Origin of the sequence: Candidatus Erwinia haradaeae (genome assembly GCF_900698855.1) — a bacterium.
Classification (GTDB): domain Bacteria; phylum Pseudomonadota; class Gammaproteobacteria; order Enterobacterales; family Enterobacteriaceae; genus Erwinia_E; species Erwinia_E haradaeae_F.
This window is the reverse complement of sequence record NZ_LR217698.1, coordinates 942,050-999,720: the sequence shown is the minus strand read 5'-3', so window position 1 is coordinate 999,720 and position 57,671 is coordinate 942,050. Positions and strand designations below refer to the sequence as shown.

Below are 57,671 nucleotides of genomic sequence, written 5' to 3'. Positions count from 1 at the left end.
AGCATTATAAGACCAATACCTTTTTGCCCGTCATTAGCTCCGTGTGAATAACTAACTCCTATTGCTGACAGGATTAGGGCCATTCGAATCCAGAATGGTGGTTTTTTCTTACCATCACATCTCTCTAACTCTATTGGAGTCATATGAATTTGCTTTTGTTTTGTGCTGTTTCTCCAGTATTTCTGGAGGAGATGCATGAGGCTTCCGGCAATTATTAATCCTAATAGTGGGGAAACAACCAGTGAGGTTAAAATATTTATTACTTGTGGAATATTGAGTGCATGGAGAATTGACGTTTCGGTTAAGCATGCGTTTGTTAGACTAATACCAATAATGCCACCAATTAAGGTGTGAGAGCTAGAAGCTGGTAATCCAAAATACCACGTACCAAGATTCCATATAATAGAAGATAATAACATAGAGCAAAGCATGATTAGTCCATGAAATGACCCAACATTAAGAAGAAGATCAATAGGAAGAAGGTGTATTATGGCATAAGCAACGCTTAGCCCCCCTAATAGAACACCGAAAAAATTAAATACTCCTGCCATTACAACTGCAAATTTAGAGCTCATTGCGCGAGTATAGATTACAGTCGCAACAGCATTGGCTGTGTCATGAAAGCCATTTATAGCTTCATAAAATAATACAAAGAGAAGAGCTAGCAATAATAGTCCGCCATGGATATCAAGATTTGAAAATAGATCTAGCATAAGTGTGCGCCATTATAGGGGATATAAATGTATTATATTATTCAAACATAATTCATATCTTTTCAATTAAAAACGATTTACAATCATAATCAAGTAGAGCAGTAATAATATGTTATAAATTGTATTTGTACAGCTAATAGCATTAGAAATATTGTTATTAGTTTTTTTAAGATACTAAATAAAATTTTAAAGATTAGTAAAAATAATAAGTGTAAACCTTTAATACCTTAAATATCACTTATATTTGGGCTAAAATTTAGGTTGAATCTAATCTTTATGGATATATCAAGAGTTAGAATTTAGTTATATTTGATCCTGATTACAGACAGTTTAATTTTTACGATCTTCAATAATTTTATTAGTGTAACTGAAATAGCAGTAAATTAATATGGTAAATTATAGTTCTAAGGATTGATGTAGAATCGAGTGTTCTTGATAGAATATTGATCTAGTTAGTATTGGCAGTATCTAAATATTATTTTATATTGATATTACATTGTGTTTATGTTTAGTAACAACTGGATTGTGTGTTTTGATAGAACTTCTAATGATATTGGTTGTTATTATTCTCTAATATTGATGCGTTTTATCTTCTTTAATTTGTAATATTATTAACCGTATTACAATATATCATGAGTGCATTATAGCTTGACTTTGTATGTGGTTTAATAAAATTTAGAAAGTTGTTTAATATTACTTATTTTTTTAATATGACTGTTAACAGAGTAAGTACATGAAGAGAAAGATGTGGTTTGTAATTGTTACATTTCTCATTTTGGAGAAGATGAGCTGATCTATCGATTTCTGTGTACTTGGTGTGTTGTTTCTAAGATATTAAAGATAGAATAAAATATTCATTAAAAATTACAATAATCTGATTAGATAAATTTTTACTGTTACTAGAATTATAACTAATATATTTCTTTTTTATCCAAAGACTTACAGTAATAATATTTGTTATGAATGATAATCAAGTTATGAAGATTATTAGTTTGGTGTAATGATTTAATTTGTTTAATGGCCTCCGATTGTTTTTAATGTATTATCAACATATCCTGGATTTTTGGTTTATATAGATAATTTAATTTAATCTAGGAATTTTAGATAATCTGGATATTTATAATTATTTTGTAGCGAATTCTAACGTAGATTCTTTTATCTATGCTTTATTTTGGAGAGTTTTTTTAATTTTTTCTTATTTTTTCTTATATTACATAGAGAGCTATCTCAATGATTTTATTGTTTAGCTTGGAGAATTTATTGTATAAAGTTCCTAGAGCGTTGTATTTGGAGGTTTATTGCAAGATACTTGCATATTTAATTCTATTTAGAGCAACTTATATTATTCATCATGAATTATATTGATAACAAGCAAGATATGAATAAATATTTATTCAATGGTTATTTGTCAGGAAGATGGTGTTTTCTCTGATAAAAGAGATTATTTATCAGTAGTCGTTCTAATGACTTGAAAGACTTAGGGAATTTTTTAGAATTTAGTATCGTCTTATATATGTATAATTGAGAATTGTATTCTATTGAAATTTATTTCTATATCTTATTATAAGATTAGTGAATGTATATTAAAAGTATTATTTTTCATTAAGAATTTATAGAGGAGAAAATTATAATATTAGTATTGTCATTATTGATTTTATAATTAATTAGATTTAAGTTTAATATAATATTGGTAGTGAGTTACAATGATTATTCGTTTTTATTGTATACTTTAATAGAGTTACTAAAACAACTCTAGTTAGGTTTTATTAAGTCAGTATGAAATATGTTCTATTCAATATTTACTTAGACACTGGTTTTTAAGTAATTTCTAATTATTTGTGTTCTATAATTACTTGACGGGTATATGATGTGATCGGTTGAAACTCAATATTAAGTGAAATATAATTTTCTAGATTATAAGATGAAGTTACGAATTTTTTATTTTATGCAATATTTTATATTTTAAAAATGCTAAATGATATCATAAAAGAAGAATATACAGTGTATTTCATATATTATATAAATTAAGATATTTAATGGATGAATTTATATGATATTGCAATATTCTAGTAGAAAATTAATTTAAATAACTATGAAAATATTATTTTTAAATGTAATTTTTATAAAAATATTGTATATAAAGTAAGCATATAACTCTTAATCTAGAAGATTACATGACTAATATTCATGTAGCAAAGGGAGCTTATTATATGAGAATTAGTGTAATTATATATAGTGAGATTTCTCTAGTTCAATCCGCATAGCTGAAATTACTTTTTTATAATCTATACTATCAAATATAGTAGACCCTACTACTAACATATCTGTGCCTGTATTAGCAATTTCGCAAATATTATTAATATGGATGCCTCCATCAACTGCTAGGCAAATATCATAACCACTTCGATCAATTAGATTACGAACTTGATGAAGTTTTTTTAGGGTTCCGGGTATGAATAATTGTCTACTAAATCCTGGATTAACAGACATAAGTAAAATAATATCGATCTTATCCATAACATAACGAAGGATTTCAAGAGATGTAGAAGGGTTTAATGCTAAACCAGATTTGCAACCGGATTGTTGAATTAGTTGTAGAGTTCGGTCAATATGTTGCGATGTTTCGGGATGAAACGTAATGCAATTGGCACCGGCTTTTATGAAATCAGGTATTAAGCTATCTACGGGTTGTGCCATAAGGTGTACATCAATAGGAACTGTTATGCCATAATTACGAAGATCTCTTACAGTCATTGGACCCATTGTCAGATTAGGAACATAATGGTTGTCCATGATATCCACATGTACTAAATCACCACCTGCATCTAAAGCTTTAGAAGTGTCTTCACCAAGTCGGGCATAATCTGCAGAAAGAATTGATGGGGCAATTAAAAATTTTTTCATTCCTTGATACCTTTTATAACGGTGTTTTAAAATGTATTATTTTCTTCTATATTATAACTATACTAATTTAGTATCTACACTTCATGATGTATATTGCAAAATTTTTAATTTATCGATATATAATAATTTTTATAGAAATGTTTATTTCTAGTGTATGAGATGCTCTGATTAAAATATAGAAAATCATTTCTATAATTTCTATGAAAAAATTCCTACTAGTTGAATATTATTTGTTATAATACTAAGAGTTTATTAGATAGTCAGAAAGACAGGTTAGTAGTCAAAATAATTGTCAGGTTTGATTATGTATAGAATATGACATAATAGTATTGTTTTATTTTTTTATAAGTTGAATATAAGGTGAAGGTATAATTTTCAGATAGAATTATTGTGGATATAAATAGAACGGGTTTTTTTAGAGAGATGATTTGATCATGATAATTGGATCTGTATATCATCACAACTTATAACCATGTATAAATTAAAGAATCTTATTCTCTCATGGTAACTATCAGGATGATAATAATTAAAAAAAAGAAATAAAATGGGATTTATATATACTTATATCAGAGTTGATTTGGTTTCTGATATAAATTTTTATTGAATATAAATCTTATTAATATTAAGTATTAGAGATTAACATTTGATTGATGGCGTACTATAGTTCTGGTTCGTATGTTATGGAATTAAAAGTCATCAGGTTGATTTATCATGTTATGATAACATGATATTGTATCACTTTCATTTTATAATTAAGGATATTTTTTCAACTTGCAGTTAGACATGATATGGATTTTTTTAGTTTATTTTGATGAAAAGTAGGTTACATGTAAATGAAATAGTTGATATATTATCTATATTTTTAAAAAATATTTTCTATTTTATTTGTTAATTTATTTATTTTTTTTAATGATATTCTTTCTTGCAGAAAGATTAATTTTAAAAATATATTTTATATTTCAATTTCTAATGAATTTCAGCTTTGATTTAACTATTAGGTTAAGTGGAATGAAGTATTAAAATAAAGATAAAATGTTTTTTAATTTATACCTAAGTTTTTTTTGTTTTATTTTTTTGATTGTAGAAGTGAAGGTTTAGATAGGAGCAAAGGAGTTTTTATGCTCATCATATATTTCCATTTTGAATTTTAGTTAATTTTAAAACATACTTTCATTCAGCTATTTAATTGAGTTCATAAGGTCTTTTGGATTCGAAACGTATTAATTTCTGTAATATTTTTATTACTATATCCCTATTTATATTAAATAGAAAATCTGTAGATTTTAGATTATAATTACAATGGTCATAAAGTTTATACTTAATAGTTTGAAATAGATTTTAGATGTGTTTTATTGGATTACTATTGTTAGCTTATACGTATTTTCTATTCATTTAACCGCTATATTTGTTAATACGCGATGAACTGGATTAATTATATAAGCAATTTTTTTTCTTTTAATTTAAAAGCATTATTGTTAGTTAGTGAGTAGATAATTATTAATTGAATGGATATTAGATACAATCTAAATTAGTGTATTAACTAATACAATATAATAGAAAATATTTCTATTTGTTTACGACAACAATGGTTTGTTTCTAAAAAACATATATATAATGGTTTGTTTAGAATATGTAATTGGTTAATGTTAATTTAATTGTATGATTTAATTGTCTGATTGATTATGTTTATTTTTTTTCTATTCTAAATCGATTGGTAATGATATAGATAATTATTGTTTAGTATTAATTATTAATACACATATTGGTTTTAGTCATCTTTTTACATAAGTAGAATTTTATTAAATAGCAGACCCTTTTCTATAATGTCTTTACCGTGATGTTTGAAAATAGACGTTATTTTTAATAAAAAGACATATACACTTTTCAGTGTATGTTTAAATTACAAGCAATGTCACAGGTGATGAGATTATGGCGTCTGGTGAGTTATTTGATAAAATTGTGTTATCTAGTAAGAATGGTTTTTTTGATTATCTTCTAAATTATATGAACCATTTTCTCATGGGTAAAAATTTTCTTTGACATCAAGTATCTTTTTTATATTAATGAGAATGTTTTCTTCTCTCTTTTTATCTTAATTAAATATTCTCTTTTAATAAAGAGAATATTTAATTAACAGAATAATATATTTCTACAAGCAGTTTTTACTTGAAAGGTATTACATTGTTTATAATTGTACTATTCTTTAATTATATATACGCTTCATGTTTTAGATGGGTCTTACATTAATGCATAAAGTGCATTAGCATAACTTCTTAGGTTGCATTATTATTAATAATGACTTTTTAACTTTTATTACTTCCGTAAATCTGAAAAGACCCCGTGGTAATGCTAATTAATTTTATTTTAAAAAAATTTAACTAATTCTTTGATCTATTGGTTTTTTGACAAATTAGAAAGTATGCGGGGAAATGACTTTTATTTTATTCAAATAGGATTAGATAATGTTGGAAAAGTTTCTAAAATGCATATAGCCTGATATTATAACTTCATCATTTCTATTATATTACTTTGATATAATAATTATACTATTTTGATATAATAAGTTTATAGGATAAAAATGATAACTGTTCTATATATCATGAAAGGTTCAAACATAAATTTAGTTTTTGTAAATTGTATTGTAATATTCAGACTACTTTTTGAAGAAAAATCATTGAATATTCTATTTTTTCTTTAAAAGAAATCTCTTAAATAGTTATATTTGTGAGTCTTTAGATATGTAGAAACTATACTGTAACATAGATTTTTCTGACAAGCGTTATGATATGCATTTTGATCTATAACTATTTATATTTTATATTTAATGCTGTAAAAAAATATTTGTTATAAAATGGTTACTTTTAATTAATGAGATAATAAAAATTATAGTATGTTTAGTTGTGCATGCTAACATTATATTTTAAATATGATAAATTTATTCAAATTAACCCCTAATTATAATATAGAATCTATAATTCAATATTTGATTGTATTAAAAATTTGCATCAGATTTTTCAAGACGGATTGAGCATCAGTATATATTTTATTTATTACATTTAGATGAATCATTATGAAAAAAACTAAGATTGTTTGCACCATTGGTCCCTCAACTGAATCTCAGGAGATTTTAACTCAACTTCTAGATGCAGGCATGAATGTTATGCGCCTAAATTTTTCTCATGGCAGTTATCAGGAGCACGCGCAACGCATTACTAATTTGCGTAATGTAATTAGAAACAGTACTTATCAGGCGGCTATTCTTCTTGATACTAAGGGACCCGAGATTCGTACTATGAAATTGGAAAGCTCCCATGGTGTATTCCTACAATCAGGGCAGAGGTTTACCTTTACTACTAATCAAAATATTAATGGAAATAGCACGGTTGTAGCAGTCAGTTATCCAGGTTTAACGTCAGACTTAAATGTTGGAAATACTATATTAGTGGATGATGGATTGATCGGTATGAAAGTAATAGAGATTACAAGCGGCACTGTTGTTTGTAAAGTTCTGAATAGTGGTATTTTAGGTGAGAATAAAGGAATTAATTTACCTGGTATTTCAGTGAACTTACCTGTTCTCTCAGAAAAGGACAAGCGTGATTTACTTTTTGGATGTGAGCAAGATGTAGATTTTATTGCTGCGTCTTTTATTCGAAAAGCTGATGATGTAATGGAAATTCGTGAATATCTTAACGTACATGGTGGTGAAAAGATTCAGATTATATCTAAAATTGAAAATCAGGAAGGTTTGTATAACTTTGATAAAATTCTTCATATGTCAGACGGTATTATGGTTGCGAGAGGTGATTTGGGTGTTGAAATTCCAGTAGAAGAGGTTATTTTTGCTCAGAAAATGATGATTAAAAAGTGTAATGAAGCACAAAAAGTGATCATCACCGCCACGCAAATGTTAGATTCAATGATTAAAAATCCTCGACCCACTCGAGCGGAAGCAGGTGATGTAGCTAACGCTATTTTAGATGGTACGGATGCAGTAATGTTATCTGGTGAAAGTGCTAAAGGTCAATATCCATTAGAATCTGTTAGGATCATGTCTACGATTTGTGAACGAACTGATCGTGTGATGCAAAGTCGTATTAACTTAAAAAGTAATAATCGAAAATTACGTATTACTGAAGCAGTTTGTCGCAGCGCAGTCGAAATGGCTGAGAAGTTGTCATCACCACTTATTATTGTTGCAACGAAAGGTGGTAAATCTGCTAAAGCCATACGGAAGTATTTTCCTAGTGCTACGATCTTGGCTTTAACCACAAATAAACAAATAGCAAGACAGTTGTTATTAAGCAAAGGTGTGATTACATTATTAGTTGAATGTATTTCTTCTACAGATGATTTTTATCGTCTTGGTAAAGAGGCTGCAGCAGCAAGTGGATATGCCCGTAAAGGTGATTTTTTAGTTATGGTATCTGGAGCATTGGTAGAAAGCGGAACCACAAACACTTCATCAGTTCATATTTTATCATAAGATTTAATAAATTACAAAGATCCGCATAATAAACATTAATAAATAAATTTTATTTATAAAATATAGTTTTTATTTTTATTTTTTTATAGATCTTTCTTTAAGTTTTTTAAAAAATCAGATTATTAAGTAATAATGGCATAAAATTTATAATTTTATATATTTATTTAGTATCATTAAGAACCGATCGTTATTCTGAAAAAAGAAACGTGATATTAAGAGTGAATTTAGACAATAATCTTTTATTTCGTTTAAATTTCATAATGATAATACATCTTAAATATAAGATCTAATTTAGTTTTTGAGATAATTCAATCATAGGATGCATAATTGTGCGTAACACTGATCTAGAAAAGATTGTCAATCAACTCTTAAATAGCACATCTTTTAGTGATTATACATTAAATGGTTTGCAGATTGAAGGTCGAAGTGAGATTAAAAAAATTGTTAGTGGTGTAACAGCTTGTTATGGATTGCTTACTGAAGCGGTGCGTTTAAAAGCAGATGCAGTTTTAGTTCATCATGGTTATTTTTGGAAAAATGAACGCCCTGGGCTTATGGGTATGCAACGAAACCGCATTAAAATAATTTTGGAACATGATTTAAATCTTTTTTCATGGCACCATCCTTTGGATGCGCATCCAATTTTAGGTAATAATGCGCAGTTAGCAAGTTCTTTAGGCATTAAAATTAATGGTGAAGTTCAATCGTTATTACCTTGGGGTGAACTGAGCGTTCCCTTAAGTGCAGAGGAGTTAAAACAGCGTATTTATCTAACACTAGGTCGCGAACCGTTACATTGTTCTAGTGATAGAGCACCTGTTCTAATCAGATATATAGCGTTATGCAGTGGTGCTGGACAGGGTTTTATTGATTCAGCTGCTTCTTTTGGGGTTGATGCGTTTATTAGTGGTGAGGTCTCTGAGAAGACTATACATAGTGCACGGGAACAGGGTTTACACTTTTTTTCTGCAGGACATCACGCCACGGAAAGAGGTGGGGTAAAGGCATTAGGCCAATGGCTGTCTGAAAAACACTCTCTTCATGTTACTTTTATTGATATTAGTAATCCAGCTTGATTTTTTGAGAAAAAATTTAGTTTTTAGGTTATTATATATAAAAATTATATGCTCTACAGAGATTTATTCGAGAAAATAATCCTATTTTGATAGATCAAATGCATAAATAGTTCTGTAATATTTATACGATATGCTACATTAGCATCTCTGTCCTAGATCTATTAGAATGAAAGCTATGTATACTAATCCAGGAAAATAATTATTATTTAAAGGGCATACTATTATATTTTCGATCATAAAGCTTTTTGTCAGACGAAGTATGTTTGGGATAATAGATTAAGATTGGGTATCAAATAAAAATTAGAATTGAATTATGTATTATTATTGCTATCGAAACTAGTAATACTTATTTTTTTTAAAAAAAATCGTATTATCATCATAACATGATGTCGTCATTACCTATAGATGACTATAAATTTTTTCATATTTATCAAAATATTAACCAGTTCAGTGGTTATGAGGTGTTGATAATCTTATATAAAGGATCTTGTAAGTATGATTTTTATCAATATGATTAATAATCAGGTGATTTCTTAGATTATAAAATAATAATGAAAACAGGAGATAAGTTTAAACTAAAAATTAGTAATCTATTTCTGATCAATAGAGTATTCTACCTTCATAGAATAAGTAAGTTACAAGAAATTTGGATAGATTAGTAGATACATAAATAGATAAAAGTATAATAACGATAAGCGTTATTATCTTTTTTTAATATTTAATAGTGATCTTAATTATTTTATTGATTTTTTCACTACAATAGTTACTTTTTGATTGTTCATATTATGAGTCTTAATGAATTATATTGTTATTTTAATTGATAATTAGTAAGAAGATTATATCTTGTATTGAGTTTTTATATTCTAGCATGTAATTTTTTGAAAGACTATTCAATCTTTTAGTGAGTTGTATAATAATGGATAAATATGATGAAGCTTACTAAGAAAGATAATAGATTTTTTAACTTTTTATATAAAACATCTCATAACAGATCTGTTATGTATTTATAGTATGTTATCTAAATAAACTAGTATTATTTTAATATTAAAAATCTGAGGTCTGCGCTTCTCTAACATATAAAATATTCAGAGTTAAATTGAAAGTCTTTTTATAACTACTTATGTAATTCAAAAATTACAGGTAGTCTTTAGAGACCTGTGATAGATTAGCGATTAGTTTTGTCAAAGCATTTTTATGATTGCTCTTAATAAGGATAGAGATAGTTTGATTATCTAGGAATTCTAGATTGTATATTAATATTCTTAATAAAATATTTAATTTTATGAAAATCTATATCAGACTGGTTCATAAGTTTATAAAGTTAAGTGTCAGTCACATAATTATAAAGGACAGTAAATTATTTAAAACCTTTTTCAACTTTTATAAGATCATATGCTTCTTGAATAGCCTGTGTTTTTTGTTTTGCCATTTCCATCATTTCTGGGGGAAGGCCTTTAGCTACTAATTTATCTGGATGATTCTCGCTCATTCTTTTGCGGTAAGCTCGTTTTATCGTCGTAAAATCGTCGCTTTGTGAAACACCAAGCATGGTGTAGGCATCTTCGAGCGTTGGTATTTGTTGTTTTGAACGACAGGTATTTTCAGTATGTGAATGGTGGTCATGATAATATGTGTTGTTAAACTGTTGTCCGCTTTCCATCATTTGTATAAATTGATCAAATTGTTGGCAAGATATACCTAGTTCTTCAGCAATAATATATAATATTTGACGCTCATTAGGATGTAAGATACCATCAGCAAATGCTGCTTGAATCTGGATTTCAAGAAACATTCTAAGTAAATCAAAGCGACCGGAAGAAGCAATTCGTAGTTCACGTAATTTATCGCGAATAGGGTAATCTATCTTTTTTCCTTCACGAAAAGCGCATTGTGCTTCTTGTCGGCTATTTCCATACAGCTTCATTCGGTCCATTAGTTTGGAGGCAGTTTCAATATCTTTATCGGTTACTCTTCCTTTAGATTTTGTTAGATGTCCTAAAACTTGAAAAGTTGTACGAAAGAATAGAGATTGTCGCTTTTGTTGCTCAAAAGCGTCATGCTGATTATCAGGGCAACGACTTTTATCAAATAAATGTCCTATTAAAATACCTATGAATATACTCCAGAGGCTTGAGCCAGATAGTAATCCCCAAAATAATCCTAATATTTTCCCCCAGTAGAACATAAACTCCTCATTAGGTTATTGACTTTTAACGTTTTATAGAAAGATGAATATATATTCTCCTAGAGGGGAAGTGATTATGCAAGACATTAATATAGTGTTGTATTTCTAATATTATAAGCTATTTAAGTAATTTTATTATGGCTATGTCTGATTAATGAATGTTTTCACAGATCTTATGTGATAGTATGCAAAATTAAAATATATTTCTTTACCTATTGCATATTTTTCATTTATGTTTGCTTGCAAACAAGTCATTCTTGATATATGAATTATTAATTTTATATTATAGTGGAGCGCATCTAGGAAATTTTTTTAAATATGCTTGATTGTTTCTAAGAGTATGAGGTTAACTATATATTTGTAATAAATTTAAGATTTTTTAATAAAATTCTGTAGATTAATGATAATGCTATAATTTTAATAAGTCTGTTAATTTATATTGCATGGTAAGTGGTAGTTTATTTAAATCAATACGATTATTTAAAAAGTTTGATTTTTTAAATTTTTAGAACAGAATGATACTACTTTTTTTCCGGTAAGTTTATTGGTAGGTCATAAATAAAAGGGCTGTTATTATATAATATTTTTATTACTACAGTTAGTAGAGACGTAGAATAAAAGATATGTTCTTAATATTTATTAATATGCACACATCTATATACACATACAATCTAATTTTTTTAATTAAAAATTATCTTCTGTAATGAACTAAAAATAAAAATGCAGTATTTAGATAATTAAAGCCATGTATATAAAGTGATGTTATCTTATAATATATATTTCTTATTTATATAATCGTATAGATATTAAAGTAAGTATATATCTCTGAGTATATTTATCTTAGTGATGTTTATCTTATCATAAGGTAAACTTCGTTAGAATTGTGTAGTGTGGCACTAGATGATTTGTATCATAGATATATGTAGTACTTAGATTTTGGATTCAGAAGAATACATGAAAAGATTAATATTTAATATTAAAACAATCTATATTAATAGAAGAGTCCCTTGACGTAACGAGAGCGATAAATATCTATTTAATTATAGCAGAGTAAGAGAAAAGATGGATTGTTATAATATTTAATTTCTTCTGTTTTAGTTAAAACAGAATAACAAAGTTATAGAAACGAGATTAGTTTTAGTAAAATATGGATGGAATAAGAAAACGGAACCACTAGTTTCTTATATGGGGGCTTTACATGTATGTTATGTAGCATTTTTGATTCTGTGTTATTTCTTTATAATATATTTGAAAAATTTAGTTGTGTCTAGTAGTTCATAATATATCACTGAGATAAATAAAATGATCCAATCGTGATTTGTAATAAGATTTTAGTTGAAAATCTTTATATTTATTATCTCTGTACATAACAAAGAGACGACTAGCACGATGGAAATATTATCATTTGGATAAATAATGTAAGGAGTGTGAGAGACATAAATTTTATTTTATTTACAGAGACATCTGTCGCTCATTTTATATATACAGTTCATTCTAATGGATCTTACCGATGGTTTCAGATACCAATTATTATAAGGATAATTCTTGATATTTTATATAATAATCAGATTATCTACTTTGGTGGTTGTTCTTGTTAATTTTGTTCTATTTAGTCATTCAGCTTTAGCTGGTGAATCTACATTACAATGCATTAGTGCATCACCAAGTAATGAAGGTCGATTTATACAAGAACAATGTTTGAATCAGTTGTCCGTAACCATTACTTCAGACATGGCCACTATTATTTATTCAAATAACGCTATTTTCAATGGTCATGTTAATGTTTATCATGGGAATCGACATTTAAAATCTGATTATGTTTATTTAAATCGAAAATTTTTCAGAGGTGCTACAACCTTTATTGATACTATCGACCTGCTAGGCGATGTTCAGTATAATGATGATCACATAGCTTTATCAGGACCTCAGGCTTCGATAAATTTACATAATAAAGATGTTAATATGTGGAATAGTACTTATACAATTATTGGACGACAAGAAAGAGGATTTGCTCGAAAAATAGAATTAAGAAAGCATAACCGTTATACTATTTTGAAGAATGGTACGTTTACTTCTTGTCCTCTTGGAAAGAGAGGTTGGATCGTAGAGGGTTCTAAGATTATTCATGATCGTGATTTGGAATTATCTGAGATTTGGAATGCACGATTTAAGATAGGTTCTATTCCTGTTTTCTACAGTCCTTATTTACAGATTCCAACAGGAAATAAGGCTCGTTCTGGTTTTTTGGTACCAAAGGGATCTTATAATAAATTTGGGGGTTTACAATTTTTATTTCCGTATTATTGGAATATAGGGCCTCAAGCAGATGCTACTGTTATTACGCGTTATATCAGTCGACGGGGAATACAGTGGCAGAACGAATTTCGATATTTGATTATTGGTTCTGGTTTACTAGAATTCGATTATTTAAAAGATGATCGCATGTATACATATGGACATCATCGACATGATCTACCTTCTCCTAGGTGGTTATTTCATTGGCATCATTCTAATGTTTTTACTGATTCTTGGCATTTTCAGTCTGAGTATACCAAGGTCAGTGATTCTGATTACTTTCGAGATTTAGATTCTGAGTATGGGTCTACAACTAACGGTTATCTTGCACAGAAATTTGATTGGAGTTATGTAGGAAGTAATTGGGATATAACGTTATCTAGAAAATATTTTCAGATTTTATCTACAAAACATTATCATGATTTTTATTCAGCCGAACCTCAGGTAGAATTTAATTATGACTCACATAATATCGGGTTATTTGATAGTCACCTATATTCCCAGGTTGTCAGATTTACTAATCGTAACCCACATATGCCAGAGGCTATGCGTTTACATATTGAACCCATGATAAATTGGCCATATATAACTGAATGGAATAGATTAAATACTACAGTTAAGGTTCTAGCGACTCATTATTTACAAAAAAATATACAGTATTATAATTTACAGAACAAAAATATTAATAAGTTGAAAAATTCAGTAAATCGTATTATACCGCAGTTTAGTATTGATGAGCAAATGCGTTTTGATCATAATATGATATTGTTACCAGGTTATACACAAAGTCTGGAACCCCGGATTCAGTATCTTTATATTCCGTATCATGATCAAAGATCAATACATAGCTATGATTCTACATTATTACTTCGTAATTATTATAGCTTATTTCAAGAACGTAAATATAGTGGTTTAGATCGAATTGAATCTACTAATCAGTTAACAACCGGTTTAACTATGCGAATTTTTGATGGTCATTTGTATGAATGTTTTAATATTTCTATAGGGCAAGTTTACTCGCTTGTGTCGGAATTCCCTAGAGTAAATCATGAGTCTAATCGTCATTCAGGTATGGTAGCATTAGTTGCGTCTGGTAAAGTTAGAATGCAAGATCATTTCATTCTGTCTGGTGGAGTATATTATGATACTTACTTAGATAGAATCTCCCAAGGGGATTGTATTCTAGAATGGCGTTCCGATGTTAATCATATGATACAAATGAGTTATCGCTATATTAGTGAAAATTATATAACTCAGGTTTTATTAGAAAGCGATATAGATCAGTCTCGATATAAACAGGATATATCTCAAATTGGTATTACTGCTAGCTGGTCGATTGTTGATCAGTGGTCTATAGTGGGTTCTTGTTATTACAATACAAAGACTCGTTTGATAGTAGATCAGTTAGTAGGCATGCAATATAGCTCTTGTTGTTATGCGATTAAATTGGGTTATGCACATAACATTAAAGATTGGGTACAAGGTACAAGTAAATATGATAATAAACTTATTTTCAATATTGAGCTCCGTGGTCTGAGTACTAATGATTGTCGGTTAGATACCACTCAAATGTTGCATCAAGGTATTTTACCTTATCAAAGCGCTATCTAATCTTCTTATATATTGAAGATTCACAATCCTACCGTTTGGAACAGAAAATGGAATCCATATGACTTATTGGAAAGTATTAGTTCTTAGTGCAGTTCTTGTATCTAGTACTGCATTTTCATCTCCTCAAGTAATAGATCAAGTTGCTGCAGTTGTTAATAGTAGTGTAGTGTTAAAAAGTGAAGTTGATAGAATGATTCATTCTATCAAAAACGAAGCAATAAAGACTGGTCAAGGCCTACCTAACAAGAATATTCTTCATCATCAAGTGCTAGAACAACTGATTATTAACAGCATTTTGTTACAAAAATCAAAACAACTTGGCTTATATGTTAATGATTTGCAGTTGCAGAAGGCTATTTCCAAGATTGCACAACAAAAAAAAATGAGCGTGAGTCAACTAATTAGGTCTTTGTCTGCTTCAGGTATTAATTATGCTTCATATCGTGAGATGATTCGTAATAATCTTATGGTATTAGAATTACGTACTAATGAAGTAAGACATCGTTTCTCTATCATGCCTGAAGAAATTAATTCATTGGTGAGTTATTTAGATGCACAAAATAGTTCTAATTTTGTATTTAAACTTAGTCATATTTTATTACCTTTATCAGAAAATCCAACACAGAAAGAAGCTTTAAGTCGGGAGAATATCGCTGTTCAGTTAGTTCATCAGGCAAGAAAGGGTTCTAATTTTAGTAAGTTAGTTACGGATTGTTCGTCTGATGTGCACAATCTTATAGAAGAAGATATGGGCTGGAGAGGGTTGAGGGATTTACCTTCATTGTTTTCTTCATTTTTAATGAAAGCACAAAAAGGTGATATTATTGGTCCTATTCGATCTGGCATGGGTTGGCATATTTTAAAAGTTAACGACATAGATGGAAAAAAGAAAAGAATTTTATCTCATCAGGTACATGTTAGACATATTTTTCTTAGGTCATCACCAGTAGTATCTGATTCTCAGATTCGCTCTAAATTACTTCAAGTTTCTTCTGAAATTAGTAATGGCAGGATCTTTAGTCAGGTTGAACAAGCTTTATATCAAGATTTTCAATCAGAATATAATGGAGGAGATCTGGGTTGGCGTGGAATCGAGGAGTTTGATGATCTATTTCGTAATATCCTGGTAGGATTAAAAAATGGTGAGGTTAGTCAACCGATTCATTCTGATTCCGGATGGCATATTGTACAACTCCTAGATAGTAGAGTGGTAGATAAAACTGACGTAGAAAAGAAAGAAGAGGCTTATCAGATATTGCTTGAACGTAAGTTACCTATAGCTACACTCGATTGGATAGAAGATGAACGTCATTCTGCTTATGTTAAGATATGCGATCAGAATAATTAGATAGGAATTTATTTTGATTAGAGTTGTAAAGATATCTGATGTATGATAGAGGATGTGATAGTGACTGTTATTTTGTGATTTTCCTATAGTATTCAATACTATTATTGAAGATATATTTATAGAATGATATATAATTTTATAGATATTTTATTTTAATTTTTATTGAGATGAGTTTTTTATTCAATCAATCTTAATTGATTATAATCTTTTTAGGATTAACCCATTTTATATTATATCATGGATAATATTTTGTATTAATTAATGAGATTGTAGCACGTAAAAATTGTATATAAAATATTGAAATTATAGAAGAAGGATCATTGTTTATCTTCATAATAGAAGATGGTCTTTTTTTAAATAAGTTAGAGAGAAGGGAGGGTTTTATGATGATCTCTTTTATTCTTAAGAAGTGAAAGAATTTCTTCATATTTATGAGGTAATATAGATTATAAAACAATCGTATTCAAAACCATGAATTTTAATTGGCGTGAAGTTTAATATTTTCGACAGTATTTAGGATTGGTTGTATAGAGTAATAACTGTATTAATTATCTAAAATGTGTATTCTATGTTTATAGAAATTTCTATATGATCATGTATTTATTAAATCTTAAGAAATGTATTCATAGGTTTTTATACTAGAAAAATTTTTAGTTAATATTAATATATTATTTATAAAAGAGAATATTAATAATACTGTTTATATTTACTAAGTGTGATGTTTAGGTTAAAAGGAGATCTTTTTTGAAGAAATCATTAATAAAAATAGTTAAGTTATAGATTGTAGTTTTATTATGGAATTATTTTGAAAATATATTTTTTAATATATTAAAATAGGACTAGATTTTTCAGATTTAACATAGAAAAAGCAGAGATACTGCTTGGCAGGCAATGCCTTCTTGTCGACCAATACATCCTAGTCCTTCAGAGGTTTTTGCTTTTACATTAATATTAGTTAAATTAATAGATAAGTCTTCTGCAATATTTATTCTCATTTTTTGAATATATGGAAGCATTATTGGTTCTTGAGCTATTATGGTTAGATCAACATTTCCTACATAATAGGAGTTTTTTATAATCTTTGTCATTATTTGTCTAAGAAGACAACGGCTATTTATTCCTCGATACGTATTATCAGTATCTGGAAACAAACGTCCAATATCCCCTAATCCTGCTGCACCTAAAAGTGAATCCGCAAGGGCATGAAGCAATACATCTCCATCAGAGTGAGCAAGCAAGCCTTTTTGATATGGAATATGAACACCACCAATAATTAATGGGTTGTTTCCGCCAAAACTATGTATATCAAAACCTTGACCAATTCGCATGTTATATTCCTAATTTTTTATCTCTCTCCATAAGATAGAGCTGAGCTAGGGCTAGATCTTCTGGTTCTGTTATTTTAAGGTTATCTCGGCGTCCATGGAGTATTTCTGGATGAAATCCACAGAATTCTAATGCTGTTGCTTCATCGGTTATTTTATTTTTTTTATTCGAAACTTTACTAAGACAGGTTTGTAAAAGTTGTAACGGAAATACTTGAGGTGTAAGAGCTTGCCATAAGTTATTACGTGAGACAGTATGAGAAATATAATTACTACCGATAAGAGCACATTTTATAGTATCATTTATTGGCACTGCTAGGATGCCTCCAACCCTACTATAAGAAGTTAAAGTAAGTAAGCGACATAAGTCTTCAGGGTAAATACATGGTCGAACGGCATCATGAATTAATACCCATTTAGCAGAACCAGCCATCTTTAAAGCTGCTATTACTGAATCGAATCGACTAAGACCGCCGTATACTGTAGTAATACGTATGTTTTTAGCTAGGGGCAAGTGATTAAAGTGAGTATCTTTTGGATGAATTGCAACTATTATATGTTGAATTTGCTTATTATTTAATAATACAGTTAAACTGTGTTCTAGAATTGTTTTTCCACAGATATGAAGATATTGTTTAGGACATTCTGAGCGCATGCGGCTACCGGTACCTGCTGAAGGAACTATGGCGATAATTCTAGAGTAGGAGATTGGATTATTCATGTGATAAATTTTTACTTTATAAAATCATAATTGTCAATTATATATTATAAATACACGATAAATCATGATGTTAATATACATCTATTAATTTGTCTTAGATGGGTGATATTTTTATTAAAAAGTAAATCGTACAAAATTACTAATAGGAACTGATGTTATTTTTAGATCCTTTATTTATATTAGAAGGTTGTTGTGTCGTAATTTTTAGGTTATGACGCAAGTTTTTGACCTTAGACAGCAATTGATCATTTCGTATTCTTAATGCAGAGTTGTAAGTTTTTTGCAATTCTAGATCTGTATGGGTTTGTTTTAAGGCGTATATTCCATTTTTTCCAAACCATAGTGAATATTGTAGTTCACCTAGAAGAATAAATAAAAGCAAGGTCAGTTTAGTCATGCATTTTTTTTGAATCACATGCTAATCCATTTGGTTATTTTGTGAAGTTAATTTTTGTATAATTAGGATAAATATATCTTAATTTTTATAGTTATTTGATTTTATAAAATTTTTATCTGGTTTTATTTTAGATAATCCGAGCCTCCAACTTGTTAAAAAAGATGGAAGCTCTCATTAGTTTAATCTTGGATTATATTGCGCATCTTTAAGAAATGTAATACTTCATTAGTTAAAACCGTTATTTTTTTTTCACCATCAAGGTGAATATCTGGTTTCAATGGTGCTTGATATTCAGAATCTATGCCGGTAAAGTTAGTAAGCGCTCCAGAGCGCGCTTTCTTGTATAGTCCTTTTGGATCTCGTTTTTCGCAGATATCTAGAGGAGTATCTATAAAGATTTCAACAAAAGACTCTGAGCCAATTAGATTACGCACCATTTTTCTCTCTTCATGGTAAGGAGAGATAAGTGAAGTAAGAACTATGAGCCCGGCGTCAATCATAAGTTTTGCTACTTCGCCTATTCTTCGTATATTTTCTTTGCGATCATGCAGACTAAAACTTAGATCATGACATAATCCATGTCTTAGGTTATCTCCATCAAGCAAATAACTATTAATACCCATTTGGTACAGTTTTTTTTCTAAAGAACCTGCAATCGTTGATTTACCTGATCCAGAGAATCCGGTAAACCATAACACAATGCTACGATGCCCATGAAGTTTTTCGCGTTCTTTTTGAGTAATAGGATGAGCATGCCATATTAAGTTCTTATTATTTTGTATCATTCTGTTTACCTATCATATAGCTCACATGCACCCCAATGTGGAAAATGACGGCGTACTAAAGCATTAAGCTCTAGCTCAAAATCACTAAATTTATTTTTATAAGAAGAGGTCATATTTGTAAGAGCGCTTCTAACCATTCCAGCTCCAACAGTTCCGTTATTTAATCGGTCTATAAATATGATTGCACCGGTGACTCGATTATGTTCATAAGGGTCTATAGGAACTAGTTCATCGAAGATAATATCAATAAGACCGATGGCATTGAGTGGTAACTCTTGAGAATTATAGTGCGTGAGATTATTAATATCAATTTGATGATGAATTTTATCTATGCATGCTCGTGTTTTTTTTCCTGAAATCTTTATATTAAAGACTTGACCGCCTATAAGTGGTTTTTCTGCCATCCATACGACATCAACTGTTGCGCCTCGTGCAGCTATTAATTGTTCGTTTTCATTTATCAATAAATCACCACGGCTAATATCAAGTTCATCCTTGAGAACTAAAGTGATAGACTCGTTTTCATAGGCGCATGGTAGATCGCCATCAAAGGTTACGATACGTGTGATTGTTGATTTATTACCACTAGGTAGCACTTTTATTTTTTGACCTATCTCTATTTTTCCAGAAGCTATGGTTCCAGAATACCCACGAAAATCAAGATTTGGACGATTGACGTATTGTATTGGAAATCGCATGGATTTTTGTTTTGCATTGCACTGAACATTAATAGTTTCTAGTAGATTAAGAAGAGTTGGACCTTCATACCAGGGCATTTTTTTATTAGTATGTACAACATTTTCACCCGTAAGAGCAGATAGCGGTATAAAGTGAATATCAATATTATTTGGTAGCTGTTTTGAAAAATTAAGATAGGATTCCTTAATTTTTAAAAATTGATCTTGACTGTAATTAACGAGATCCATTTTATTAATAGTTACGATTAAGTATTTAATACCTAGTAGTGTAGTAATTAAGCTATGACGACGCGTTTGATTTAGCAAACCTTTTCGTGCATCAATAAGAAGAATAGCAAGATCGCAAGTGGATGCGCCTGTAGCCATGTTACGTGTGTATTGTTCATGACCTGGTGCATCGGCTATAATAAATTTACGTCGATAAGTAGAGAAATATCGATACGCAACATCAATAGTAATACCTTGTTCACGTTCCGCTTGCAAGCCGTCTACCAGCAATGCTAGATCTATTTGATCTCCTTGTGTTCCATGGCGTTTACTGTCACTACATAATGTAGACATCTGGTCTTCATAAATTTGTTTTGTATCGTGTAACAATCTACCAATAAGCGTGCTTTTACCATCATCAACACTACCGCAGGTAAGAAAACGAAGAAGAGTTGTATTTTTCTGTTGTTTTAGCCAGTTTTCTATGATAGAGGTTTGAAAATTTTGATGAGTAATAATATTATTCATTACAGTTCCTTAGAAATAACCTTGTCGCTTTTTAAGTTCCATAGAGCTTGTTTGATCTTGGTCTATTAATCGCTCTTTTCGTTCGCTTGTATTAGAAATTAACATTTCAGCGATAATTTCAGGAATTGTTTTCGCATTAGACTCCATTGCTCCTGTTAATGGCCAACATCCAAGACTACGAAAACGAATCATTCGTTGTTCGATTTTTTCACCATTTTTCAATTTAATTCGATTGTCATCAATCATAATAAGCATACCATTGCGCTTAAGAACTGGACGCATATCTGCTAAATATAAAGGAACAATTTTAATTTTTTCTAAAAAAATATATTGCCAAATATCTAGTTCAGTCCAGTTAGAGAGGGGAAATACTCGAATGCTCTCACCTTTATGAATTTGACCATTATAATTATGCCAGAGCTCAGGGCGTTGATTTTTTGGATCCCATTGGTGCAGATGATCTCGAAACGAATAGATTCGTTCTTTTGCTCGAGATTTTTCTTCATCACGCCTAGCTCCTCCAAAGGCTGCATCAAATCCATATTTATTTAAAGCTTGTTTCAAGCCTTCAGTCTTCATAATTTCTGTATGTCGTGTTTGATTGTCTAAAAATGGATTAGTACTTTCAGCTTCATTTGTTGAGTTGCGGTGTATTAAGAGTTCTGTGTTTATTTCTTTTGCAGTATGATCACGAAATTGATACATTTCACGGAATTTCCATCCGGTATCTATATGTAGCAATGGAAAAGCTATTTTTCCTGGATAGAAGGCTTTACGTGCTAAATGAAGCATAACTGAAGAATCTTTTCCAATAGAATACAACATTACGGGATTAGTAAATTCTGCTGCTACTTCTCGGATTATATAAATACTTTCTGCTTCGATTTGCTTTAAGTGAGTACTATTGTTTGGATCCATTATGTTGCCTTAAGAAAAATTGAGAATTAGGGTTTATGGTTCATTTTCAGTATTCTTAAACCATGAGAGCTGATGGTGTAACTTTGCTACTTCTCCGATTATTAATAATATGGGGGTAGGCATTTTGTGTGTTAATATTTCAAGTTTGTTTAGTGTTCCGATTAGCACTTTTTGGTCTTGGCATGTACCGCGACTAATTACAGCAACAGGTGTTTGTAGATCTCGTCCATTAATTATTAATTTTGAAGCGATAGAACCTGCTGTAATAGAGCCCATATAAATAACTAGTGTTTGATTTGATTGTGTTAGATTTGGCCAATAAGTTATAGAATTATGAGAATGGTAGTGTCCAGTAATAAAAAGAACACTCTGAGAATAGTCTCTATGAGTTAACGGGATACCAGTATAGGCAGCAACACCAAGCGCTGTCGTGATACCAGGTACAACTTGGAAGGGGATTCCAGCTGATTTTGCTGCTTGTAGTTCTTCACCACCTCTGCCAAATATAAAAGGGTCACCACCTTTTAGTCGTACAACGCACTTACCTTGTTTAGCTAGTTTTATTAGCATAGAATTAATTTCTTCCTGTGTAGTGCTATGAGAGTTTGCACGTTTACCAACACAGATACGATCTGCATCACGTCGACTTAAATCTAGAATTTCTTTACTTACGAGAGAATCATATAGTAAAACGTCAGCTATTTGCATTACTTGTAACGCGCGTAAAGTTAATAAATCGCTATTTCCTGGTCCCGCTCCTACCAAGATAATTTCACCTGATGATATGTTAATATCATTTAGCTGTCGATCTAACGTTAACCTAGCTTCATTTAACTGCCTTCTTGCTACTTGATGAGAAAATAAACCATTAAAAGCTTTATGCCAAAAACTTCGTCGTTCAGATAAGCTAATGAATCGTGCTTTAACTTTATTACGCCATTCTCCAGCTATCTTTGCCATTAGTCCTAAATGAGCTGGTAGTAATGCTTCTATTTTTTCACGTAGCAATCGTGCAAGTACAGGTGCTGTTCCGCTAGATGAAATGGCTATTATTATCGGGGATCGGTCAATGATAGCAGGAAAAATACACGAACAATTTTGTGGTTCATCTACTGTGTTAACAAGAAGATAGCGAGAAGAAGCATCTTTATAAATACGCTGATTTAATTTAGAGTTATTGGTAGCAGCAATGACTAGAAAGACTTTTTTTAGTTGTTGAGATTGATAAGTGGTAGAAATCCATTCAAATTTATTCTTTTGATGTATCGAAATCAGTTCTTCACATAACTGCTGTGCTACTATTTGTATACGAGCGCCAGCTCGATTAAGTAACTCAACTTTTCGTGTTGCTACATGCCCACCGCCTACCACTAGTACTGGTTTATTTTTAAGATTAGCAAAAAGAGGTAGATAATCCACGTGTACCTTCATTATTACATAACCGTATAATCAACTATACGCATCAATATGAAGTCTAATGAAATTTCCGTTTAGAACAACTAATGACTGCATAGAATAACTTGTGGTTAGAGTTTAGAATAAGAAATTCTTAATATAAGATATTATGAGTATTTATATGTTTCATGTTTTATTTTTTTATTGTCATATACATTTTAGGTGATGTATTACATAAATATTATTTTGTATTTAATATGAAAACAATCAGTAATTAGAGTGATCTATAGAAGAATCTGAATAAGAGTCTATTCTTGTTTGTTATAAATTTTGAACCAAAATTCGTTAGATTTTTCATGAATTTTTTTGGAGATTCTTTTAAATTTCGTTGGAATATTTGTTAACTCGTTGTAAAAATAGAAATAATTTAATTACTTTATATTTTTTGATTTAAAATGTTTAGTTTTTTTGAAATTATAGCCTGGATTTTACATTTAGATAGGTTATTTTAATTTTTCTTATTTTTATTGGGATAAAGAGCAATTAGGTTAATTTGACAACTGTGTGGCATAATCTAAAAGATTTAGTGGTTTAAGTAATAGAATCCTACAAGATTCATAGGAATTTTATATAATATCTTAGATCATATTAAGCTACTTAAGCGATCAAGTCTTGTCTTGTATACTGTTATTGGATAAAATTTTGTTTATCTTCAAATATAATGTTTTTATAAAAAACATCATTTAGCGTTGTGTACTAAATTATTTTTAGAGTTTTACACTAATTCATTGTGATAATTCGTATCAGTATGTTGTTGATCATGTAACTGGTGAGGGATTATATAGATGATAATTTTTATGTTTTTAATAAAATTTTTATGGATTGATTCAAAAGAGTGGATGTTCGTATGGTTTAATATTATTAATTCAAATTTAGATTGTTCCTTTTTAGATTGTTCCTCATTAGATGAGGATTATCTAACTTTACTTACTCGTGTAGACCGCACTCTCGTTTGATGCCAAAGAAACGAGTGTCTTCTTCTTTCATTCCTGGTTGCCACTTTTTCGTACTGTGCGTATCTCCAATTGAGATATAACCCTTATCCCATAAGGGGTGAGTGGGTAAAGTGTGTTTTTGTAGATACTGATTAACCATTTGATCAGTCCAGTCTATAATTGGTAAGACTTTAAAAATTCCTTTATGGATCTCAAGAATAGGAAGTTGTGATCGATGAGCAGATTGGTTTCGACGTAAGCCGGCAAACCATGTTTGTGCTTGTAATTGTTTTAGAGCTCTATTCATTGGTTCTACTTTATTAAGGTTGTTATATTTTTTTAGTCCGTCTAGGCCTTGTTCCCATAATTTACCATAGCGTGCTTCTTGCCATGCAGGGCTTTCTGGGCAACGAAAGATTTTTAGATTAAGACTCATCTTCTTTGTTAAGTCATCAATAAATCGATAAGTTTCTGGAAATAGATACCCGGTATCTGTAATAATTACTGGAATATCAGGTTTTTTTGTCGTTATAAGATGCAAACTAACTATAGATTGGATTCCAAAACTTGAACTTAAAATAGCTTTATGAGGTAGATTTTCTAGGGCCCATTCTACTCGGCTTTCAGCGGATAATTTATCTAGACTAGAATTAATATTAGATAGATCTATGATTTGTTGTTTTTTAGAAAGTGAGTTTAGTTTGAGAAGATTCGGGGTTATCATTGCTAATCTCTTTTATGTCCAGAAGTCATTGGCTGGGTTAATTACTGGTTTTATTATACCAGATCGAATTGTAAAATCACCAAAATCTTCATTTTGATATCGTTCTGTTGCCCATCGGTAAATAAGTTTATCAAGATTTTTTAGGATTTGGTCTACATTAACATTGTCTAGATGCTTACGTGGAATGCGTGTACCAACTCGATTTCCACCAAGATAAAGGTTGTATCGTCCTGGTGCTTTTCCAATCAAACCAATCTCAGCTAATAATGCTCGACTGCATCCATTTGGACATCCAGTAACACGTACTATAATATATTCATGTCCCACACCGTGATCAATCATAATTTCTTCTAGAGATGTGACAAATCTTGGAAGAAAGCGTTCTGCTTCTGCCATGGCTAGAGGGCATGTTGGAAATGATACGCATGCCATTGAATTTATACGCTGGAGGCTAATATTATCTATAAGTTTATATGATAAAGCTATTTTTTCAATATTTTCTTTTTCTGATTCTGGTATTCCAGCAATAATTAAATTTTGGTTTGCAGTTAATCGAAAATCTCCATGATGAATTTTAGCAATTTCTGCTATTCCAGTTTTAATTGGTCGATCAGGATAGTCTAGAATACGACCGTTTTCAATAAATAATGTTAAATTCCATGTGTTGTTAATACCTTTTATCCAACCAATCAGATCACCACGGGTAGTAAATTTATATGGGTGTATTGCCTTGAACTGAACATTAGCACGACGCTCTATTTCGGTTTTAAATAGTTCAGGACCAACGCGATCTATTGTATATTTAGTTTTAGCGTTTTTACGATTAGTACGATTTCCCCAGTCGCGTTGTATTGTTACTATAGCTTCTGCTACGTCAATAACTTTATTCAGTGATATATAGCCCAACTCACTAGCAGTTCGTGCATAAGTTAATTTATTTCCGTGTTCGATCGATAAGCCTCCTCCGATAAGTACGTTAAAACCGATTAGTCTTTTATTTTGAGAAATAGCAACAAAACTCATATCATTAGCATGTACGTCAACATCATTATTTGGTGGAACAACAATAGCAGTTTTAAATTTACGTGGTAAATAGGTAGCCCCGAGTATGGGTTCTTCATCAATAGTAGTGATTTTTTTTTGATTTAGCCAAATTTCTGCATAAGCACGGGTATGTGGTAGAAGGTGTTCAGAGATTTTTTTTGCCCATTTATATGTATCTTGATGTATCATTGATTCAATTGGATTGGAGCTGCACAGTACGTTTCGGTTTACATCATTTGCAGTAGCTATAGAGTCCAAACCAATATCATATAAAATTTGATGAGCTGATTTTATATGATTTTTGAGAATACCGTGAAACTGAAATGTTTGTCGATTAGTTAAACGTATGCTTCCATATAGAGTTTTATTTTGAGCAAATCCATCGATTGCTAGCCATTGTTTCGGCGTGATAATGCCGCCAGGCAAACGACAACGCAACATGATTGCGTGGCGAGCATCTAATTTTTGTTCTGCGCGTTCAGCGCGGATATCTCGATCGTCTTGTTGGTACATTCCATGAAATCGAATAAGGGAAAAATTATCCCCATGGAAGCCACCTGTTAAATTATCATAGAGATCTTCAGTAATACTTCCTCGTAAGTAATTGCTTTCTTTTTTAACGCGTTCGGCATCGTCTAGATGGCCTTCAATTATCAATGGATTAGAGTGTTTTTTATTAGTCATTAATAGACGTCCCTCTGATAACGGTGTTCGATACGCAGATCATTTAAAAAATTATCTGCAGTTTTACTATCCATTTTTCCAAATTTTTCAATTATTTTTAATAGAGCTTTTTCGACATCTTTAGCCATATGCCTAGCATTACCACATATATAAAGGTGTGCGCCATCTTGAATCCAGTTCCATATTTCTTTACCTCTAGCATAAATTCTATCTTGGACATAGATTTTATCTTCTTGATCACGTGACCAAGCTAAATCAATGTGAGTTAATAAACCATTTTTTACATATCTTTGCCATTCAACTTGATATAAAAAATCTTCAGTAAAATGTGGGTTTCCAAAAAACAGCCAATTTTTGCCACAAGCTTGTTCGCTATTTCGTTTTTGCATGAAAGCTCTAAATGGTGCAATACCAGTGCCAGGTCCAATCATAATAATTGGTTTTTCTGGGTTCTCTGGTAAGCGAAAATGATTATTTTGTTCAATAAAAATACGTATTTCATCATTTTCATGGAGTCGATCTGCTAGATAGCTAGAGGCACCGCCAGATCGAGTTCGTCCATCTATATTGAATCGAACAACGCTTACTGTAATATGAATTTCGTTTTCATTTTCTTCTTGTGCGGAAGAAATTGAGTATAATCGTGGAGAAATTGGACGCAGTATATCGATAAAATCTTGAGCATTGAGTTTAGATGGAGAAGAGCGAAGCATTTCAACAATAGGTGTATTATTTGCATATTTTTGCAATTTATCTTGAGTATCAAGTTGTGATATGAGGTAATTGTTGGATGAGAGAAAAGCATATTTTTTAATAATTTGAGCGGTATTGATGGTTAATTCATAATGAGTTTTTAGCGCCTCTTGGATTGAAATAAGATTACCACTTACAATTACTTTATCATCAGAAGAGAGGCATGTCAGATGCATTAATTCTTCTACTAATTCTGGATCATTTTCAAACCAAACTCCTAGTGAGTCGCCTGGTTGATAGATTAAATTTGAATGGCTTATGTCAATTTCAATATGGCGCACATCTTGATCGGAATTCCTTCCAGTGATTTTTTGATTGACTAAAAGACGGGCTTTTAATGGTGTATCTTTAGTATACAAGGTATTGTTTATTGAATTTATATTTTTTATATTTGGGGTGAGCATTTGATTAATTGTATCTCGAGATTGGTCTTTTAATATATCAACCAATTGAGTACGCCAAGAAGAAGCTTGATCAGAAAATTCTACATCAGCGTCTATTCGATTTAGTAGGCGCGTAGCGCCTAACTCCTCTAATCTTCTATCAAAATCTTTACCAGCTTGATTAAATAATTCATAAGAACTATCACCTAATCCAAATACGGCAAATGTGCAAGAATTAATATTAGGCGCTTTTTGTGACATTAAGAATTTATATAATGCTAGTGCCTCTTCTGGAGGTTCGCCATTTCCTTGGGTAGATGTGATGAGCACCAATATTTGTTCTTGATTAATTTTTTTAAACTGATAGTCACTAGCATTTATGAGATTAGAGTTTAATTTTTCAAGACTTAGTCTGTCGTAAAGTTCTTTAGCCAAACGACGAGCATTTCCAGTCTGAGATGCAGAAATGATCGTAATAGTCGGTCTGGGGGTTTCTTTTTTTACTGGACAGAATTTGTTTTTTTCTGTTTGATAAATGATTCCCGAGATATAACCGGTAATCCAGGTTAATTGAGAGCTCGAGCAATCATCTATGATTGAATGTAAGAGATCCAGTTTTTCCGGATTGAGTGGTAACATATTCTTCGCAGGTGCTTGAGTAGTCATTTCATCAAAATTCCAGATTTAAGAGATGTACACAGAAAGGGTTAGGTTGATAGTTTTAATTTTTGAATAAGGGTTTATTCTCAATTATCATGATAACCGAAATGTTTTATTTTTTGTGAATGATTTATTTATTACCATAATTCTATTTTTATGCAAATTTTTATTATTGTGATAACATGTGTTTTTGTTAAATAAGTTAATTCTGGATCTAAAATATCTCTGTTAAATCTTAGCACGCATCCAGGTAAAATAAGTATTTCTTTCTTAATATGAGAAAGTGAAAAATATAAATTTTGCATATCTTTATAATATAAAAAGTTAAATTCAGTATTTTTATTATTTTTCTGGTTTTTATTTTTAGATTTACAGTATATGATTATTTTAGCTTTAGATAGAGGATAGAGGTTAATGGTTTTTAAGATTTAAAAATTGTTAGATGGATTGTATGATCAGAAATCAAGATTTTTTTTATTTAAAAATATATTAATTAAATAAAGCTATATATCAATTAAATAATTGGTGATTCTTAATAGAGAAGATCATTGTTGATAATATAATTTGTTAATAGTTATTGTGTTTTGATATACAATTATGAGAAGTGATTTCTTGACAGGTTATCTGTATTTAAGATAATGAATGGTATTTGTTATTTGTTTTTATGCTTTGTAATTTTAAGGAAAAATCTCTATTGTAGATACAGTTAATATAATCTGTGGATTCTGTTATTCAAAATATTCTGCGAAGATATGGAATAATATACTTGTGTTATTTTTAGTACTGGTAGTAAGTTTTAATAAACTGATTCGTTTTATAGGAGTGTTCTTAAGTTTATAATGGTCAGTTAGTTTTTAAGATGCATTTTTTATAATTATAGTATTGAGGCATTAGTTTGACTTTTTGAGTCTGAATACAGTGATTCTAATACATCTAATGTAGTAGATGAGATCATTATCATTTTTGATTTTTTTTGATAGACAAGATTAAAATAATGAGATATTTAGTCATTCATAAGTAACTTATATTAAGTTATTTTCTTATTTGTTATTGCATGCTAAAGTTAAAATAATTTTTATGATTAAAAGTTAAATGCTGTTCTTTAGAGCACTAAGCGTGTTGTCCATTTTATGGATCCATTAGTGCATAAGGATCAGAAATAAGGATAAAATTGAATTTATATTTTTTAGGAAATGCGATGATTTAATTAAAATTTGGTATTTTTATTAAAGTAAAATAACGGTGTTGTTAAGCGTTTTATTGAGATATATTTAGAAGCTAAACATTTTAATTATAACTAGGTGTTGCAGTGCATAGTATATTTAAAGAATTTCAGTTTGAAGCTGCACATTACTTACCTAATGTCCCTGAAGGGCATAAGTGTGGTCGTTTACACGGGCATTCTTTTTTAATTCGTTTAGAAGTAACTGGTGAATTAAATTGTTATACTGGTTGGGTTATGGATTTTTCTAAGATTCAAAGTGCATTTCAACCTATTTATGATCAGTTAGATCACTCTTATCTCAATATTATTCCAGGTCTTTCAAATCCAACTAGTGAATTATTGGTGGAATGGATTTGGATAAAAATGAAATTATCGTTACCAACTTTAAGCGCAGTCTCTGTCCGAGAGACATGCACTTCTGGATGCGTGTATCGTGGTTAAATTTTTATTTCAGATCTTAATGGTTATTCATATATCTTAATCATTACTATGTATATAGCATAGTAAAGTGTTAGCTTTAGTAGATTGTAATATCTAAGGTGAGTTAGGTTTTAGATTACGAATGCAATTATACAGTTATATATTTAAAATATGATGATTTTTTTAAAGAGAAAATTGTGGTAAGTTTTTTTGTCTTGTTAGTGATGATGTTGAATTGTTTCTACAACAATTTAGTTTAAATTTTGATACAGATGGCCATCTTTATATGGAAGATAGAAGCTCCACTAGGGATCAAAGAGAAGAGTTTTCTAATTATTTTTTTAAAGATAAGAAAATGGGATTTAAAGTGATTTTTTAATATTTTGATTTGATTTTTTATTTTTTAATATTCAGTTAAGATTAAGATACTTATGACTTTGAATTGATAGTCTCCAGTTTCGAGTGATACATGTTTTAATACAGAGTTGGATAGCGTTGGTTTTTTGACTAATTGGTTGTAATGAGATAACACGTTGTTTATTATCATGAATCTTTTGAAGATAGGTATCTAATTCTTTTATATCACTTAGGCATCCTACTGGATGTTTGATTTCGTCTGCTCTTACTAGGGATTCATAAAGTACTGGATAGTGTCTATTCATATTGATTTTGGGTGACACTGTAACCCATGTTTTTTTTGTGCAAAGAATAAAATGAGTTCCGCTTGTTTCTATTTGACAAGTAAAACCTGCATTTTCTAATATTTTGGTTAGTGGTATTAGATCATGCAAGCAAGGCTCACCACCAGTAATAACAATATGCTTTGCTGTCCATTGCTGTCTATAAATTACATTAAGAAGTATTTCTTTGCTTGCCATACACCACTGATTAGTATTTGTTTGTTTTTTAAGAATATATTCTAGTGATACTTCTTGTCCCGAGAGTTTTTTCCAGCTATATTTAGTATCGCACCATATACAGCCTATAGGACATCCTTGAAGGCGAATGAATATAGCTGGTAAACCAGAATACAGACCCTCTCCCTGTAAAGTTTGGAATATTGAATTGATTGGGTATATCATTTTATACTTAGTGAGTGATAGATTGGATTAATGATAATTATAGTATGCATTAGTAATCTTAGAGTTAAATATAGTATATTTGTGTACTTTTTAGAAAAAAGTTATAAAATTAATTTTCAAAAACAATTTAATTTAGATTAAACGAGTATATTATTATTGATTGATGCTTTTTAGTATCTTTATAAATGATATGTTTTTATAAATGATACTAAGAAACAAATTAGATATATAATATACGTTTTATTTTACATGCACAACGAGCGTATTTTTGTAATGTGTAGCTGGTATCCTAAACTCCGATATTGTTTATAGCGATTACGTGCTAGCTGTTTCAATGGTTGTTCATTTGGTGCAAAATCTATTATCTCCAAGAATTCAGAAAAAGAATCGATGAGATATGGTAAGAGATTAATAAGCAAGTTGCGTGGACCTGTAAAAATCTGATTTGGCCATGTTATTTCTATTGGAGCACCGTAGGATGGGCCCTGTTGAGTTAGGTTGTGAGGTATAAACGAATAAGTTGGTTGCTTCCAAAGAGTTTGATCTATTTTAACAGCTTCTTTTTCGCTTGAACAAGATATGAGAATGCGTTTTCCGATGCACCAATTTGTGTGTGAAAGATAACATATAAGTTTATCTTTGATTGTTATTTCTTGAGATGAATTTTCAGGTGGTAATAGATAAAAAGTTACATTTGTCATTCTGCTATCTTGTTTGTAAAATAAATAAATTATAATTCCATTAATTATTGGTGATGGCATTAGAGTCTAAATTTTCATATTAAATAAAATAATATAAATTATATAGGTTATTCAAGTGATCAATTTTCTTTTTAATGTTTAGTGATTTTTATTCTTTTAAGTTAGATCGATTTAATAAAAACTGAGATAGAAGAGATACTGGTCTACCTGTGGCTCCAGTATTTTTTTTAGAATCCCAAGCGGTTCCAGCTACATCTAAATGTGCCCAATGGTATTTTTTTGTGAAACGAGCTAAAAAGCAGGCTGCAGTAATTGCTCCGGCTTGTCCCTCTCCAATATTTGCTATATCTGCAAAGTTAGAATCAATTTGTTTTTGATATTCCTTAGTTATTGGTAGGCGCCATACATGATCATTAGTTTGTTCTGAAGCTATCAGCAGTTCATTGGCTAATAGATCGTCATTAGATAGTAGGCCGCTCATATGATCTCCTAAAGCAATAACGCAGGCACCAGTGAGAGTAGCGATATCAATTACTATTTCTGGATTAAAACGCTTAACATAAGTCAATGCTTCGCATAGTATTAAACGTCCTTCGGCATCAGTATTAAGAACTTCAACTGTTTGACCGGACATGGTAGTAAGTATATCCCCTGGACGGTAGGCCGAGCTTCCGGGCATGTTTTCGCAACTAGCTAAAATTCCAATTACATTAAGAGGGATTTGAAGATCAGCTAGTATATTCATTACAGCATATACAGATGCTGCGCCGCACATGTCATACTTCATGTGATGCATATTCTTTTCTGGTTTTAGGGATATACCCCCGCTATCGAAGGTGACTCCTTTTCCAATTAGAACTATTGGGTTGGTGTCTGTATCTGGATGTCCTTTATACTCAATGACTGACATAATAGATTGATTTTTTGAACCAGACCCTACTGCAATATAGGCATTCATTCCTAATACATTCATTTCTTGTTCATCAACGGTATAGGTGTTTATGTATTTTTTGTAGGTTTTAGCTAAGTGATTAGTGAGAGAGGTAAGGTAAGAAGCATTACAGATGTTAGGTGGCATATTACCCAGATCTTTAGCAATTTTAATCCCTTTTGCGATAGCTAGACCATGTTGTATAGCTTGAGTGCCAATAGCTTGTTCACGTTCGCTAGAGATATTAAAGGTAATTTTGCGTAGCGCACATGTTGTTTTAGTTTTATGAATTTTAAATTGATCAAAATCATATAATACTTCATGAATAGCTTCTATTGCTTGGCGAATAGACCAGTAAATTTTGTCTTCTGACATATCTGGTTCTAGAAGAAACAGAACTGCTTCAATTGATCCGATATCATTTAACTTCCTAATTGTTTCATGAATTATTTTTCTATATTTCTCTATATCTGTCTCACGTTTTTTTCCGCACCCAATCAGTAAAATACGTTTAGAAGGAATATTTGGTATGTGATATAAAAGAAGACTTTGTCCAATCTTTCCTTCTATTAAGCCATCACTCAATAGGGAAGTAAGATAACCATGGCTAATTTTATCTAGTTCCTCAGCTGTTGATGAAAGTTTCTGGGATTCAAATATGGCTACAACGATGGCGGAGGTATTGCGTTGTTTTTCAACTTTGCTGATTTTGACATTAAATTCCATTTATTTTCCTAAATATTTTATGCAACACATCTTGTGGTTTCAGTATTATTTTCTATAGCTTTAGTATATAGAAAAGATAGAATTAAACAATTTTAAGATTTGATCTTAACAAGAATTCTATAGAATATATCAATATTCTAATAAATATTTTTTTAATTTAGAGATATCAATCTATGATGTTGCTTGAAATTAGATTACTTCTGTCTAGTCTATAATACTAGACTTTTTATGATTTATGCTGAGATATTGTATTTTTTGCATTTTTAAGTTTTATCGTTAAGCACAAAATGTGTATCTAGCATTTTTTAAGACCAGCAGCTTCACGTAGTTCAGATGCTTTTTCAGTTTTTTCCCATGGAAATTTTTCACGACCAAAATGACCATACGAAGCAGTTTCGCGATAGATCGGGTGGAGTAGATCTAGCATTTCAATCAAACCATAAGGTCTAAGATCAAAGAATTTTCGTATAAGAAAGATTAATAGTTCGGTTTTAATTTTACCGGTTCCAAATGTTTCTACCATAATAGAAGTAGGTTCCGCAATACCGATAGCATAAGAAATCTGTAGTTCGCATCGCTCTGCTAGACCTGCGGCAACAATGTTTTTTGCTACGTAACGTGCCGCATACGCAGCAGATCGATCAACTTTTGATGGGTCTTTTCCTGAGAAAGCGCCGCCACCATGACGAGCCATACCTCCATAAGTATCAACGATAATTTTACGTCCAGTTAATCCACAGTCTCCCATAGGTCCTCCAATCACGAAACGGCCTGTTGGGTTAATATGATATTTAATATGATTACTTGTCCAACTAGACGGTAGGACAGGTTTAATAATTTCTTCGATGATTGCTTCTTGAAGTTCTTTTTGTGAAATATTTTCTTCATGTTGAGTCGAAAAAACAACTGTATCAATACCAATAATTTTATTATTGTCATATTGAAAAGTAATTTGGCTTTTTGCATCTGGACGCAACCATGGCAATCGACCGCTTTTACGTATTTCAGATTGTTGTTTGACAAGTCGATGAGCATAGGTAATTGGTGCTGGCATTAATACGTCTGTTTCGTTGGTAGCGTATCCAAACATCAGACCTTGATCGCCTGCTCCTTGTTCTTTTGGATTTGGACGAGTAATACCTTGGTTAATATCTGATGACTGTTTACCAATAGCATTCAGTACTGCACAGGAATTAGCATCAAATCCCATGTCAGAATGGATATACCCTATATCTCGTATGCTTTGTCTTGTAATTTCTTCGATATCTACCCATGCTTTAGTTGATATTTCACCTCCAACCATAACCATTCCGGTTTTTACATAAGTTTCACAAGCTACTCTGGCTTGTGGATCTTGATCTAAAATAGCATCGAGTATTGCATCTGAAATTTGATCAGCAATTTTGTCAGGATGTCCTTCTGATACAGACTCGGATGTAAAAAAGTGTTTTGCCATCTTGTTGTTACCCTGAGTGTTACAGTTTTTCATCAAGCATATTTGATGGGTGCATAGCTTATATTCTTGATTATTAAGCATTGTACAATATTCTAAAAATAGTCATCTTAATATTGAAGATGATATGTGAAAGATTGATGCTACTAAAAAGATATACAACATATTTGGTAGAAAATGTTATTTACTATTTTTATAGTACTATTTTACATAATTTTTATATTTAGATTTTTTTATCTAGCAATATGTTTTAAGTTTATTTAAAGATGTATAGTGGGTCACTATACATATAGAAATGGTTATATTTAGAGAACCAAAGAGATTGGTTGTATTTAATTCTCAAATATATGTTCAATTTTTTGAGGTATTTATAATTTATATCTTATTATATATTATAAGATATAAATTATCACATCTTCAATCACCTTGATATAAGGAGAATAGTGTGATAATAAAAGATAGAAAAGAACAGAATGGATCTAATTGCAATAATTAATTTATAAGTCTTTGATATATATTGAATTATATTGAAGTGGTTGTAATATTGTAATAGCAGCATATTCTTTTACGTATTCTAGATCAGTCTTCATAAGAAAGAATATATCTATTTAAAAACTCATTATGGCTAATGAATCGATTTAACAGTTTTGAAATTCATTTAAAAAAGATGAATACGAGTCAAAATAGAAAGTTTTTGGGCCAAGTGACACAATTTGTATATGATATTGCTACTTAATTATTTTTCATAAAATTCAGAAGAAAACTTTAGAATCATTAGAATTAATTAAAAAAATTAATATTTGATATTTCTTAGATAGTTAAACTGATAGAATCGATATTATTGTTAGTAATATTTTTATAGGTTTTTTTAGTTTTTTAAATTGCCATACCACAATTAATAAAGAATTGGTAAGAGATGTTGAATTAATTTTACCATATATAATATATCACAATTCATTGAGAAATGAGTATTGAAAGGATTAATTTTGATAGATATTTATTCTTTTAATTTAAAGTTTTACACTGATTAAAAGATTTAACAAATTAATAGATTAATTAATCTATATTAGTAAACAATTAATCTATATTTATAGATGTAGTGTTTAAAGTAAAAACGATTCCACTTTGTATTTTCTAATTATAATAATAATTTATTATTTATATTTTAATATAAATATCTTAGGAATTGGGTAAGCTTGAAGGAGTGTTAACAGAGAAAGCCGTGAGAAGACAGAGATTGAGTAAGGACCGTAGAAGATATGTTAATTAGGCTAGTCTGTATTCCAGTTCATTGTAGTTAAATTCTATTCATAGAATATTTATAATAAATATTATATTCAGTTAGATAAGGACTAATATTTAAGAGTAGATTTATCGCTATTAGGTGATAATTATCACTATTGGTTTTTGAGGTTTTATAGTCCTAATTTCTTAATTTTTCAGAATTTTGTAATGAGAGTTTTTATGATAAATTTAGTAGATGATTTAAGATTTTTATTATTCTATATATAATAGATAAGGATGATAAACATGACTAAGTCGTAATAATGTTTCAAAGTTGATACTGATGATATCAAGTGATTTGTGTGATATTCATTTTTTATTAATGGTATGTAGATGTATTGAATTTAAATTATAGAGAAATGTTTCTGACTATAATTGGTAAATTATTAAGAGTCATCATAAGTTATTTTATTCTTTATGAAGACTCCTGAAGGAAATAGCGTTTTATGAAAAATCTTAAAATGAAAATTATTCAAATGATAATTGATATTTTTAATGTACAAATGAGTCGATTATGTTTGATTTTATTTTTTTTTGGCACTTCTGTTTCGGTGTGTGCGCAAATAGATGAGATAGAATTTGTAGATAAAAAAATGATTTCAAAGTCAATAAGTGAACTAGATGCTGCACGGATCTATGCCATTTCTTTTGATGGCTCTGTAATAGGGGGGGATACACCACCTGATTCTGATTTTAAAAAAGCAGCAGTGTGGACGGGAGACCATTGGGCCAATCAAATTATTTTAGGAGATTTAGGTTATAATCATCGAACTGGTGCTGGAGTTTCAGCTAGCTCCAAGGACGGGAAAATACTTGCAGGTTATGCTGCTGATAAGATAGGTAGTCGTCATGGAGTCATTTGGTATGGCGATCATTGGCGAAAGGTATATGATGTAGAAAAGGTGAGTACGGGTAAAAGGATAGTTTCTGAAGTGTCTGCTTTATCTGCAGATGGTACAGTGGCAGGAGGGCATTCTAGTTTTAGATCTGGTCATATTTATGCGACTATCTGGTCTGGTGATCACTGGTCTACCGCTATAGATTTAGATAAAAATGTTTCTATTTCTGAAGGATCTAAAGTGTCCGCGTTATCGTATGATGGTAAAGTAGCGGGAGGATATCGTTTGCTACCGGTCAAGTTGATAAACGCGACTATTTGGTTTGGTGATAACTGGTCTGTGAGTAAATTGCTAGCTAAACCTCAAGGTGGTAAATTGCTTCCTTCTGAGGTTTTCTCTTTATCATCTGATGGGAAAATAGCAGCTGGTTATGTTACTAAACCTGATGGTAATAAGCATGCATCTATTTGGTCTGGTGAGAACTGGACGACTGAAACAGATTTAGGTACTTTTAAAAGTGATAATACTGGATCATCTGGGGTATATTCATTATCTTCGGATGGGAAAATAGCAGCTGGTTATGCTACTGGAATTAATGGTAAGACACATGCGGCTATTTGGTCTGGCGAGAAATGGGATAATAAGATTGATTTAGGCACACTGTGCCAGAATGATTCTGGCAGTTCTGAGATTTCATTACTATCTCCTGATGGAAAGATAGCTGTAGGGGATTCGATTGATGATGATGATAAGAATCATGCATTTATACTGAGAGTGCCTCGTTTTGCTTTAGATAAAACGCCATCAAGTTCGTTATCTACTAAACCAGCTTTAAATAGTGTATCAGATCGTACTACTCCACCTGTATTAATTGATCTCATGAATACACGTGATAGTGTGCATCAGGTAGCAGGAGACGCATTTGTATTAATGACATTACAAAAACAAAGTTTAGCTAAGTTGCAGAAAGGGTGTGTAGTTTCTGATAAGAATTGGTGTTGGTTAATTAATTCAGATAAGTCTAATTTAATGTCTCAGGATATGGCTCCAGTAGTCAATTTAGGATACGGTATAACCGATATGTTATCTTTGGGGGGTGTTATTACGAATTTTTTCCCTCATGTTCCACATAATAGTCATAAAATTAATGGAAATAATTTTGGGATTGGGTTTTATGCTGATATGCATGCTCCATTAGGTTTTGGAGACAATTATTTTCGTCCTTCTTTTTCATTCATAGAGAATGGGTTAGGGGTGAATCGTTCTTCTTTTTCTCATACTGAACAAGGAAAGGGCAATAGTAAATTAAACGGGTTTAGTTCTTCTATGGAGTGGGGGAATGGTCAATCGATTTTTAATAAAAATATTGCATTTTTTTGGCACTTAGGTTTACGGTATGATTACTTATCTCGTTCTTCTTATCAAGAAGATAAGAAATTAAGTTTTCCTGTTAAGTACAATAAGATTAATTATGAAAATTGTAGAGCGGATGTAGGGGTAGACCTCCGGATTCTAGTTTCGCCATATTTAACATGGATATCTGGTATGAAAATTGAGAACATTATAAAAGATAGTGATTTGATCTCTGATTCTATGGTAAATGGAATAGGTGCGTTACAAAATAAAATGGATATTAAGAAGACACAGTATATATTAAAGACTGGAGTTAGATCTATTTTAAATAAAAATGTTTCTATATCATTTCTTACTTCGCTCAATCAAAAAAATTTAGGTAATGAAACCTTTAAGGTTACTTTAGGCCTTACTGGTAAGTTTTAATATTAGAAAATATACTATATTTGGTATAAATACTTAACTAATTAGTTAGATTAATAGTTTTTTAATATATTATATTCTAATTACAATTAGAGGTTTTTCATTAATCTACGTTGTGTAATTACATACAAAATTATTTTTTGTATCTTTAACATAAATGTGTGCGAGATTGAAAGATTAGGAATAAATTCTGGATATGTTTAGTATTGTTTTTTTGTTTGACATGTCTATATAAAAGTCTAATGTGATTATGATTTTTTTTGATATTAAATATCAGTTTTTTTGTGGATTCTTTTACAGATTAGTGATGATATCGTTAATTGACTATTAAAACCAAGCGAAATTATATCTATAGTTTTTGGATTAAACTAAGGTGGCCGGGTCTCTTGTTAAGAAAATCGGTCTAGGCTTTTGTTCTAAGAAAATTCAGGATATTTAAAGAATCTATGCTGACTAAAGAGAGAAAGGATTGTATAAATATTGATATATTAAATTGAAATCTATAATAATTTTCTTATTTAGGAAAATATTATTAGTAATATGCTAAAATGGAAATTTTAAGATTTATTATTAGGTTCTCTAGGATTATTAAAATTTTAATTAATTATAATTTTAAAGAAGAAGTTGTAGATTGTTATGACCTAATTATGGTGTTTTTGGTGCAAAGCCTTTATTAACCAAAGATTAAGAAAGTTCTTATTGTATTAAATATGATTTCATCAATATGACCGGATATTAGTTAATTTTTATATATAATATATGCTTATTATGTCTATATTTAAGAGATAAATTAACTAGAATAATAAGAAAGAAGAACGAGGTGTATATAGGTATTTAAATACTATTTAAAATAGATAGCTTATACTGTTATTTCTTATTTTTTCAAGAATTTTATATAAAATATTTAGTTCTTTTTGATTTATGAGAGTTAAGGCATTTACCTCTAGTCATATTTGAATTATTACATCTTTTGCCTGCTCAAAGAGACGAGGTGATTCTGAATAAGCCGGCACAGCTTTTGCTTCCACTTCATTTACCTAATGATAGGACTTTTTCTAGTTTTTGGGTAGGAGAAAATAGTTTGCTATTAAGCGTATTAAGGAGTGCTTTAGTACAGAGTAAAAGTAGTTATATTTATTTCTGGTCTAGTCAAAGGGGAGGGCGAAGTCATTTATTACACGCTTCTTGTGCAGAGTCTTCCGAATATGGAAAGACAGCAGGTTATTTACCTTTAGATAAGAGGGCTTGGTTTATTCCAGAGGTTTTAGATGGTATGGAACATTTATTTTTAGTATGTATTGATAATATTGAGTGTATTGCTGGTGATGAGAAGTGGGAAATGGCGGTCTTTAATTTATATAATCGTATTTTAGAAACAGGAAAAACACGATTATTTATTACTGGAGATTGTCCCCCGCGTCAGTTAAATCTTAAATTAGCAGATTTAGCTTCTCGTTTAGATTGGGGTCAGATTTATAAGTTACAGTCTTTATCAGATGAAGATAAATTGCAGGCATTGAAAGTACGTGCTCAGCTGCGTGGTTTTGAATTGCCGGAAGATGTTGGTCGTTTTTTGTTAAAACGACTGGATCGTGAAATTGGAACGCTTCTTATTATGCTGAATGAATTGGATAAAGCATCAATCAGCGCCAAGAGAAAACTTACTATTCCTTTTGTTAAAGGAACTTTAGCCCTTTAAGGGTTAGTGGTTCTATATTTTATATCTTACTTTAATAAGCTAATTATCGTATAATATTGAAGATTGGTATTCATAATAGGTGGTAATTTTTAGAAATTAATATAAATATCTAACAAAATCATTATTTTAGAATCAATTAAATCACAATGATTAGGTCTATTCGTTACTGATTATTTATAGGAAACATAGGATCTAGGTTTGATATTAGAAAGATGCAAGTTTGCAGTTGATGAATGATTTTATATGTATTTTATAATACTTCTTGTTTCAAGAAAGGATAATGTATTAGTAGTGTTATATATTTTTATATAGCATACTACGAATAGTTTATAGATTTTTAGTTTTAATAGATAAAGGTATATACTGATATTGATTATAGTTTGAAAACTTGTTAGTTTATTTAGAATGATCAATTATTAGTGGGAGCTAATAATTTCCATTAGATTGTTATTTTTTTATTATCAATATAAAACTTAGTGTTTAATAGAAGGGGCATTGATCATATTGATACTGAGAAAATATCACATAAAGTATAAATAAATATTAAAGATTAAGTTGACGTATCGATGTCAGAAGAGCACCGTATAAGGATATTTTATCTGATTAGCAGGTCTTTGCTATTAGCATAATCCGGAGTCTGTCCAATTTAATAGAGATTATTCGTTATGAGATGAAATTGACTTGGTCTATAATTATGTCTAAAATTTCGAGTAATAGTAAACATTAAGATTACATACTCGATTCTTTTAATACTAAATTCTTATAATCAAGAGGAAGTATGACATTTAATTTTTTTAATAAGATAGAATAAAGAAATAGAGATTTTGTGAATATATTTTTATTTGATTGATAATTAACTGAAGTTTATTGTTAAGAGGTATTTTTATTTGAATCAGTATGTTTTTGTTACTGGAACGGATACAAATGTTGGAAAAACTTTAGCATCTTGTGCGCTTCTACAATCTGCAGTTAGCAATGGATATCGCTCAGTTGGATATAAACCAGTCTCTTCTGGTTGTGTATTAACACCACATGGAGCTAGGAGCAAAGACGCATTAGCATTAATCGCTAATAGTAATGTTTCACTTAAGTATAATCAAGTGAATCCAATTGCTTTATTCTCTCCTACTTCACCTCATATTGCGTGTCATATAGAAAGAAAAAATATTGATATAAGCGTTTTATCTAAAGGATTATCAGATTTAGCGATTATTTCGGATTTAGTTGTGGTAGAAGGAGTAGGAGGATGGCTAACCCCTCTGGGAGAAAAATTAGATTTTTCTGACTGGGTAAGATATGAGCGATTGCCGGTTGTTTTAGTTGCGGGTATCAAACTTGGTGTTATTAATCATTCACTCTTAACCGCTTCAGTTATTCATCAAGCAGGCTTGCGGTTAGTTGGATGGATTGCTAATCATCCTTTGAAATCTGTTCAGTTTGCGTCAGAATATATAATAGATTTACAAAATCGATTAGATGCTCCATTGTTAGGAGTTATTCCATATTTAAAAAGCTCTGAGGAGAGAGAGCTTGGTCACTATTTAAACTTTTCTTTATTAAGAAGAATTATCTCATCTAGATGATCTTATGACAAGAAAATAAAATATATATTTTTAAAATAACTTACTTATATTCTATGAGGTTTTAACATTTATTTATCAGAAAAGGATCGATGTATATTATTGATATGTTTTTAACAGATCATTCTTAGTAATATTTTTCTTTAATATTTAAATATTATCTTAAAATATTCATATCTATGTTCTAGTTATTATTTTATTTTTTGCAAAATAACAATGTGATGAATAAATATTATAAAGAATTTTATATATGATGTAATCGTATATTACGATATAATACAATCTATTAATTATTTATTTTAAATAAATTAAAGTTTTTTTAATTAGGAGATAAAGTGAATATTGATATATTTTATGATAAAATGGATGATGTCATATTTATTTTTATGAATATCACTTTAAATCTTGTAAGGGTTTAATTATTTTTTTGATTATATAATACCATACCTATGAGGTAGTAGAGACTTGTATTTTAGATTATCTATATTTTATAAGTGTATTTATTTTTTTAAAAAATTGGACATTATTGTTTATAAAAAATTTTATATTCTTGATAGAATTTTCATAAAGGAATAATCACCTGTTTAATGTTTTATTTTTATTAGCTTTTATATTTCGTATAGAGGATGAAATTGTTATAAAACTGATACTTAAGAGATATTTAGAAATTGCATATATTTTATTTTCGATATGTTTTGATTGATATTTGTTTAAACATTTTAGTTTAATTGTTAATTTCTATAGGTAATAGAAATTATTATCTACATATTTTACTTTTCATTTATTTCTAAATAGACCATAAAAACATAATTATAATCATTCTTTTGGTTTATTCAGTTTGTTCTTGGTTAGTTTGTTCAGTTAGCATAGAATTATGTATGTCTGTATCGGATGTTATCGCATAATGCATTCTCTTCTTCTTTAAGAGAAAATATATATATTGTATTTTAGATGTCTATAATAGTGATTTATTATAAAATATTTTAGGACAAGAGAACAGATTCTAATTAATTAATATATATTATTATTTTTACAATAAGATTTTATCTTATATGTTTATTAATTATATTGATAATATTATCTTTTTTATAAAAATAAACATTATTAATTAGATAATTAAAAGATATATAATCAAAATTAATAGTTTTATTTTTAAAAATAAATTATATACTGTTATTTTAAATCTATATAATTTAAGATAGGAGCAAGTATATATTGATTTATATTCATTAATGTATATATGAAACTATTTTTAAGTTTCTGATGGTTAAAATATGTATATAATAAAATTATATAACATATGTAATGTTATTAATATTATGTATTTGTTACATTTTAATAAAATATATAGAATAATGATGCATGATTTTAATAATTATTTTTATCAATTGTTATTATTTATTATTAAATAGTATTTCAATAAGATGTGATGATGTTATCATATATTGAATATCTTATTAAAAAATAAAAAGATGAAACTAGTATTATCGTGATTCTACATAATCATAGACAAAAATATAAAATATTTATATATGCATATGAAATTGAAGGAACGATGGTAAAGTGAATATGATTTTTCTATTAAAAATAGTGTGCTCGTTTTGTCCTATTGTATAAATAGTTAGTAGATAATGTAGTTATATATTCTATATGGAATATAGAAGTTGATTACTAAGATGATCAATAATTTATTATCATTAATAAAAGGAATATTAGATATTAATATATTATAATTGATAATATGTAAAAAAAGTGTTTAGAATGATTGGTAATATAGTTTAGTAACGAGAAAAATTTTATGAGTGTATTATTTGTGATTTAAAAAATTATCAATTTTGAATGGTTTTATTTTTTTATTTTAGATTATATTACAATCATTAATTTTGAAACAATATTTATGAAATTTATTAAATTAAAAATGATCATTTAGTAATATAAATGTCTTATATATATTTATTTTTTATTAAAATAATTTTTAATATTATATACTATATAATCTGAGATTTTAAGGTCCTATATCTTATTCAGGATAACGTTAGAATTTATTATTAGAGTATCTTTGTATTTTATATATTGTCATTAAAGTTTTCTTTTTTTATTTCTTATATTAGTATTAGTTATTTTTTATAAGATTAGTTAGTAATTTTTGATTATGATCCATGGTAAGAGATAGATGATTACATTCTTTTACTATCAAGATAAATAAAGGCATATTCCTTATACTATGTAAGGAAAAAGATAATTTTTTTAGTTACATGTTTTACCTATTATGCATACAGGGTATACAATATTTTATTTATCTGATAAATATTAATTATTTTTATCCTGATTACATATTAATTCATAGTAACCTACTAAGAATCTGGTTTATTAGGTACCCGAGGTGGTCTTATTCTGATCCACCATCCAATTAACCATGTTATCCATCCAGATATGATAAGCCCAATGGAAAGCGTCGTCCATTCTGAGGATAAGATAAGTAACATGATATTACTAAGAAGTAGTATAGGGCTAAGACTAAACCAACAATATGATTTTTTTTGTTTATTTTGTTCATAATATAGGTTTGATGCTAGTCGATCTATACGATTTTGTATATTTTTATTTTGTTTAAGGTGTTCATAAAAAAGATCTGGTAATTCAGGTAGCTTTGATGCCCAAATTGGAATTTTATTTTTTAAAGTTTGTAGAATTGCAGGTATACCTATTTGATTTTGAATCCAGTCCTCAAGGAATGGTTTAGCCGTCTTCCATAAATCTAGGTTTGGATCTAATTGTCGACCAAGCCCTTCTACATACAGCAAAGTTTTCTGTAAAAGAACCAATTGTGGTTGGATTTCCATGTGAAAAGATCGTGTTATATTAAACAAACTAATTAGTAGATGTGCAAAAGAAATTTCTATTAAAGGTTTTTTAAAAATAGGTTCACATATGCTTCGAATAGCAAATTCAAAATCTTCTATATCAGTGCCTGGTGGCACCCATCCTGAGTCTATATGTAGGGTTGCTACTTTACGATAATCACGATTCAAAAAAGCTAGAAAATTTTCTGCCAAGTAGCGTTTGTCTTCTTTTTGTAAAGTACCGACAATTCCGTAATCAATTCCAATGTATTGAGGATTGTCTGGATGCATATAGTTTACAAAAATATTACCTGGATGCATATCTGCGTGAAAAAAACTATCGCGAAATACTTGAGTAAAGAAGATATGAACGCCTCGTTCAGCTAAAAGATTTAAATTAACACCATATTGAATTAACATAACAATATTAGAGATTGGAATACCATAAATACGCTCCATAACAAGAATGTTTTTAGTACATAATTCTCGATATATTTTTGGTACATATAATATTTGGCTATGATAAAAATTACGACGCATGCGCATAGCATTGTCTGCTTCACGTAGTAAGTTTAATTCATTAAGAAGTGTTTTTTCATAGTTATGAACTACCTCTATTAGATGCAGTGAACGAAAAGAAGGTATAAAGTGTGGAATCCATAATGCAAGTCGATAGATAAGTTTTAAATCAGACTGAATAAGGGATAAAATTTCAGGTCGAATAATTTTTATAATTACTTCACAACCGTTATTTTTGAGTGTAGCAGTATGTACTTGAGCGATAGAGGCGGAAGCTAATGGGGTGATATTGAAGTTATTAAACTGAGTATGAATAGGCGCATTTAAGGCAGATTCAATTAAGTGTTGTGCTTTGAGACCATCAAATGGGGTTACGCTATCTTGCAAGAGCGTTAGTTCTTCAGAAATATGGATTGGCAATAAATCATGACGTGTAGAAAGCATTTGACCAAATTTAATCCATATTGGGCCTAATTGTTCTAAAGCCAAACGTAATCGTACACCTTGAGGTTGGTTTAAGTATTCGTTGGGTATCCAAAATAGACATCTTCGATACAATCGTAATACTCGAGAAACAAATTCTAAAGGGATGAGCTCATCTAGATTATAATGAAAAAAAATACGAACAATTAGACAGAGACGGCGGAATTCACCGTAGGTCATGTCTCCTCCAAAAGCGCTGTTCGTTTGTGTAGAGCATCCAATGAATATGTTAGCGTATTTATTTCTTTTATAAACCAAACAAGCTCTAATGGGTTAGGAATTAATTTCCACTCCTCCATGAAGACTTCAAATAAATATCTTTTTTTATATTCTATAGCATGCCAGATTTCATGGGATAGTTGACCATTAAGGTGGTTAATAATCTTTTTAATAAGATTGCAGAACCATAGGAATATGTATTTTTTTTGATTTTTTGGTATAGAATACATTAAAGAAAAAATATTGTGGATGACTTTTATATCACCTTCTATTTCGAGATTTCCGTCCTGAATTAGTCTGATGAGATTTTTATAATTGTGTATGTTCAGCAAAGCTGTGTAGTGGATTTTTATCTTACAGTTTGTTATGTCAGTCCAATCGGTAAATATAAATATTTCTTTTTCATTAAATAATAAAGTAATTGGTTTCATTATTTCAAAGAGATCTATAGAGATAGTTTTATTTCTGAGATTATTTTGAATAGCCTGGGGGGCTTTCTGATAATGTAGGATTATAGTTAAAAATTTTTCCAGTATGACTATATATGGTGTAGATAATCCCATGATTGTCCTTTTTAGAATTTAAAACCGCAATGTAGTGCTACAATGCCTCCTGTTAGGTTTTTATATGTAGTATCCTGAAAACCAATATCAATCATCATCTTTTTAAGTGTTTCTTGATTAGGGTGCATTTGAATAGATTCTGCTAGGTAACGATAACTGTGAGAATCTTGTGCTACTATTTTTCCAATGTAAGGAAGGATATGTAAATTGTATAGATTATATAATCTATGTAGTTTTGTACATTGTGGATGCGAAAACTCTAGCACTAACAGGCGTCCTCCTTTTTTAAGGGTTCGCAACATGGATCGCAGAGCTGTATCTATTTCAGTTATATTTCGCAAGCCAAATGCGATAGCAATGCAGTCAAAAAAATTATCTGGAAATGGTAAGGCCTCCGCGTTAGTTTGTACATAATGTATTTTACTAATTAGGCCTTTGTTACGCAATTTATCGCGTCCGATTTTTAACATTGAGCTATTAAGATCTGCTAACACAACCAAACCTGTTTTTCCGACTAAATAATAAAATTGTTCTGTTAGGTCACCTGTTCCACCTGCTAAATCAAGTACGCGTTGACCTGGTTGTACATTGCTAGAGGCGATAGCCAAACGCTTCCATATTCGATGAATACCTAGTGACATTAGATCGTTCATAACATCATATTTAGATGCAACAGAATGAAATACATTAGTGACTAAATGAGTTTTTTCTTCTTTCATAACGGATCGAAAACCAAAGTAAGTGCTCTGTTTAGATGTATTGTTCTGCTTCATATATGTTCCAAGTATTAAAATTTATTCTAAGTATATGGTTATGGATATAGTTCTCTAGTTATTGATGATAGTTATAGAAATTATTGAAGTTTGAAATGTATTTAAAAAATGTATTGTTTAGATTATTTTTTTGAAGGTGTTCCAGTATAACATACCGTAAGGGGTTGCGTGTATACCTACAGTATTAATAAACGTTTTAATTTTTTATCAAGTGAATACAGTTTTAGATTTATTTATGATGTTATCATTTTTTATTACATTTTTTTTAGATAAGTATATTATTTAATAGAATATGTTTAGAAAATGGAATATATAATAATATGGTGTTTTCTAAAAAAAAAGTTAAATATATATCTGATATAATTATTTTCAATTAGAAAATTCTAATTAAGAGATAATTTACGCAGATAAAAATGTGTTATGGTATATTATATTCGATATAAAAAGACAGGTGTTCTTAATTAAGAATGAAGATAAAATACTGAGAGTTAAAATTATTTTTAATAAGATTTTTTTTAGTTATTCATTAAAAGTTTTGTTTATTATACTTTCTTTGATTATAGATAGATAGATGAATTTAAGTATGAGATATTTAATTTTTATTTTATTTTTTAATTTATGTAGAACTCTTTTGTATCAGAGAATGTCTATTTATTTTCTGTATAAATATTAGTTGTTTTAAAATATGTAACTGTCTTGATTCTTTTTAATTACTAGATTTTTTATTTTTTAAGATTTTTAAGCAATCACTAAAAGAATGATTAGAAGACTTTGTTTCTCTTTAATTAAAGAAGGATGATTCATGGCGTACATGATTAAGTTCTTTTTAGAGAACTTAAGTAGATGAGATTCCTATATATATCGTATAATATAGAATAAGTTTTGATAAATATGTTTTATATTTTCTGATCTCAGAAGAATTGATATTTATAATTATGGATAAGGATGTATTAATATCTCCTATAGAAGGTTGACAATCCTTTTTACATCATCTATTTGTATCTAGTTAAAATATTTACAATTTCCCCATTTTCTTCTACAAAGACATTAAAAGGAGATATTTTTATTTATTTAGAGTATTTTATATATTTATCTTCATAAAGGTTAAATCGTGATGTAATTTTATTACTTTTTAAAAAGTATATCTAAGTTTTATTAGATTTTTGACAATATATTATTGGGTTATGTAAGTTAGTTAGTCTATATTTTTATGCTTAATGAAATATCTGGCATGTCAATTACTGTGTTATGATCTAGATTAATAGATAGTATAAAAGTTTTTTTATATTTAGATCATTAATCTTAATGATCAGAATAACTTGTATATAATTCATTCATTTACAGTGAGAATTAAATAATGATATTTATATATTAAATTATAAAATTTATTATATTAGGAATATTTTATGACATATATTCATTTTAATTAAGATCACTAACATTAGTGCGGTTTATTTTTTCTTGATCTTTTATAAGTAAAGATTTTTCTATTAGTTTTTTATGGATTGGTCGTTTTATTTCAACACCCATTTGACGGAAAGCTTCAGCTTGGGAAATTAAGTTTCCACGTCCTTCTGATAACTTTTTCATAGATTGCTGATAGCAATGTTGTGCTTTACATAGATTATCCCCTATGCTGCACATGTCGTCTACAAATAAGCGTATTTTATCATACAGGCGTGCGGCGCGATCAGAAATATGTTGGGCATAACGATTTTGGTTTTCATGATGCCATAGATTATTTATAGTGCGTAATGCGACTAGAAGCGTTGTTGGGCTTACTAGCATAATATTTTGATTTAAAGCTTCAGTAATCAGCTCGGGTTTTCTGTTAATTGCCAGTAGAAAAGCTGGCTCTATTGGAATAAACATTAAGATATAATCTAGAGAGCGTATGCCTGGTAGTGATTGGTAATCTTTATTACTCAGGTTTTTTAAATGCCCACGAATAGCAATAATATGTTCTTTAATAGCTTTTTCTTGTTGGATAGAATCAATTGAGTTGAAATAACGTTCATAGGCCACTAGCGTCATTTTTGCATCGATTATTATATCTCTTTCATGAGGCATGTGAACAATAATATCTGGTTGAAAGTGTCCATTGTCTTCTGTTTGAATTTTTACTTGAGTTTCATATTCATGACCTTCTCGTAAGCCAGCGGCATCTAAAATATTACTGAGAACTATTTCTCCCCAGTTGCCTTGGGTTTTTTTGTCTCCTTTTAATGCTCGAGTTAAATTGAGTGTTTCTTCAGTTATTTGCGCATTAAGTTTTTGAAGATTGTGAATCTCATAAGTTAAGGTATGGCGTTCTCGTGATTCTTGGTTTAATCCTTCTTGTACTTGACGTCGAAATCCTTCGAGTTGTTCGCGTAGTGGTTCTATTAAACCTTGTAGGCTGTTTCTATTTTGTTCATCAATACGGTGTCCGGTATTTTCAAAAATACGATTTGCTAGATTTTCAAATTGAATATTGAGATGTTGCTCATTGTGTACTAAGAGTTTATTTTTTTCTTCAATAAAGGTTTTTGTTTCTTCTAGACGGGCTGTTATTTCACGTAGTTCCGCTTTTTGGGCGTTATTAATTTCTATTTGATAATCTTTTTCATGTCTTAGTTTTTCATTTTCGTTTTTCCAGTGTTCAATATTATCTATTTTTTCTCTAGTAGTTGCTAAACAACTATACAGTGCGTGATATTCTTGTTCTTTTTGTTGTTGAAGAATTATGTGTTTCTCTAACTGCCCTTGTAATCGATTAAGTTCGTTATTTTTACATTGAATTTCTTCGTTATAAAGAAGTTTTTCCTTTTTTATTTTGGATAGACGGAATTTATAATGGACAGAGGTCCAGATCCAACCTATTATGGTTGCCGATAAAATAGAGATAAAATCATACTTAGTTATATTGTTCATTTTTTAGTATATTTTATTAGTGTCTAACATAAATTTTAAATTTTTTAAGATTTTTATTCGGAGAACATAAATTAATATAATCTGGTTTTGAGTTTAGACATTATGTCAGAACGCATGTATAATTTATATAAATGCTATTTAATTACTTATGTAAATTTAGATTTAATATTTTTATAGAAAATAATACCATGTTGTATATAATTTTATGTAATCCTTTTACTGAGATTAAGTTTTATGCATATTTTATTCTTTTTTGGTAGGTGAGTCTTTATATGGTTTTATAGGGAGAGTAAAATGTATAATTTTTATTATTTTTCTTAAAAATCAACTTAGGAGTATTGGAAATTTTTAAAATATCAAGGTATTTAGTATTTGGTTAAGGTGAGAAAAAGTGATATTAGGTTTAGTGTATTACCTGATCTAGTATATTGACTAATTCTAATAAGGCTTAGTAGAATATGATTCTATCGAAAAGCAACATTTAATTCAGATTGTTATAGAAAACTATAATTATATAATATATCTTGAATTTTAATTATTTGATCTTTTGCGTGTATTTATAACTTTCTATTTATTTTTTATCTGATATTGCTTGATATACGATATTTTATTAATTTAGATTTTAAATCTATTTATATAACGAGATAGTTACAAGATTTATCTATTTTATAAAGCTAATATTATTCAATATCTAACTTGGAATTTTAAAGCGTTTGTTAAATCGATCGATTCTACCACCTTTTGCTGCATCACGTTGTTTTCCAGTATAGAATGGGTGGCATTGGCTGCATACATCAATGTTTAAATCATGACCTAAGGTAGAGCGTGTTTGAATTCTATTACCGCACGAGCATTTAGCGGTAATTGCAGCGTAATTGGGATGTATATCTTTTTTCATAAATAAAATCTCTATTATTAATATTAATTATAATGTTTATCGTTACATTAAATTAATTATCTGGAATGAAGGATCTTTTAGAATTTGATCTAGATGTTATCTAATTTTTATTTTATTATAAGTCCTATAAAAATGAATAGAATTGTATTCTTATTGTACTTGAATTGCAATTGGATATAAAAATAATTTGAATATGGTTCAATTGGGAGGTGGTTTTGATTAATTTCTTATTTATTTATATAAAATAGCATAAAGTTCTGAGATTGATCGATTAAGATGTGTGTATCGTTATTCAGATTTTCTTATAAAGGGCAGAAGGATTAGATCATTTATAATGTTTTTCTTTTTTTTATTGTCTTTATTATGGACAATAAACTTGTATTTTTTGATTTTTTGATTACAGAAGGAATTTTAATTTATTGATTTTATTTAATATTTAGAACGAATTCAGAAGAATGTCTTTTTAAGACACAGGATTATTAACAAATCATATTATATTTTAAAATTATTTTTCCAGATTATTTAATATGTAGTAGTTAATTATCTGCAACTCTGGTAGTTTTGTCAGTATTTTTAATATGAAGTATTATTAAAAGAATCTAGTGGAATTAATGTACAATTGATAAAATGATATTTTTAGATATAATTGTTTTTATTTTTTAGAGTCATTTTAACCTATGTTTTAGATGTTTTTGTTCGTATAAAATTAGTTGGGGTGTAAAAAGTAATAGTTTTAACTAAATTAATATTTTTTATTATGTAAAATAAAATCATTTATATTTAAATAAATTTACTTAATTATTTTTAATGGTTTGTATGTGTTATATAATCACTATATTGATATATATCACCATATAAGTATGGATTTTTTAAATATGTATAGCTCTTAGTATTAAAAAGATATTATAATAAGGGAAAATAATGGTCTTTTTTAGAAAAAAATAAATAGAGTATTATTAATTTCATTAATATAGTTTTAGATAGGATCTATTGCAATTAATACGATATGTCTTATGAAGAATATAGGATTCTTGGGTCTTAAATGTGATCGATGTTTTTTTTAAAAAGTCATCTAGTTTAGAGAAAATACTATTTAGTTTTTTCTCTCCTCAAATACAAAAACCACTGTATGCGATATAAGAATTTTTAAATAAAAATTAGAGTATTATTTTTGAGAAAGTATTGAGAGTTTTAATGGATAGCTTATCAGGGTATTTCTATAGACTCACTTTCTTATTCGGTGAGATGGTAAACTGGTATAATTATTTAATAATACTCTCTTTTTAGTTTAAGAAAGATGGAAAAATGGGTTGTTAGGTATAGACAGTTTTATATAAGCTGATTTTATACGAAATAAGTAGTGGATTATATATCTACTATAATTATCGTCTTTTTAATAATTTTCTATACTATTAATTAATATCTATACTATTAATTAGTATTTTAATTGTCATAGATCTAGGATTTTTATTTTAAATTGATATTTAGGTTAGAATAGTTCTTATGATAAGAAACACTTTAATTGAAAGATAAATTTATTCTTGCGAGGTACTTATATGTATTTAGACTATCATATGGATACTATAAATGCAATTATATAATAAGTGTTTGAATCTTTTTAAATTAAAAAATATCAATATTATGGATAGAGTTAGACTTCCTAAAGTAATTATAGCTACTTCATTAGGTAATGCTTGTGAGTGGTTTGATTTTGGAGTTTATGGATTTATGTCAAGTGAGATCGGAAAAATTTTTTTTCCTATCTCTGATCCAGATGTTCAAAGAATTTCTATATTAGCAACTTTTTCTATTCCTTTTTTAATTCGTCCATTGGGTGGTTTATTTTTTGGACTTTTAGGTGATCAATATGGTCGACAAAGGATACTTTCCATCACTATTATAATTATGTCAGTAAGTACAGCTTGTATTAGTTTTATTCCTTCTTATTCTGTAGTTGGTATTTGGGCTCCTATTTGTCTTATATTGTGTAGAATAGTACAGGGTTTTTCAGTAGGAGGTGAGTATGTTGGGGCTGCAATTTTTGTTTCTGAATATTCTCCAGATTGTAATCGCGGGTTTATAGCAAGTTGGTTAGATTTTAGTTCTATTTTCGGATTTTTGTTGGGGTCGGGGACGGTCGTGTTCATTGCGAGCATTACTGGGAAGTCCTATTTTTTAGAATGGGGTTGGCGCATTCCGTTTATGATTAGTATACCTTTAGGTTTTATTGGGTTATATATGCGTTGTAGACTACATGAGACTCCTGTATTTTATAATTATATAAAACAAACAAAAATAAAGTACTGTCCAAACTTTTCGGAGGGGCACAGGATTTCTTGCAAAGAAAATATCATGCAGTTTTGGAAAAGTGTTTTGATTTGTATTGGTTTAGTGGTAACAACAAATGTTCTATATTATATTCTTTTGACCTATATACCAGGTTACTTGTCATATAATTTGCATTATGAAGAGAGTGATGGGTTGCTCATCATGAGCTGTGTTATGTTTGTTATGTTATTTTTACAACCTATTATGGGTTGGATGAGTGATAAGTTTGGTCGTCGTCCATTAGTTATTTTAGGTAGCACAGCATTGTTTTGTTTATCTACACCATCTTTTATGTTAATTAATAGCGGAAGAGTCTGTTTTGTTATTTTTGGTTTGTTAATATTGGCAGCTATTCTTAATAGTTTTACTGGTGTGACAGCATCTAGTTTACCAGAGATGTTTCCAACATCTATACGTTATAGAGCATTGGCTAGTTCTTTTAATTTTTCAATCTTAGTCGCTGGTTTCACACCGGTTATTTTAGCTTGGTTAGTAGAGATTACTAGAGATCTATATGTTCCAGCTTATTGTCTTATGATAGTATCAGTGATTGGTTTTTGTACTGGAATTGCGATGAAAGAAACTGCTAACACATCTTTGTACAGAATTGATTCTATAAATTCTATTTTATATTTATCTTCAGATTCCTTGAAGATATATAATCGTAATATAAAAAAGAATGTTATATGAATAGTATGCATGGCTTGTATTTTTTAAATAAATCTTATATATTGAGTGCCTTTTCTTATATAAAAGAAAAGAGGAATTTTTTATTAATAGATTATTTTTATATTTTTTAATTATTAGTGTCTTTTTTATTAGTAATGTTTTAAAACATGAAACATAAATACATGTATCTTATTTTTATATAGAAGTATAACATCAATTAATAATTTGATCTTTGATTGATGTATCTGTTTTATTCTGAATATAGATATATAGTTATATATACAGTTTCTATGTAAATGTTAATAATGTTATTAGATATATGGTTGGGTATAAAATAGTTTTTATATTTATTTGCTTGAAGTTTTTCGAAAAAATTTGACTTGTAATATTAATATAAGTAAAATATTAATAATTAAATTTTTTTAAAATGTATGATTTGTTGATATTGATTTTGTACTTAACTTAAGATATAAAAATGGTGAGATGGCCGAGTGGCTAAAGGCACTCCCCTGCTAAGGGAGTATGTAATGAAAATTGCATCCGGGGTTCGAATCCCCGTCTCACCGCCATTTCGCATCCATAGCTCAGTTGGATAGAGTACTCGGCTACGAACCGAGCGGTCGGAGGTTCGAATCCTCCTGGATGCACCATTTTTTTGATAGATTTTACTTTTCATTACAGTTTAGTGATCTTGAAAAGATACATAATATATAGTACATATATAATAGATATATATGATATGTATCATATCTTAATTAATGTACTAGATGTGACTTATAGTTAGTTTGTTTATTTTTTATAGAAAATCAAAGAATAGTGTTATATATTTATGTAAGATTAAAAGATATTATGATTCTATCATTAGATATTATATAGATCTGGCCTGAAGTTTGTCTGTTTTAAAAAAACGTTAGTTTTGTTATAAACTTTATAATTACCTTCTAATTATCTATAGAGTACAAGTGATTTTATATATTTAATTGAGAATAATTAGTATGTATCATGATATGACGGTGTAGATATTTTATTTATAAAATATCACTATACTAATTGATAGTATATAATATCATTTTTTATGATATAAAAGTTAGTTTTTTTAACTAAAATATCTTTTCAATTGGATTATATGATCTAAATATATATTTATATCATTTTCCTATATTAGGTTTAATTTAGATATTGTTGATATCTCTTTTATCAAGAAGATATTTTAGACAGAGTTTCTTATTGTTATACATTCTATTCATCGAATAATCTAATTGACTGAATGCATCAGATTGATATTAATATATAATTTATATAAATTATTTGTGTTAATATTAATATATTAATAAATAAGGATTTTAGTTTTATTAGAATATATATGTTTATTAATATATAGATTTTTGTATTCATATATAAATTTGACGTCTATATTTTTGTTAGTTTTTTTAGACATAGCAATAAGTTTAGTGCATTGCTAGAGTAATGATAAATTCTATTTTTCAAAAAATTATAGAAAGACAGATTACATAAGATATGAATAATATTCAGTTGTATTGGGTAATACTTTTGAATATATGTGTATTAGCTATTATTTATTCTTTAAATAGTCACAGGAAGATTTATTTATATCAATTTTGTGTCAGAAGAAGATTCGTCTTTTGTCGAGAGATAGAATTATTTCTATAGATTAGCATGAGTGTTGATATTAGACACAAGTTGAATAGAGAATTAAATATATAATATATAATATGTATTATGTAATTAATTTTATGTTAGTTGTGTTATTTTATTTTTTATTTAGATTGTTTACGTGGAAATAAGTAGTAAAATATCATATTATTTTTAATATATTTTAAGATTGTTGGTAACAAGTACATAGTGTTTTGGATTTGGATCATACGAATAATTTTAATGATCAAATATTTGTAAAATTATCTCGGAATAATAAGGGGTATTAGAGTACAAATTTATTGTGTTATATTTTTATTGGTTATTTTTACTTTGTTTTAATTATATTTATAAAAATATTTTGTATATTTAAGAGATAAAATAGATTTTTTGATAATATTTATTTCAATTGAAATAGGTACAAAATTTTATATTTAATATATTTTTTTGAATATTTATTTTTTTTAAAGAATGTTATTGTGATTATAGATAGTATAATGTAATTAAATTTTATCTATCTAATTTTTTATCCATATAAAACAATGGAGTTAAAGAAAAATTTTAATAGTGTAATCCCTATATTTTAATAAGTCTTCTAATTAAATTTAGAATGTTATTTGGGATTTGACGTATTTCTATAAGTTAAGCGTGAATTGATATAATTTAATTTATATGAATGATTTGTGGTATATGAGTTGATATATTGTGCATTCTGGAAGTTTAGAGTCTGGTTATTATATACTGAATTGTATATATTTTGTTTTAAAAACTGGGTAGCGATATACAAGTTCAATATTTAATAGATAACATCTTGTTAAATCTGTAATCTTGATTTTTTAATTAGTTTATTTATATCTAGTTTAGATGTTATTGTTTTATTATTATATAAATTTTTAATTTGAATTAAATTTCAAAGCGTGTGATAAGTAATCTTTTGATTTATTAATTCCATTAATAAGATCTTATTATGGGTTATTTTATTTTTTATTATTCAATAGGTGAATATCTATTTTAATTATGATAGATTTTGTATTAGATTATTTGGTTCAGGATATAGTGAATATAGAAACCATTTTTATAAATTTTGAATAATTAATTTCTCTATATAAAGAATAATCTTGCTAAGTAATGTAATATAGTGAATATGTAGTATGAAGATTTCGTGTATTAAAATTTTTTTAATGTTTTGGTATTTATTACGATTTTTTATTGTTTTGTTTTGTGTGTTTAGAATTGTTGAAAGATGTTAGATGTAAATA

30 protein-coding genes, 2 tRNA genes and 1 pseudogene (1 of these 33 cut by a window edge) are annotated in these 57,671 nt (G+C 29.0%); 11 read left to right on the top strand and 22 right to left on the bottom strand.

The window, feature by feature from the left end:
- Positions 1-713, bottom strand: the beginning of a protein-coding gene (pitA, locus tag HACICURT3053_RS03035) for an inorganic phosphate transporter PitA (protein WP_157992242.1). The gene continues 787 nt to the left of window position 1, outside the view; the window shows 713 of its 1,500 coding nt (coding positions 1-713); it begins with the start codon at positions 711-713; its stop codon lies off the left edge, out of view.
- Between the two features lie 2,226 nt (positions 714-2,939).
- Positions 2,940-3,617, bottom strand: a complete 678-nt coding sequence (rpe, locus tag HACICURT3053_RS03030) for a ribulose-phosphate 3-epimerase (RefSeq protein ID WP_157992241.1) — start codon at positions 3,615-3,617, stop codon at positions 2,940-2,942.
- A gap of 3,070 nt (positions 3,618-6,687) precedes the next feature.
- Between rpe and pykF the strand changes: the two genes are divergently transcribed.
- Together pykF and HACICURT3053_RS03020 are read left to right on the top strand one after the other, a co-directional pair.
- Positions 6,688-8,103, top strand: a complete 1,416-nt coding sequence (gene pykF / locus HACICURT3053_RS03025) for a pyruvate kinase PykF (RefSeq protein ID WP_157992240.1) — start codon at positions 6,688-6,690, stop codon at positions 8,101-8,103.
- Positions 8,104-8,432: 329 nt separating this feature from the next.
- Entirely contained in the window at positions 8,433-9,179 is a 747-nt protein-coding gene (locus HACICURT3053_RS03020) for a Nif3-like dinuclear metal center hexameric protein (protein WP_157992239.1), read from the top strand.
- Between the two features lie 1,357 nt (positions 9,180-10,536).
- Here HACICURT3053_RS03020 and djlA read toward each other — a convergent pair.
- Entirely contained in the window at positions 10,537-11,364 is an 828-nt protein-coding gene (gene djlA, locus HACICURT3053_RS03015; RefSeq protein ID WP_157992238.1) for a co-chaperone DjlA, read from the bottom strand.
- Between the two features lie 1,581 nt (positions 11,365-12,945).
- Between djlA and lptD the strand changes: the two genes are divergently transcribed.
- Both lptD and surA read left to right on the top strand, forming a co-directional pair.
- On the top strand, positions 12,946-15,270 hold the full coding sequence (gene lptD / locus HACICURT3053_RS03010) for an LPS assembly protein LptD (protein WP_232037556.1): 2,325 nt from the start codon (positions 12,946-12,948) through the stop codon (positions 15,268-15,270).
- A gap of 58 nt (positions 15,271-15,328) precedes the next feature.
- A complete protein-coding gene (gene surA / locus HACICURT3053_RS03005) occupies positions 15,329-16,618 on the top strand; it encodes a peptidylprolyl isomerase SurA (protein WP_157992237.1) in 1,290 nt (429 codons plus the stop codon).
- Positions 16,619-17,472: 854 nt separating this feature from the next.
- Here surA and ispF read toward each other — a convergent pair.
- The 10 genes from ispF to cysJ all read right to left on the bottom strand — a co-directional run bounded on the left by ispF (position 17,473) and on the right by cysJ (position 28,841).
- On the bottom strand, positions 17,473-17,946 hold the full coding sequence (ispF, locus tag HACICURT3053_RS03000) for a 2-C-methyl-D-erythritol 2,4-cyclodiphosphate synthase (protein ID WP_157992236.1): 474 nt from the start codon (positions 17,944-17,946) through the stop codon (positions 17,473-17,475).
- Between the two features lies 1 nt (position 17,947).
- Complete coding sequence (gene ispD / locus HACICURT3053_RS02995; RefSeq protein ID WP_157992235.1) at positions 17,948-18,664, bottom strand: 2-C-methyl-D-erythritol 4-phosphate cytidylyltransferase; 717 nt, start codon at positions 18,662-18,664, stop codon at positions 17,948-17,950.
- 139 nt (positions 18,665-18,803) lie between these two features.
- Positions 18,804-19,079 carry a septum formation initiator family protein gene (locus HACICURT3053_RS02990; protein ID WP_157992234.1) on the bottom strand — a complete coding sequence of 92 codons (276 nt, stop codon included), beginning with the start codon at positions 19,077-19,079 and terminating at the stop codon, positions 18,804-18,806.
- A 161-nt stretch (positions 19,080-19,240) separates the two neighbouring features.
- Complete coding sequence (cysC, locus tag HACICURT3053_RS02985; RefSeq protein WP_157992233.1) at positions 19,241-19,846, bottom strand: adenylyl-sulfate kinase; 606 nt, start codon at positions 19,844-19,846, stop codon at positions 19,241-19,243.
- Positions 19,847-19,851: 5 nt separating this feature from the next.
- Complete coding sequence (gene cysN, locus HACICURT3053_RS02980) at positions 19,852-21,279, bottom strand: sulfate adenylyltransferase subunit CysN (RefSeq protein WP_157992232.1); 1,428 nt, start codon at positions 21,277-21,279, stop codon at positions 19,852-19,854.
- Between the two features lie 9 nt (positions 21,280-21,288).
- Positions 21,289-22,197 carry a sulfate adenylyltransferase subunit CysD gene (cysD, locus tag HACICURT3053_RS02975; protein ID WP_157992231.1) on the bottom strand — a complete coding sequence of 303 codons (909 nt, stop codon included), beginning with the start codon at positions 22,195-22,197 and terminating at the stop codon, positions 21,289-21,291.
- A gap of 33 nt (positions 22,198-22,230) precedes the next feature.
- On the bottom strand, positions 22,231-23,616 hold the full coding sequence (cysG, locus tag HACICURT3053_RS02970; RefSeq protein WP_157992323.1) for a siroheme synthase CysG: 1,386 nt from the start codon (positions 23,614-23,616) through the stop codon (positions 22,231-22,233).
- A 963-nt stretch (positions 23,617-24,579) separates the two neighbouring features.
- Positions 24,580-25,311, bottom strand: a complete 732-nt coding sequence (locus tag HACICURT3053_RS02965) for a phosphoadenylyl-sulfate reductase (RefSeq protein ID WP_157992230.1) — start codon at positions 25,309-25,311, stop codon at positions 24,580-24,582.
- A gap of 12 nt (positions 25,312-25,323) precedes the next feature.
- On the bottom strand, positions 25,324-27,039 hold the full coding sequence (cysI, locus tag HACICURT3053_RS02960) for an assimilatory sulfite reductase (NADPH) hemoprotein subunit (protein ID WP_157992229.1): 1,716 nt from the start codon (positions 27,037-27,039) through the stop codon (positions 25,324-25,326).
- A complete protein-coding gene (gene cysJ, locus HACICURT3053_RS02955; RefSeq protein ID WP_157992228.1) occupies positions 27,039-28,841 on the bottom strand; it encodes an NADPH-dependent assimilatory sulfite reductase flavoprotein subunit in 1,803 nt (600 codons plus the stop codon). Before cysJ ends, cysI begins: the two co-directional genes overlap by 1 nt.
- 1,303 nt (positions 28,842-30,144) lie before the next feature.
- Between cysJ and queD the strand changes: the two genes are divergently transcribed.
- Entirely contained in the window at positions 30,145-30,501 is a 357-nt protein-coding gene (queD, locus tag HACICURT3053_RS02950; protein ID WP_157992227.1) for a 6-carboxytetrahydropterin synthase QueD, read from the top strand.
- 389 nt (positions 30,502-30,890) lie between these two features.
- Here queD and queE read toward each other — a convergent pair whose 3' ends face one another.
- From queE to metK, 4 genes are all read right to left on the bottom strand, one after another.
- Entirely contained in the window at positions 30,891-31,562 is a 672-nt protein-coding gene (gene queE, locus HACICURT3053_RS02945) for a 7-carboxy-7-deazaguanine synthase QueE (RefSeq protein WP_157992226.1), read from the bottom strand.
- A 245-nt stretch (positions 31,563-31,807) separates the two neighbouring features.
- A complete protein-coding gene (locus HACICURT3053_RS02940) occupies positions 31,808-32,263 on the bottom strand; it encodes a DNA polymerase III subunit chi (RefSeq protein ID WP_157992225.1) in 456 nt (151 codons plus the stop codon).
- Between the two features lie 148 nt (positions 32,264-32,411).
- On the bottom strand, positions 32,412-33,920 hold the full coding sequence (locus HACICURT3053_RS02935; protein ID WP_157992224.1) for a leucyl aminopeptidase: 1,509 nt from the start codon (positions 33,918-33,920) through the stop codon (positions 32,412-32,414).
- A 295-nt stretch (positions 33,921-34,215) separates the two neighbouring features.
- Positions 34,216-35,376, bottom strand: coding sequence for a methionine adenosyltransferase (metK, locus tag HACICURT3053_RS02930; protein WP_157992223.1), 1,161 nt, complete (start codon positions 35,374-35,376; stop codon positions 34,216-34,218).
- A gap of 1,727 nt (positions 35,377-37,103) precedes the next feature.
- On the opposite strand from metK, the gene HACICURT3053_RS02925 reads away from it, so the two are divergent.
- From HACICURT3053_RS02925 to bioD, 3 genes are all read left to right on the top strand, one after another.
- The gene (locus HACICURT3053_RS02925) at positions 37,104-39,275 is read left to right on the top strand and encodes a hypothetical protein (RefSeq protein WP_157992222.1); all 2,172 of its coding nucleotides are present in this window, start codon (positions 37,104-37,106) and stop codon (positions 39,273-39,275) included.
- A gap of 988 nt (positions 39,276-40,263) precedes the next feature.
- Positions 40,264-40,971: a DnaA inactivator Hda gene (gene hda / locus HACICURT3053_RS02920; protein ID WP_157992221.1), complete on the top strand. Its 708-nt coding sequence runs from the start codon at positions 40,264-40,266 to the stop codon at positions 40,969-40,971.
- 887 nt (positions 40,972-41,858) lie between these two features.
- The gene (gene bioD / locus HACICURT3053_RS02915) at positions 41,859-42,554 is read left to right on the top strand and encodes a dethiobiotin synthase (protein ID WP_157992220.1); all 696 of its coding nucleotides are present in this window, start codon (positions 41,859-41,861) and stop codon (positions 42,552-42,554) included.
- Between the two features lie 2,351 nt (positions 42,555-44,905).
- On the opposite strand, the gene ubiB is transcribed toward bioD, so the two are convergent.
- From ubiB to rpmE, 5 genes are all read right to left on the bottom strand, one after another.
- On the bottom strand, positions 44,906-46,576 hold the full coding sequence (gene ubiB / locus HACICURT3053_RS02910; RefSeq protein ID WP_157992219.1) for a ubiquinone biosynthesis regulatory protein kinase UbiB: 1,671 nt from the start codon (positions 46,574-46,576) through the stop codon (positions 44,906-44,908).
- The gene (locus HACICURT3053_RS02905; RefSeq protein WP_157992218.1) at positions 46,573-47,178 is read right to left on the bottom strand and encodes an SCP2 sterol-binding domain-containing protein; all 606 of its coding nucleotides are present in this window, start codon (positions 47,176-47,178) and stop codon (positions 46,573-46,575) included. Before HACICURT3053_RS02905 ends, ubiB begins: the two co-directional genes overlap by 4 nt.
- A gap of 11 nt (positions 47,179-47,189) precedes the next feature.
- Positions 47,190-47,951, bottom strand: a complete 762-nt coding sequence (gene ubiE, locus HACICURT3053_RS02900) for a bifunctional demethylmenaquinone methyltransferase/2-methoxy-6-polyprenyl-1,4-benzoquinol methylase UbiE (RefSeq protein WP_157992217.1) — start codon at positions 47,949-47,951, stop codon at positions 47,190-47,192.
- Between the two features lie 1,422 nt (positions 47,952-49,373).
- Entirely contained in the window at positions 49,374-50,864 is a 1,491-nt protein-coding gene (gene rmuC / locus HACICURT3053_RS02895; RefSeq protein ID WP_157992216.1) for a DNA recombination protein RmuC, read from the bottom strand.
- A gap of 691 nt (positions 50,865-51,555) precedes the next feature.
- On the bottom strand, positions 51,556-51,762 hold the full coding sequence (rpmE, locus tag HACICURT3053_RS02890; RefSeq protein ID WP_157992215.1) for a 50S ribosomal protein L31: 207 nt from the start codon (positions 51,760-51,762) through the stop codon (positions 51,556-51,558).
- A 1,656-nt stretch (positions 51,763-53,418) separates the two neighbouring features.
- Between rpmE and proP the strand changes: the two are divergent.
- From proP to HACICURT3053_RS02875, 3 genes and pseudogenes are all read left to right on the top strand, one after another.
- A pseudogene (gene proP, locus HACICURT3053_RS02885) lies at positions 53,419-54,691 on the top strand (glycine betaine/L-proline transporter ProP); the annotation flags it as partial.
- Between the two features lie 545 nt (positions 54,692-55,236).
- Positions 55,237-55,328 (top strand) — tRNA-Ser (locus HACICURT3053_RS02880).
- Positions 55,329-55,332: 4 nt separating this feature from the next.
- Positions 55,333-55,409: transfer RNA gene (locus HACICURT3053_RS02875), tRNA-Arg, on the top strand.
- Positions 55,410-57,671 lie beyond the last annotated feature (2,262 nt).

Excerpts from the sequence above, each read along its gene's own strand:
- cysI (WP_157992229.1), bottom strand. The coding sequence starts at position 27,039 with ATGACTAATAAAAAACACTCTAATCCATTGATAATTGAAGGCCATCTA.
- queE (WP_157992226.1), bottom strand. The coding sequence starts at position 31,562 with ATGATATACCCAATCAATTCAATATTCCAAACTTTACAGGGAGAGGGT.
- HACICURT3053_RS02940 (WP_157992225.1), bottom strand. The coding sequence starts at position 32,263 with ATGACAAATGTAACTTTTTATCTATTACCACCTGAAAATTCATCTCAA.
- ispD (WP_157992235.1), bottom strand. The coding sequence starts at position 18,664 with ATGAATAATCCAATCTCCTACTCTAGAATTATCGCCATAGTTCCTTCA.
- HACICURT3053_RS02925 (WP_157992222.1), top strand. The coding sequence starts at position 37,104 with ATGAAAAATCTTAAAATGAAAATTATTCAAATGATAATTGATATTTTT.
- ubiE (WP_157992217.1), bottom strand. The coding sequence starts at position 47,951 with ATGAAGCAGAACAATACATCTAAACAGAGCACTTACTTTGGTTTTCGA.
- djlA (WP_157992238.1), bottom strand. The coding sequence starts at position 11,364 with ATGTTCTACTGGGGGAAAATATTAGGATTATTTTGGGGATTACTATCT.
- ispF (WP_157992236.1), bottom strand. The coding sequence starts at position 17,946 with ATGCGAATTGGTCAAGGTTTTGATATACATAGTTTTGGCGGAAACAAC.
- cysD (WP_157992231.1), bottom strand. The coding sequence starts at position 22,197 with ATGGATCCAAACAATAGTACTCACTTAAAGCAAATCGAAGCAGAAAGT.
- rmuC (WP_157992216.1), bottom strand. The coding sequence starts at position 50,864 with ATGAACAATATAACTAAGTATGATTTTATCTCTATTTTATCGGCAACC.
- ubiB (WP_157992219.1), bottom strand. The coding sequence starts at position 46,576 with ATGACCTACGGTGAATTCCGCCGTCTCTGTCTAATTGTTCGTATTTTT.
- cysJ (WP_157992228.1), bottom strand. The coding sequence starts at position 28,841 with ATGACTACTCAAGCACCTGCGAAGAATATGTTACCACTCAATCCGGAA.
- rpmE (WP_157992215.1), bottom strand. The coding sequence starts at position 51,762 with ATGAAAAAAGATATACATCCCAATTACGCTGCAATTACCGCTAAATGC.
- cysN (WP_157992232.1), bottom strand. The coding sequence starts at position 21,279 with ATGAATAATATTATTACTCATCAAAATTTTCAAACCTCTATCATAGAA.
- rpe (WP_157992241.1), bottom strand. The coding sequence starts at position 3,617 with ATGAAAAAATTTTTAATTGCCCCATCAATTCTTTCTGCAGATTATGCC.
- cysC (WP_157992233.1), bottom strand. The coding sequence starts at position 19,846 with ATGATACAAAATAATAAGAACTTAATATGGCATGCTCATCCTATTACT.
- HACICURT3053_RS02905 (WP_157992218.1), bottom strand. The coding sequence starts at position 47,178 with ATGGGATTATCTACACCATATATAGTCATACTGGAAAAATTTTTAACT.
- pykF (WP_157992240.1), top strand. The coding sequence starts at position 6,688 with ATGAAAAAAACTAAGATTGTTTGCACCATTGGTCCCTCAACTGAATCT.
- HACICURT3053_RS02965 (WP_157992230.1), bottom strand. The coding sequence starts at position 25,311 with ATGATAACCCCGAATCTTCTCAAACTAAACTCACTTTCTAAAAAACAA.
- metK (WP_157992223.1), bottom strand. The coding sequence starts at position 35,376 with ATGGCAAAACACTTTTTTACATCCGAGTCTGTATCAGAAGGACATCCT.
- surA (WP_157992237.1), top strand. The coding sequence starts at position 15,329 with ATGACTTATTGGAAAGTATTAGTTCTTAGTGCAGTTCTTGTATCTAGT.
- HACICURT3053_RS02935 (WP_157992224.1), bottom strand. The coding sequence starts at position 33,920 with ATGGAATTTAATGTCAAAATCAGCAAAGTTGAAAAACAACGCAATACC.